This window comes from Mycolicibacterium bacteremicum, from assembly GCF_002086115.1.
GTDB lineage: Bacteria > Actinomycetota > Actinomycetes > Mycobacteriales > Mycobacteriaceae > Mycobacterium > Mycobacterium bacteremicum.
The window spans coordinates 1-56,313 of record NZ_MVHJ01000030.1 but is presented as its reverse complement, the minus strand read 5'-3'; the positions used below and the strand labels follow the sequence as shown (position 1 = coordinate 56,313).

Annotated in this window: 53 protein-coding genes and 2 pseudogenes (1 of these 55 only partly in view); 34 read left to right on the top strand and 21 right to left on the bottom strand. The window is 67.6% G+C overall.

Translation table 11 applies throughout. The features are described from left to right. From BST17_RS24100 to BST17_RS24060, 9 genes and pseudogenes are all read left to right on the top strand, one after another. Nucleotides 1-221, top strand: a pseudogene (locus BST17_RS24100) (flavin monoamine oxidase family protein); it begins 1,189 nt to the left of the window's first position. Next, nucleotides 218-2,284, top strand: coding sequence for an acetate--CoA ligase family protein (locus BST17_RS24095; RefSeq protein ID WP_083061421.1), 2,067 nt, complete (start codon nt 218-220; stop codon nt 2,282-2,284). The pseudogene BST17_RS24100 and the gene BST17_RS24095 overlap by 4 nt, the downstream one beginning before the upstream one ends. Beyond that, nucleotides 2,281-3,090: an SDR family oxidoreductase gene (locus BST17_RS24090; protein ID WP_083061420.1), complete on the top strand. Its 810-nt coding sequence runs from the start codon at nt 2,281-2,283 to the stop codon at nt 3,088-3,090. Before BST17_RS24095 ends, BST17_RS24090 begins: the two co-directional genes overlap by 4 nt. Nucleotides 3,091-3,104: 14 nt before the next feature. Beyond that, complete coding sequence (locus BST17_RS24085; RefSeq protein WP_083061419.1) at nt 3,105-4,271, top strand: acyl-CoA dehydrogenase family protein; 1,167 nt, start codon at nt 3,105-3,107, stop codon at nt 4,269-4,271. 77 nt (nt 4,272-4,348) lie between these two features. Beyond that, the gene (locus BST17_RS24080; protein ID WP_083061418.1) at nt 4,349-4,945 is read left to right on the top strand and encodes a TetR/AcrR family transcriptional regulator; all 597 of its coding nucleotides are present in this window, start codon (nt 4,349-4,351) and stop codon (nt 4,943-4,945) included. Nucleotides 4,946-4,994: 49 nt separating this feature from the next. Then, entirely contained in the window at nt 4,995-6,341 is a 1,347-nt protein-coding gene (locus BST17_RS24075) for an NAD-dependent succinate-semialdehyde dehydrogenase (protein WP_083061417.1), read from the top strand. 73 nt (nt 6,342-6,414) lie between these two features. Further along, complete coding sequence (locus BST17_RS24070) at nt 6,415-6,921, top strand: YkgB family protein (RefSeq protein ID WP_083061416.1); 507 nt, start codon at nt 6,415-6,417, stop codon at nt 6,919-6,921. 19 nt (nt 6,922-6,940) lie between these two features. Then, nucleotides 6,941-7,576 carry an RNA polymerase sigma factor gene (locus BST17_RS24065; RefSeq protein ID WP_234807797.1) on the top strand — a complete coding sequence of 212 codons (636 nt, stop codon included), beginning with the start codon at nt 6,941-6,943 and terminating at the stop codon, nt 7,574-7,576. Nucleotides 7,577-7,590: 14 nt separating this feature from the next. Beyond that, nucleotides 7,591-7,815 carry an anti-sigma factor family protein gene (locus BST17_RS24060; protein ID WP_083061437.1) on the top strand — a complete coding sequence of 75 codons (225 nt, stop codon included), beginning with the start codon at nt 7,591-7,593 and terminating at the stop codon, nt 7,813-7,815. A gap of 4 nt (nt 7,816-7,819) precedes the next feature. Here BST17_RS24060 and BST17_RS24055 read toward each other — a convergent pair whose 3' ends face one another. Beyond that, a complete protein-coding gene (locus BST17_RS24055) occupies nt 7,820-9,379 on the bottom strand; it encodes an alanine/glycine:cation symporter family protein (protein ID WP_083061414.1) in 1,560 nt (519 codons plus the stop codon). A gap of 183 nt (nt 9,380-9,562) precedes the next feature. Further along, the gene (locus BST17_RS24050; RefSeq protein WP_083061413.1) at nt 9,563-9,922 is read right to left on the bottom strand and encodes a hypothetical protein; all 360 of its coding nucleotides are present in this window, start codon (nt 9,920-9,922) and stop codon (nt 9,563-9,565) included. A 77-nt stretch (nt 9,923-9,999) separates the two neighbouring features. On the opposite strand from BST17_RS24050, the gene BST17_RS24045 reads away from it, so the two are divergent. From BST17_RS24045 to BST17_RS24035, 3 genes and pseudogenes are all read left to right on the top strand, one after another. Then, nucleotides 10,000-10,320 carry an ArsR/SmtB family transcription factor gene (locus BST17_RS24045; RefSeq protein WP_207573711.1) on the top strand — a complete coding sequence of 107 codons (321 nt, stop codon included), beginning with the start codon at nt 10,000-10,002 and terminating at the stop codon, nt 10,318-10,320. Beyond that, nucleotides 10,320-10,952 (top strand): cation efflux transmembrane domain-containing protein, encoded by a 633-nt coding sequence (locus BST17_RS24040; RefSeq protein WP_083061436.1) that lies wholly within the window; start codon nt 10,320-10,322, stop codon nt 10,950-10,952. Before BST17_RS24045 ends, BST17_RS24040 begins: the two co-directional genes overlap by 1 nt. Nucleotides 10,953-10,971: 19 nt before the next feature. Beyond that, a pseudogene (locus tag BST17_RS24035) lies at nt 10,972-11,188 on the top strand (DUF1622 domain-containing protein); the annotation flags it as partial. Here BST17_RS24035 and BST17_RS24030 read toward each other — a convergent pair. After that, on the bottom strand, nt 11,176-12,318 hold the full coding sequence (locus BST17_RS24030) for an acyltransferase family protein (RefSeq protein WP_165762339.1): 1,143 nt from the start codon (nt 12,316-12,318) through the stop codon (nt 11,176-11,178). The pseudogene BST17_RS24035 and the gene BST17_RS24030 sit on opposite strands and share 13 nt — an antisense overlap. Nucleotides 12,319-12,352: 34 nt before the next feature. After that, a complete protein-coding gene (locus tag BST17_RS24025) occupies nt 12,353-13,210 on the bottom strand; it encodes an LLM class F420-dependent oxidoreductase (protein WP_083061411.1) in 858 nt (285 codons plus the stop codon). Nucleotides 13,211-13,377: 167 nt separating this feature from the next. Between BST17_RS24025 and BST17_RS24020 the strand changes: the two genes are divergently transcribed. The 4 genes from BST17_RS24020 (at nt 13,378) to BST17_RS24005 (ending at nt 18,204) form a co-directional block, all read left to right on the top strand. Then, entirely contained in the window at nt 13,378-14,877 is a 1,500-nt protein-coding gene (locus BST17_RS24020) for a cellulase family glycosylhydrolase (RefSeq protein WP_234807795.1), read from the top strand. Between the two features lie 440 nt (nt 14,878-15,317). Continuing rightward, entirely contained in the window at nt 15,318-16,100 is a 783-nt protein-coding gene (locus BST17_RS24015; protein ID WP_133053576.1) for a periplasmic substrate-binding domain-containing protein, read from the top strand. 519 nt (nt 16,101-16,619) lie between these two features. Beyond that, nucleotides 16,620-17,285: a hypothetical protein gene (locus BST17_RS24010; protein WP_133053575.1), complete on the top strand. Its 666-nt coding sequence runs from the start codon at nt 16,620-16,622 to the stop codon at nt 17,283-17,285. Between the two features lie 478 nt (nt 17,286-17,763). Beyond that, nucleotides 17,764-18,204, top strand: coding sequence for a hypothetical protein (locus BST17_RS24005; RefSeq protein ID WP_083061407.1), 441 nt, complete (start codon nt 17,764-17,766; stop codon nt 18,202-18,204). Between the two features lie 54 nt (nt 18,205-18,258). Here BST17_RS24005 and BST17_RS24000 read toward each other — a convergent pair whose 3' ends face one another. After that, nucleotides 18,259-20,919 carry an alpha/beta fold hydrolase gene (locus BST17_RS24000; protein ID WP_083061406.1) on the bottom strand — a complete coding sequence of 887 codons (2,661 nt, stop codon included), beginning with the start codon at nt 20,917-20,919 and terminating at the stop codon, nt 18,259-18,261. A gap of 303 nt (nt 20,920-21,222) precedes the next feature. On the opposite strand from BST17_RS24000, the gene BST17_RS23995 reads away from it, so the two are divergent. Genes BST17_RS23995 through BST17_RS23985 form a run of 3 tightly spaced genes read left to right on the top strand, consistent with a single transcriptional unit; the run spans nt 21,223 to nt 24,323 of the window. Further along, nucleotides 21,223-22,701 (top strand): amino acid ABC transporter substrate-binding protein/permease, encoded by a 1,479-nt coding sequence (locus BST17_RS23995; protein ID WP_083061405.1) that lies wholly within the window; start codon nt 21,223-21,225, stop codon nt 22,699-22,701. After that, nucleotides 22,698-23,471, top strand: a complete 774-nt coding sequence (locus BST17_RS23990; RefSeq protein WP_083061404.1) for an amino acid ABC transporter ATP-binding protein — start codon at nt 22,698-22,700, stop codon at nt 23,469-23,471. The genes BST17_RS23995 and BST17_RS23990 overlap by 4 nt, the downstream gene beginning before the upstream one ends. Before the next feature lie 6 nt (nt 23,472-23,477). Then, complete coding sequence (locus BST17_RS23985) at nt 23,478-24,323, top strand: peptidoglycan recognition protein family protein (protein WP_083061403.1); 846 nt, start codon at nt 23,478-23,480, stop codon at nt 24,321-24,323. A 2-nt stretch (nt 24,324-24,325) separates the two neighbouring features. On the opposite strand, the gene BST17_RS23980 is transcribed toward BST17_RS23985, so the two are convergent. The 3 genes from BST17_RS23980 to BST17_RS23970 all read right to left on the bottom strand — a co-directional run bounded on the left by BST17_RS23980 (nt 24,326) and on the right by BST17_RS23970 (nt 27,794). Further along, on the bottom strand, nt 24,326-25,267 hold the full coding sequence (locus tag BST17_RS23980; protein WP_083061402.1) for a methionyl-tRNA formyltransferase: 942 nt from the start codon (nt 25,265-25,267) through the stop codon (nt 24,326-24,328). Between the two features lie 203 nt (nt 25,268-25,470). Continuing rightward, nucleotides 25,471-26,289: a DUF3060 domain-containing protein gene (locus BST17_RS23975; RefSeq protein ID WP_083061401.1), complete on the bottom strand. Its 819-nt coding sequence runs from the start codon at nt 26,287-26,289 to the stop codon at nt 25,471-25,473. Between the two features lie 113 nt (nt 26,290-26,402). After that, complete coding sequence (locus BST17_RS23970; protein WP_083061400.1) at nt 26,403-27,794, bottom strand: cation:dicarboxylate symporter family transporter; 1,392 nt, start codon at nt 27,792-27,794, stop codon at nt 26,403-26,405. Nucleotides 27,795-27,903: 109 nt separating this feature from the next. Between BST17_RS23970 and BST17_RS23965 the strand changes: the two genes are divergently transcribed. The 4 genes from BST17_RS23965 to BST17_RS23950 all read left to right on the top strand — a co-directional run bounded on the left by BST17_RS23965 (nt 27,904) and on the right by BST17_RS23950 (nt 32,500). After that, nucleotides 27,904-29,481: a sensor histidine kinase gene (locus BST17_RS23965; protein WP_083061399.1), complete on the top strand. Its 1,578-nt coding sequence runs from the start codon at nt 27,904-27,906 to the stop codon at nt 29,479-29,481. Continuing rightward, nucleotides 29,478-30,167, top strand: a complete 690-nt coding sequence (locus BST17_RS23960; RefSeq protein WP_083061398.1) for a response regulator — start codon at nt 29,478-29,480, stop codon at nt 30,165-30,167. Before BST17_RS23965 ends, BST17_RS23960 begins: the two co-directional genes overlap by 4 nt. 159 nt (nt 30,168-30,326) lie before the next feature. Continuing rightward, on the top strand, nt 30,327-31,061 hold the full coding sequence (locus tag BST17_RS23955; RefSeq protein WP_234807794.1) for an amidase: 735 nt from the start codon (nt 30,327-30,329) through the stop codon (nt 31,059-31,061). 422 nt (nt 31,062-31,483) lie between these two features. Further along, entirely contained in the window at nt 31,484-32,500 is a 1,017-nt protein-coding gene (locus tag BST17_RS23950) for an MmpL3/TtfA transport complex stabilizer (RefSeq protein ID WP_207573710.1), read from the top strand. A gap of 3 nt (nt 32,501-32,503) precedes the next feature. Here the strand turns inward: BST17_RS23950 and BST17_RS23945 are convergent, their stop codons facing one another. Next, on the bottom strand, nt 32,504-32,809 hold the full coding sequence (locus tag BST17_RS23945) for a hypothetical protein (protein WP_083061396.1): 306 nt from the start codon (nt 32,807-32,809) through the stop codon (nt 32,504-32,506). A gap of 118 nt (nt 32,810-32,927) precedes the next feature. Here BST17_RS23945 and BST17_RS23940 point away from each other — a divergent pair, with 118 nt between their 5' ends. Both BST17_RS23940 and BST17_RS23935 read left to right on the top strand, forming a co-directional pair. Further along, nucleotides 32,928-33,344 (top strand): hypothetical protein, encoded by a 417-nt coding sequence (locus BST17_RS23940; protein ID WP_083061433.1) that lies wholly within the window; start codon nt 32,928-32,930, stop codon nt 33,342-33,344. Beyond that, complete coding sequence (locus BST17_RS23935; protein ID WP_083061395.1) at nt 33,341-33,673, top strand: DUF8129 domain-containing protein; 333 nt, start codon at nt 33,341-33,343, stop codon at nt 33,671-33,673. Before BST17_RS23940 ends, BST17_RS23935 begins: the two co-directional genes overlap by 4 nt. Here BST17_RS23935 and BST17_RS23930 read toward each other — a convergent pair. The 4 genes from BST17_RS23930 to BST17_RS23915 all read right to left on the bottom strand — a co-directional run bounded on the left by BST17_RS23930 (nt 33,670) and on the right by BST17_RS23915 (nt 38,191). After that, nucleotides 33,670-34,860, bottom strand: a complete 1,191-nt coding sequence (locus BST17_RS23930) for a lipid-transfer protein (RefSeq protein ID WP_083061394.1) — start codon at nt 34,858-34,860, stop codon at nt 33,670-33,672. The two genes, BST17_RS23935 and BST17_RS23930, sit on opposite strands and share 4 nt — an antisense overlap. Before the next feature lie 36 nt (nt 34,861-34,896). Beyond that, a complete protein-coding gene (locus BST17_RS23925) occupies nt 34,897-35,232 on the bottom strand; it encodes a DUF732 domain-containing protein (RefSeq protein ID WP_083061393.1) in 336 nt (111 codons plus the stop codon). 78 nt (nt 35,233-35,310) lie between these two features. Continuing rightward, nucleotides 35,311-36,975 carry a serine/threonine-protein kinase gene (locus BST17_RS23920; RefSeq protein WP_083061392.1) on the bottom strand — a complete coding sequence of 555 codons (1,665 nt, stop codon included), beginning with the start codon at nt 36,973-36,975 and terminating at the stop codon, nt 35,311-35,313. Between the two features lie 79 nt (nt 36,976-37,054). Continuing rightward, nucleotides 37,055-38,191, bottom strand: a complete 1,137-nt coding sequence (locus tag BST17_RS23915) for a BTAD domain-containing putative transcriptional regulator (protein ID WP_083061391.1) — start codon at nt 38,189-38,191, stop codon at nt 37,055-37,057. 83 nt (nt 38,192-38,274) lie between these two features. Between BST17_RS23915 and BST17_RS23910 the strand changes: the two genes are divergently transcribed. Further along, entirely contained in the window at nt 38,275-39,330 is a 1,056-nt protein-coding gene (locus BST17_RS23910; protein ID WP_083061432.1) for an NAD(P)H-dependent amine dehydrogenase family protein, read from the top strand. Beyond that, a complete protein-coding gene (locus BST17_RS23905) occupies nt 39,327-40,175 on the top strand; it encodes a patatin-like phospholipase family protein (RefSeq protein WP_083061390.1) in 849 nt (282 codons plus the stop codon). Before BST17_RS23910 ends, BST17_RS23905 begins: the two co-directional genes overlap by 4 nt. Here the strand turns inward: BST17_RS23905 and BST17_RS23900 are convergent. Then, entirely contained in the window at nt 40,172-41,122 is a 951-nt protein-coding gene (locus tag BST17_RS23900) for a patatin family protein (protein WP_083061389.1), read from the bottom strand. The two genes, BST17_RS23905 and BST17_RS23900, sit on opposite strands and share 4 nt — an antisense overlap. A 47-nt stretch (nt 41,123-41,169) precedes the next feature. Here BST17_RS23900 and BST17_RS23895 point away from each other — a divergent pair, with 47 nt between their 5' ends. Next, on the top strand, nt 41,170-42,849 hold the full coding sequence (locus BST17_RS23895; protein WP_083061388.1) for a SulP family inorganic anion transporter: 1,680 nt from the start codon (nt 41,170-41,172) through the stop codon (nt 42,847-42,849). A 9-nt stretch (nt 42,850-42,858) separates the two neighbouring features. Here BST17_RS23895 and lpqV read toward each other — a convergent pair whose 3' ends face one another. Further along, a complete protein-coding gene (lpqV, locus tag BST17_RS23890) occupies nt 42,859-43,278 on the bottom strand; it encodes a lipoprotein LpqV (protein ID WP_083061387.1) in 420 nt (139 codons plus the stop codon). 118 nt (nt 43,279-43,396) lie between these two features. Between lpqV and BST17_RS23885 the strand changes: the two genes are divergently transcribed. Together BST17_RS23885 and BST17_RS23880 are read left to right on the top strand one after the other, a co-directional pair. Further along, nucleotides 43,397-43,945 carry a cysteine dioxygenase gene (locus tag BST17_RS23885; protein ID WP_083061386.1) on the top strand — a complete coding sequence of 183 codons (549 nt, stop codon included), beginning with the start codon at nt 43,397-43,399 and terminating at the stop codon, nt 43,943-43,945. 4 nt (nt 43,946-43,949) lie between these two features. After that, nucleotides 43,950-44,333 carry a rhodanese-like domain-containing protein gene (locus tag BST17_RS23880; protein WP_083061385.1) on the top strand — a complete coding sequence of 128 codons (384 nt, stop codon included), beginning with the start codon at nt 43,950-43,952 and terminating at the stop codon, nt 44,331-44,333. Here the strand turns inward: BST17_RS23880 and BST17_RS23875 are convergent. Genes BST17_RS23875 through BST17_RS23865 form a run of 3 tightly spaced genes read right to left on the bottom strand, consistent with a single transcriptional unit; the run spans nt 44,316 to nt 47,839 of the window. Then, the gene (locus BST17_RS23875) at nt 44,316-46,001 is read right to left on the bottom strand and encodes an alpha/beta hydrolase (protein ID WP_083061384.1); all 1,686 of its coding nucleotides are present in this window, start codon (nt 45,999-46,001) and stop codon (nt 44,316-44,318) included. The two genes, BST17_RS23880 and BST17_RS23875, sit on opposite strands and share 18 nt — an antisense overlap. Nucleotides 46,002-46,010: 9 nt before the next feature. Next, on the bottom strand, nt 46,011-46,793 hold the full coding sequence (locus BST17_RS23870; protein ID WP_083061383.1) for an enoyl-CoA hydratase: 783 nt from the start codon (nt 46,791-46,793) through the stop codon (nt 46,011-46,013). A gap of 11 nt (nt 46,794-46,804) precedes the next feature. Beyond that, the gene (locus BST17_RS23865) at nt 46,805-47,839 is read right to left on the bottom strand and encodes an enoyl-CoA hydratase/isomerase family protein (protein ID WP_083061382.1); all 1,035 of its coding nucleotides are present in this window, start codon (nt 47,837-47,839) and stop codon (nt 46,805-46,807) included. A gap of 194 nt (nt 47,840-48,033) precedes the next feature. On the opposite strand from BST17_RS23865, the gene BST17_RS23860 reads away from it, so the two are divergent. Both BST17_RS23860 and BST17_RS23855 read left to right on the top strand, forming a co-directional pair. Then, nucleotides 48,034-48,888: a Bax inhibitor-1/YccA family protein gene (locus tag BST17_RS23860; RefSeq protein ID WP_083061381.1), complete on the top strand. Its 855-nt coding sequence runs from the start codon at nt 48,034-48,036 to the stop codon at nt 48,886-48,888. Between the two features lie 188 nt (nt 48,889-49,076). Continuing rightward, a complete protein-coding gene (locus BST17_RS23855) occupies nt 49,077-49,982 on the top strand; it encodes a hypothetical protein (protein WP_083061380.1) in 906 nt (301 codons plus the stop codon). Here BST17_RS23855 and purT read toward each other — a convergent pair. The 3 genes from purT to BST17_RS23840 form a co-directional block, all read right to left on the bottom strand. Further along, a complete protein-coding gene (gene purT, locus BST17_RS23850) occupies nt 49,979-51,163 on the bottom strand; it encodes a formate-dependent phosphoribosylglycinamide formyltransferase (protein WP_083061379.1) in 1,185 nt (394 codons plus the stop codon). The genes BST17_RS23855 and purT overlap by 4 nt on opposite strands. A 69-nt stretch (nt 51,164-51,232) precedes the next feature. After that, nucleotides 51,233-52,450, bottom strand: coding sequence for an acetyl-CoA C-acetyltransferase (locus BST17_RS23845; protein ID WP_083061378.1), 1,218 nt, complete (start codon nt 52,448-52,450; stop codon nt 51,233-51,235). 35 nt (nt 52,451-52,485) lie between these two features. Further along, a complete protein-coding gene (locus BST17_RS23840) occupies nt 52,486-53,436 on the bottom strand; it encodes an SGNH/GDSL hydrolase family protein (RefSeq protein ID WP_207573709.1) in 951 nt (316 codons plus the stop codon). A 196-nt stretch (nt 53,437-53,632) separates the two neighbouring features. On the opposite strand from BST17_RS23840, the gene BST17_RS23835 reads away from it, so the two are divergent. Further along, nucleotides 53,633-54,673 (top strand): alpha/beta hydrolase, encoded by a 1,041-nt coding sequence (locus BST17_RS23835; protein ID WP_083061430.1) that lies wholly within the window; start codon nt 53,633-53,635, stop codon nt 54,671-54,673. A gap of 30 nt (nt 54,674-54,703) precedes the next feature. Beyond that, nucleotides 54,704-56,098: a cystathionine beta-synthase gene (locus BST17_RS23830; protein ID WP_083061377.1), complete on the top strand. Its 1,395-nt coding sequence runs from the start codon at nt 54,704-54,706 to the stop codon at nt 56,096-56,098. Nucleotides 56,099-56,313: the final 215 nt, after the last annotated feature.

Sequence of the window (56,313 nt, the reverse complement as noted above, 5' to 3'; positions counted from 1 at the left end):
AGAAGGACTGGCCGCAGGACGCTTGGGCACGTGGCGGTTACGCGGCCAACCCGGCCCCCGGAGTCTGGGCCGAGCACGGCGCGACGGGCTGGCGCACGGCCTGCGGCCCGATCCACTGGGCCGGTACCGAGACCGCCGAGATCTGGAACGGCTACATCGACGGTGCCATCGCCTCCGGGCACCGGGCCGCCGCCGAGGTGATCGCCGAGTTGGCGTCGTGATCGAGTCGCCCACAACGGATCTGCGAGTCTTCAGCGATCCGTCCTCCGTTGCCGTGGTAGGAGCATCCGAGGACTCGGCGAAATGGGGTTATTGGCTGGCCTCCGGCGCATTGACCGGGAGCCACCGACGCGCGGTGCATCTGGTCAACGGCCGGGCGGCCACCGTGCTCGGGCATGCGTGCGTGCCGAGCATCGCCGATCTCCCCGACACCCCGGAACTGGTGGCGTTGTGCGTGCCGGCGGCCCACGTCGACGGTGTGGTCGACGCGGCGCTGGCCCGCGGCACCCGGGGCTTCCTCGGCATCACCTCCGGGATGGCCGACGACGCCGCGCTGGCCGCCCGCATCACCGCGGCTGGGGCCCGGCTGATCGGGACCAACAGCCTGGGTATCTACGACGCCACCAACGACCTCCGGCTGATGTGGGGAATCCCCACACCGGGCCCGCTGGCCATCGTCTCGCAGAGCGGACAGCTCGGATCGGAACTCATCGCGATCGGTAGCCGGTACGGACTCGGGGTGTCGCGCTTCATCTCGATCGGCAACCAATCCGACGTCACCGCAACCGAAGTGCTCGCCGACCTCGCCGAGCACGACGACACCCGGGTGATCGCGCTCTACCTGGAGAGCTTCACCGACGGCGAGACGTTGTTCGACACACTGGCGGCGCTGCGCGCCGTGGGCAAACCGACCATGCTGCTGACCGTCGGTGCGAGCAGCGCCAGCGCCCGGCTGGCGCGCACGCACACCGGGTCGCTGACCTCGTCACTGGACGTGGTGGATGCGGCCTGCCGCGCCGCCGGCGTGGTCCGGGTCGGCACCCCGGCCGAACTCGTGGAGGTGGCACGGTGCTTTCTCGCCGTCCCGGCGGTGCAGGGTCGTCGGATCGCCATCGTCGGTGACAGCGGCGGACAGAGCGGTATCGCCGCCGATGTGGCGGCCGCCGCCGGTCTGACCGTGCCGCAGTTCTCGGCACAGCTGTCGGCAGAACTCTGCATGCGCCTGCCCGCCGGTGCCGCCTACAACAACCCCGTCGACCTCGCCGGCGCCGGGGAACAGGACCTCGACAACTATGCAGGCATCGTGGAACAGGTCGCCGCCGCGGGTGATGTCGACGCCGTGGTGATGACCGGGTACTTCGGCTGCTACGGGCAGGACGTGCCCGATCTCGGTGCCGCCGAGATCGCCGTCGCCCGTCGCATCGGAGGCGTCGCCCGCGCCGTGGGCGTGCCGGTCCTGGTGCACACCATGGCCCCGGATTCCGCTACCGCGCAGGCATTGTGGGACAGCGGTGTGCCTACCTACGACCGCATCGAAGCCGTCACCCGGGTGGTCGCCGCACTCGCCGCAGCCACCCCCACCCCGCAGGCGCCGGTGCCGGCACCGGCGGCAGACCCGTCCGCGGTTTCCCCGGGGTACTGGTCGGCTCGGGCCCTGCTGGCCCGAGCGGGGGTGTCATTCCCGCGCGCGGTGGTGGTGCACGACGAGGCGGATCTGGCCACCGGGGTAGCCGACCTGACCGCGCCGTTGGTGCTCAAAGCCGGTTGGCTGGAACACAAGAGCGAGGTCGGCGGTGTCCACGTCAACCTATGTGAACCGGCCGACATCACCGCCGCCTTCGCCGACATGCGGGCGCGCCTCGGGCCGGGGGAGTACGTCCTGGAGGAACAGGACCGCCGACCCGACACCATCGAGGTGCTGATCGCCGCCCGCCGGGACCCCCAGCTGGGCGCGGTGGTGGTCGTCGGCGCCGGTGGCACCGAGACCGAGGTGCTGCGCGACGTCCGGATGGAATGCGCACCGGTGTCGGCAGACACGGCGGATGCGATGCTGCACAGCCTGCGGATGGCGCCGCTGTTGCACGGCTGGCGGGGTCGCGCCGCCGTGGATGTCGAGGCTTTGGTCGCCACGATCGTCGGGGTCTCCGCACTGATCGCGACCCGCCCGGACATCGCCGAGATCGAACTCAACCCGGTCCGGGCCGCCGCCGACGGCGCACTCGCCGTCGACGCGCTGGTGATAACCCGCGAAACCACAACCGATTCCGAAGGAGCTCTGCCATGACGACACCGGCCATTCTGGACACCTCGACCGAATTCGACGGCCGGGTGGCGTTGGTGACGGGCGGAGGTTCGGGCATCGGACGCGCCATCGCCGCGCGCTGGGCCGCGGCGGGCGGTGTCGCGGTGGTGCTCGGCCGGCGACGCGACGCACTCGACGAGACCGTCGGCCTGATCGAGGCCACCGGCGGCCGCGCCGAGGCGGTGGCCTGCGATGTCCGCGACCATGATGCCGTCGCGGCCGCGGTGGACGGGATCGTCGAGCGGCAGGGGCGCCTCGACGCGTTGATCAACAACGCCGCAGGCAATTTCGTCGTACCGGCAGAAAATCTGTCACCGGGTGGCTGGAAGGCCGTCACCGACATCGTGCTCAACGGCACCTACTACTGCACCCACGCCGCCGCACGGCACATGCTCGCCGCCGGCGCAGGCACGGTGCTCAACATCATCGCCAGCTACGCCTGGCACGGCCATCCCGGCACGGTGCACAGCGCCGCGGCCAAGGGCGGCGTGGTGGCGATGACACGCACCCTCGCCGTGGAATGGGGTGCCCGGGGGGTCCGGGTCAACTGCCTGGCGCCCGGTCCGACCGAGACCGCCGGTGCCGGCGCCGCGCTGTGGGGTACCGACCGCGCCCGCCGCGACGTCCTGGCCAGTGTGCCGGCCGGCCGTTTCGCCGAACCGGCCGAAATCGCCGAATCCGCAGCGTTTCTGCTCAGTGACCGGGCCGGCTACATCACCGGCGAGGTGCTCGTCGCCGATGGCGGGCAGTGGCTCGGCAAGTCCATCTACACCGACTCATCGAAGTAACCGAAGGAGACACCATGGTCGCCGCGACCACCAATATCCCCGCCTGGCCGCTCACCGACGAGCAGCGTCAGATCATCGACCTCTGCCGCGATTTCGCCGCCAAGGAGATCCGCCCCCGTGGCCGTGAGGTCGACGAGGCCGACACCGTCACGCCGGTCGACATCTTCGCCAAGGCAGCGGCCGTCGGCATCACCGACTTCATGATCCCGGAGGAGTATGGCGGCGGCGGATTCACCGACGTCTTCACCCAGTGCCTGGTGCAGGAGGAGCTGTGCTTCGGCGATCCGGGCATCGGAAACCTGGTGTGTTCCAACGGCTTCTTCTCCGATCCCATCATGGTGCTGGGTACCGAGGAACAGAAGAAGCGGTGGCTGACCCCACTGACCGGGCCCACGGCCGTCATGACAGCGCTGGCGACCACCGAGCCGGAATCCGGTTCCGACGCCGCGTCCATCGCCACGGTCGCCCGCCGGGTCGAGGGCGGATACCGGATCACCGGCCAGAAGGCCTGGATCTCCAATGCCGGCGCAGCCGACCAGTACGTCATCTTCGCCAAGACGGATCCCACCCAGCGGTCCGCCGGTATCACCGCGTTCCTGGTGACCAAGGACGCCGAGGGCCTGTCCTTCGGTGAACCCATGAAGAAGATGGGGCAACGCGCCATCGTGTGCCGGGAGATCTTCCTCGACGAGGTGTTCGTGCCCGATGAGGACCGCCTCGGCGAGGAAGGCCAGGGGTTCTACGGCCTGATGGGCACCTTCGACATCTCCCGGGTGGTCCTCGGGGCCGCGGCCGTCGGTGCGGCCCGGGCCGCCTACGAGTACGCCCTGGACTACGCCAAGACCCGAAAGCAGTTCGGCGTGCCCATCATCGAGCATCAGGCGGTGTCCTTCCGGCTGGCGGACATGGCCACCCGCATCGAGTCGGCGCGGCTGCTGACACTGCACGCCGCCCGCGTGATCGACAGCGGCGCGCCGGCCCGCGGGATCGCCGCGATGGCCAAGCTGACCGCCTCGGAGACCGCGATGTTCGTCACCCACGCGGCGGTGCAGACCCTCGGCGGCTGGGGCTACTCGCGGGAGTTCCCGGTCGAGCAGTGGATGCGCGATGTGAAGTTGGAGGAGATCGAAGAGGGCACCTCCGACATCATGCGGCTGGTCATCTCCCGCAATCTGGACTGACCCGGGAGATTGACCGGACGGCCAGTTATCGCCACTTGTAGGATCGTCACAAAGCAGATCTGCCGACCGGAGGACCGATGCCGCGCCCCAGTGTGGAAGCCGAGCGCCGGCCGCAGATCCTGGCCGCCGCGTGCGCGGTGATCGCCTCGGCGGGCATCCCGGCTCTGCGGCTGTCCGACGTGGCGCGCGAGGCCGGTGTCAGTTCGGGCACCGTGCACTACTACTTCGAGACCAAGCGCGAAGTCATCGCGGCGGCTTTCGAGTTCAACCTGGCCGACTCGCTGGCCCGGCGCCAGGAACTGCTGGCGTCGGGGAAAGACAGCCTGGCGATCCTGCACGACCTGGTGGAGTCCTACCTGCCCAATGACGAATCCTCGGTGCGCGCCTGGAAGGTGTGGCTGGCGCTGTGGGCCGAGGGCAGCCGCGACCCGGTGCTGCAGGAGATCAACGACCGGCTCTACGGCCAGTGGCGCGATGTCGTGGCGGGCGTGATCGAGGCGGCCCAGCGTGAAGGGCTGGCCCGGCCGGGGGATCCGACGGCGCAGGCGAACATGTTGATCGGCATGCTCGACGGACTGGCGGTGCAGGTGGTGCTCGATTCGCCGAGCATGTCCCTGGAGGCCATGCGAAAGACCTGCCACGACTTCATCGCGATCGTCATTGCGCAACATTGAACTGCCCAGACATGCTGTGATCGAACAACATCGAAGAAAGGTCTGACACATGAGCCTGTACGCAGTGGTTGATCCGGCGACCGGTGAGGTGGTGCGTGAGTACCCGACCGCCACGGATGCGCAGATCGAGGATGCGCTGGCCGCGGCGGCCAGGGCCTTCGGTGAGTGGTCGAAGTCCACGACGGTGGCCCAGCGGGCCGATCTGATCCGCAAGGTGGCCGCGCTGCACACCGAGCGCAAGGAGGAACTGGCCAAGATCATCCAGCGGGAGATGGGCAAGCCGCTGGACCAGTCGATCGGTGAGGTCGAGTTCAGCGCGGCGATCTACGAGTTCTACGCCGACAACGCCGAGAAGTTCCTGGCCGACGAGAAGATCGACCTGCTCGAGGGCGAGGGCAGCGCGGAGATCCGGCGCAGCGCGGTGGGTGTGCTCATCGGCATCATGCCGTGGAACTATCCCTACTACCAGGTGGCGCGGTTCGCCGGTCCGAACCTGGTGCTGGGCAACACCATTGTGCTCAAGCACGCCCCACAGTGCCCGGAGTCCGCGGCCGCGCTGCAGCAGATCTTCCTCGACGCCGGCTATCCCGAGGGGGCCTACGTCAACGTCTACGCCACCAACGAGCAGATCGCCGAGGCCATCGCCGATCCCCGTGTGCAGGGTGTGTCGCTGACCGGCTCCGAGCGTGCCGGGGCGGCGGTCGCCGAGATCGCCGGGCGCAATCTGAAGAAGGTGGTGCTCGAACTCGGTGGCTCGGACCCGTTCATCGTGCTGTCGGCAGCGGATCTGGACGCCACGGTCGAGGCGGCGGTGGACGGCCGCTTCGAGAACACCGGGCAGGCCTGCAACGCGGCCAAACGGATCATCGTGGTGGAGGACCTTTACGACGAATTCGTCGACAAGTTCACCGCGAAGGTGTTGGCCAAGGCCGATGGACTGGCCCCGCTGTCCTCGGTGGCCGCGGCGGAGCGGCTCGACGAGCAGGTCAAGCGGGTTGTTGCCGATGGCGCCACGCTGACCACCGACGGTGAGCGTAACGGCGCGTTCTTCCCGCCCGGGGTGCTGACCGGCGTCTCGCCGGACTCGCCGTCGGCCAAGGAGGAACTGTTCGGGCCGGTGGCCACGGTGTACAAGGTGGCCGACGAGGATGCCGCAGTCGAGTTGGCCAACGACACCCCGTTCGGGTTGGGCTCCTATGTGTTCACCACCGATCCCGAGCAGGCCAAGCGGGTCGCCGATCGGATCGAGGCGGGCATGGTGTTCGTCAACGCGGTCGGCGCCGAGGGCGCAGAGTTGCCGTTCGGCGGCGTGAAGCGCTCCGGCTTCGGCCGTGAGCTGGGGCGTTTCGGTATCGACGAGTTCGTCAACAAGAAGCTGGTGCGTATCGCGGGCTAGCGTGTAACGGTTGGCCGTCGGCGGGACACTCCCTTGCGTATCCAGTCCTTCTCGGAGCGCAAGGGAGTCCGCCATGACCATCACGCAGGACAGCCGGTTCATCCGGGCCGAAGCCGCCCTGGCCGGTATCGGCGGCAACGCCGCACGCTACGGCCTGGTGGTCGTGATCGGGTGGATCGGGGCGCTGAAGTTCACCAGCTACGAGGCCTACGGCATCGAACCGCTGGTCGCGAATTCGCCGCTGATGAGCTGGGTCTACGGGATCTTCTCGGTGACCACCTTCTCGGTGCTGCTCGGGGTACTGGAACTGGCGACGGCGGCCCTGCTGGCGGTGAAACCGTGGGCGCCGTGGCTCTCGGCGGTCGGCAGCGTGATCGCGATCGGCCTGTTCGTGGCGACGCTGAGCTTCCTGGTCACCACACCGGGAGTGGGGGAGGCCTCGGCCGGCGGCTTCCCGGTGTTGTCCTCGACGGGTCAGTTCCTGATCAAAGACGTTGCCCCGATCGGTATTTCGGTGTGGACGCTGGCCGATGCCCTGGCGGCGTCGCGTGGCCGGAACGCTCGCGCGCGGCTGCCATGAGCGATCCGACGGGGTCACGGTGACGGTGCCGGGTGCAGGCGAGGCCGCCCTCGTCACCGCCTTGCGAGGTGGGGACGAGGCGGCCGTCGCTGCGCTGGTCGAACAGCACACCCCGGCGATGCTGGGCGTGGCCCGCGGTTACGTGCCGACCCATGAGATCGCCGAAGAGGTTGTTCAGGAGACCTGGATCGCGCTGCTCAAGGGTATCGACCGCTTCGAGGGCCGGTCTTCCTTGCGCACTTGGCTTTTCACCGTCATGGTCAACATCGCCAAGACCCGCGGCACCCGGGAACGGCGGGACGCCGATGTCCAGGTGCTCGCCGCCACCGGCGGTACCGTCGATCCGGCGCGGTTTCGGGACGCCGGTGACGAGTGGGCCGGACACTGGAAAGACGACCGGGCCCCCACCCCGTTCCCGGATACCCCGGAGGGGTCGGTACTCGGTGACGAGTTGCTCGCCGTGACCCGTCGCGAACTGGGCAAGCTGCCCACGCGGCAGCGCGAAGTCGTCACCATGCGTGATGTGTTGGGAATGGAAGCGGCCGAGGTGTGCGATCTACTTCAGATCACCGCTGCCAACCAGCGGGTACTGCTGCACCGTGGTCGCGCCGCGGTCCGGCAGGCGCTCGAGGACTACCTGAAGGAGCCGGCATGACCGATGGCGATGCGATGGACTGCAACCAATTGGTCGAACTGGTCACCGCGTACCTGGAGGGTGCGCTGGACCTCGACACCCGGGCCCGGTTCGATATCCACCTCACCGAGTGCGACGGTTGCGAGAACTACCTGCAGCAGTTCCGAACGACCGTGGACACCCTCGGCAGGGTGGATGCCGGCCGGCTTGACCCGGCGCTGCGCGACCGGCTGATGTCGGCCTTCCGGAACTGGAAATAGACCCTCACCCGCCCGGGCCGGTGGACACCGGAGCCACCTTGTCCTTACCCGTCTTCGGGTCGTAGTTCTCCCAGAACGTCGCCCCGGCGATACCGAGTGCCACCGGGTCGAATGTCGGGTCCAGGCCCGACTTCTTCTGTCGTTCGTAATCCCGCAGTGCCTTGTACGCGGGTTGCTGAAGGATCAGGATGCCGATGATGTTCAGCCATGCCATCAGACCGACACCGATATCTCCCAGGGTCCAAGCCTCGCTGGCGGTCGACACGGCTCCGATGGTCACCGACACCAGGATCAACGCCTGCAGCAGCATGGTCGCGGTACCGCCCACGGTGCCGCGGATGACCGGCATGCTGACGGTCGCAGCCTTGCCCATGATGAAGCGCAGATTGGTCTCGGCCATGTAGTAGTAGGCGATGATGGTGGTGAGGCAGAAGAAGAACAGCGAGATCGCGACGAAACTCGAACCGGCGCCGCTCCACAACGTGTCGAATCCATTCTGTGCAAACGTCGGTCCGACCGCGGCGTCGGCCGGGAGGAGACCGCCGTCGGCAAGCACCGCGCCGTCGGCCGTCTCACCCTCATAAACCCGGTAAGCGCCGGTGGACAGGATGAGGAAGCCGGTTGCTGAGCAGACGAACAGCGTGTCGACGTACACCGCGAAAGCCTGCACGAGACCCTGTTTGGCGGGATGGGAGACCTCCGCCGCGGCGGCGGCATGCGGTCCCGAGCCCTGGCCGGCCTCGTTGGAATAGATGCCGCGCTTGACGCCCCACATGATGGCCGCGCCCAGGATGGCGCCGAAGGCGGCATCGAAACCCAGCGCGCTGGAAATGATCAGGCTGAACATCGCCGGGACCTCGGAGGCGTTGGCGGCAACCACGATCAGCGCAAGCAGGATGTAGGCAACGGCCATGAACGGCACCACCACCGAGGCAAACGCGGCGATACGCTTGACACCGCCGATGATGACGAATGCCAACAGGATCACGGTGCCGACCGCCACCCACCATTCCGACCAGCCCCAGGCATTGTTCATGGCCACGGCCATCGAATTGGACTGCACGCTGGGTAGTAGCAGGCCACACGCCAGGATGGTCACCGCGGCAAAGACCAGACCGTAGATCCTGAACAGTGGGGCTGCGGCCGTGTGCGCCTTGGCGCGGCTCAGGTAATACGCGGGGCCACCGCGGTATTCGCCCGTCAGTTGATCACGCACCTTGTAGATCTGACCGAGCGTGCATTCCACGAACGATGTCGATGCACCCAGGAAGGCCATCACCCACATCCAGAACAGAGCGCCCGGGCCGCCGAAGGCAATGGCGGTGGCGACGCCGGCGATGTTGCCGGTGCCGACGCGGCCGGCCAGCGACATGGTGAGCGCCTGGAAGGACGACACACCTGACGGCGATTTCTCGCCGCGGAGCATCAACCGGATCATCTCCGGTATCTGCCGGATCTGGACGAATTTGGATCGGATGGAGAAATAGACCCCGACGGCAAGGCACAGGTAGACCAGTGCGTTACTCCAGATGTAGCCGTTGAGGGTGCTGAGGAATTCGGTCACGTGTGGGAGTCCAATCGTTTCGTGCGGGTGCCCTCATGGTGGCAGGACCGGCGCACCGATGTGTTTCTTTTCGATGACAACGGCGTTAGACGGCCGGTCAGTGGTCGAGCGGCGTGGTGTCCCGGACCGGCCAGGCGTGGCCGTGAATTATACTGTGACACAGCGGTATACATCGGTTCTGGGTCAACTCAGCACTCTGAGCGGCAGGCTGACGAAACCTCCTCGACCGGACACCGTCATCAGGTACCGGCCGTCCACGGGCACCGGCAAGGTCAACGGGTAGAAGACGAACCCGATCTCGCCGCCCAGGCTGGACTCGGGGACCGCGAGGGCGAGGTCCACCGCCGTGCCCGTGGGATCGCTGAACCGGACGTCGACCGTGGGTGCCGTGTCGGCCGGTTCGGGCTGGATCAGGACCACCAGCGTCGCCTGCACGGTGCGGTCGGGGCGGGCCCGCGCGCTGTCCACGACGCCGCCGATGATGTCGAGTTTGTTGTCGACGACCGCGGCTGATTCGGCCAGCAGTGCCCCCGTGACGATCATGGCCCACCGTATACCCGAAATCGGTCCCCTCGGACCGGCCGTTGTCATCGGTACAGATTTCGATGTACTGTCGGCGCATGCAGACGCTCTCGCACACCGATGCGCTGGCGCGCTTCGGTCACGCCCTGTCCGACGGCACCCGGGCTCAGATCCTGCTGCATCTCACACGCGCACCGAGCTACCCGTCCGAACTCGCCGAGCAACTCGAAGTGTCGCGCCAGATCCTTTCCAACCACCTGGCGTGTCTGCGCGGCTGCGGTCTGGTGGTCGCGGTTCCGGAAGGCAGGCGCACACGCTACGAACTGGCCGACGCCGCAATCGGGCGCGCGCTCAATGATCTGATGGGTCTGGTACTCGCCGTCAATCCGGGCTGTTGCACCGACTGCGCCTGCTGCTGATGACCGCCTCGGTGTCTCCGGCACGCCGCGTGGTGCTGACCCGCCGCATCCGGTGGTTCGTCGCAATCACCATCAGTTACAACGTGATCGAAGCGATCGTGGCACTCACCGAGGGTGCCAGGGCTTCGTCGACCGCGCTGATCGGTTTCGGCCTGGACTCCGCGATCGAGGTGGCTTCCGCCGCCGCAGTGGCCTGGCAGTTCGCCGGCCGTGATCCCGAGGCGAGGGAGAAGGTGGCGCTGCGTGTCATCGCGCTGTCCTTCTACGGGCTGGCAGCCTTCGTCACGATCGACGCGGTGCGCGCACTGGCCGGCGTGGCGCAGGCTCGCCATTCACCGGTCGGCATCGGTCTCGCGGGGCTGAGCCTGGCGATCATGCCGCTACTGTCCTGGGCACAGCGCCGGGCCGGGCGGGAACTGGGATCTCTTTCCGCGGTGGCCGATTCCAAGCAGACCCTGCTGTGCACCTATCTGTCGGCGGTATTGCTGGTCGGCCTCATCCTCAACAGCACCCTCGGACTGGCCTGGGCCGATCCCGTCGCCGCCCTGGTGATCGCCGTGTTCGCGGTCAGCGAGGGCCGGCGGGCATGGCGCGGCCAATCATGCTGCGCGGCAACGCAGCCCTGCGGATGAGGCGTAATACCGCTTCTTCCGGCAGCGGCTCGGCCGCTCCATCCTGCTCGGTCTGGAACTGCTGGTGGCTGCCGATATCGTCCGCACCGTCGCGCTGACCCCCCACGTGGGAGAGTGTCGCTGTACTTGCCGGCATCGTGTTGATCCGCACGTTCCTCAGCTTCTCGCTCGAACTTGAGATCAGCGGGCGCTGGCCATGGCAGCAGCGACCGGAGCAGCAGCCTCAGACCAGCTGACGTGGTTGCGCGGCAACGGGATTGGGCCGGACCCGGGTCCAGCGGTGCAGCAACCATGCCGCGGGTACGGACAATGCCAGCGTGGTGGCGAACAGGCCCAACATCGAACCGGTGAACACCGGCCAGCGCAGAATCGAGGCCATCGCGATTTCCATCAGGATCACGTGCACCAGGAAGATCTCATAGGAGATCTCACCCAGCCACACCAGCGGGCGGCTGCCCAGCAGTCGCGCGAACGCACCGGTCGGGTCCAGCACCAGCGTCGCCAGCAGCCCGACGGCCACCACCGCATAGAGCGTCGACCGCACCACGGCCTGTCCGGGCGTCACCTCGGTGGCGGTCACCTCGCCGGCGATCGGCAACGCCACCACCAGCAGGGCTATCACCGCAGCCGTCAGCACGACGACGCCCCGGCACCGCACGCCACACAGTTGCAGTGCCGCCAAGGCCATCCCCCCGACGAAGTGGATCAAATGTGCGGGCAACCAGATGTTCGCCGACGTCGGCAGCAAGTCGGTCGCATGTTGGACCCACAGCCAGGTCGGTGTCACAGCTGCCAACACTGCCAGCCCGAGCAGCAGGCGGCCGGGCCGCCATCGCCGCCGGCACAGCACCGTCAGCAGCAGGCCGGCCAGCAACGGCAACACAGCGTAGAAGGCGACCTCCACGGCGAGACTCCACATCTGGGTGAGGCCCTGGTGCATGATCGCCAGCGGCGGGTAGATCTGGGTCAGGGTCAGGTGGTGCAGCAGGCCGGACCAGGTATGGCCCGGATTGGGGCCGGCGTCGCGGAATTCGTAGACCAGGTAGGCGATGAGCACCGTCGCGACATAGGCCGGCGCGATGCGCCGCACCCGGTGCCGGGCATAGCGCCGCACCGACGGCAGCCGGGAATGGGTCTGCGTCGCCAACAACCAAGGCCGGAAAAGAAGATAGCCCGAGAGCGCGAAGAAGATCGGCACACCGACCTCCAGGCGCGCGTACAGCGATCCCAGGTAGCCGTTGGTGAGCTGCCCGGTTCCGTAGGCCGCGTGGGTGGCGACGATCAGGAGTGCGGCCGGAGCACGCAGACCGGTGAGTGACGCCACCCGGTGCGCCGAGCGCGAGCCGGCATCGGGTGTCGCACGCATGATCCTCTCAGGGTACGGACGCGGTCGCGAAGATCTACAGACCGGCGGCGATCCGGGCGAGCACCGCGAGGTGATCATCCACGGTGGCCAGACCGGCGCCCATGGTGTTGATCGACAGGTGCGACGCCCCGGCCTGCGACCACGCCGTGACCTCGGCCAGCGCGGCATCGTCGTCACCGCGCCAGGACACCCTGCCCTCCATGCCGATCTGCGCCGGATCGCGTCCCGCGGCGGTGGCGGCGTCCTCGACCACCGATCGGGCGTGGTCCAGGCGGGGACCGGGCGACATCATCGGGAACCAGCCGTCGGCCAGTCGCCCGGCGCGCCGGTACCCGGGATCGGACGCCGACCCGATCCAGATCGGAATGGGCCGCTGGACCGGCAGTGGTGACAACCCCGCCCCGGTGATCTGATGATGCGCACCACGCACGCTCACGGTCGGCTCCGTCCACAGCTTGCGTAGCACCGCGATCTGTTCGGCCGACCGTTTGCCGCGGGTGCTGAAATCCTCGCCCAGCGCCTCGTATTCCACCGCATTCCAGCCGATCCCGACACCCAACCGCAGGCGCCCGGAGCTCAACAGGTCGACCTCGGCGGCCTGCTTGGCCACCAGCACCGTCTGCCGTTGCGGCAGGATGATCACCCCGGTGACCAGTTCGACGGCCTCGGTGACGGCCGCCAGGAAGCCGAACATCACCAGCGGTTCGTGGAACGTCGTGCGTACGTCGTACGGGCCGGCCCACCCGGTGTGCACCGCGGGATCGGCGCCCACCACATGGTCGTAGGCCAGGATGTGGGTGAAGCCGAGCTCCTCGACCCGTCGGCCGTACGCGCGCACCGCACCCGGATCGCCACCCAGCTCGGTCTGTGGGAACACCACACCAATCCGCATGAGCCCAGCATGCCGCAGGCTGCGCCCGCTTTTCGACACGCCGAATTGGGTGCGGTCGATATGGCGGGCCTTCCGTTAGAAAGAACTCAAATTTGGGAAAGGCCGAAATGAGTGGGATTACGGTGCGCCGGCGATCGATATACCCGCGCCGTAAATTGTGGCGCAGTGTGCTCGGCGCCATTGTTTCGGCGACGTGCGTCATCGCGCTGGTCTCGGTGCCGACCTCGCAGCGACCACGACAGGTCATTGCCGAGACCGTCAACCCGCTCAGCTTCCCGGCTACCACCGTCGGGTTCGCTGATTCCCAGGTCTACTTCTACGACGAGGCGCAGGTCGCCCAGACGGTGCAGCGGTGGGTCGCCGACAATGTCCGACTCGTCCGGATCGGTATCCCGTGGGCCGGCGTCGAGGCGGTCAAGGGCAGGTATGACTGGTCACGGGCCGACCGGGTGGTCAATGCGGCCAAAGCGGCCGGCATCTCCGTCATCGCCTGCATCACCTCGAGTCCCTGGTGGGCGATGGCCATCGGATCGATGCCGCCGCACGGCCGGCCCGCCTCACCGGAGGCCTACGGAAAATTCACCGCCAAGGTCGCTGAGCGCTATCGGGGCAAAATATCGGCGTACGAAGTCTGGAACGAACCGAACGGTTTCACGGGATACACGCCGTGGCCGGATCCGGCCGGATACACCGCGTTGCTGAAGGCCGCCTATCCGCGGATCAAGGCCGCCGATCCCGCGGCGGTAATTCTCGGTGGTGTGCTCGGCTCTGGAAAAACATGGGGCGCTTGGACAATTGACCCCGTCACCTTTCTGAAGAAGATGTACGCCAACGGTGCGCAGCCATTCTTCGACGCGCTGTCCTATCACCCGTACAGCTACAGCATGAAGTTCTCCGGCGGGATGTTGCAGCCCGACTCACCGGTGGAGCAGCTGGTCCGGATGCGCCGGGTGATGCTGGAGAACGGTGACGGCGCCCGCAAGATCTGGGTGACCGAGTACGGCGCGCCCACCAACCGGGTGAGCGAGGCCGGGCAGGCCGATTTCATCGCCGACATGATCAGCACCTGGCCGGAGCTGCCCTATGCGGGACCCTTGTTGCTCTACACCACAAGGGATCTGAACAGCTCTGGGAACAATGACGACGACCGTTTCGGTGTCTACCGATCGGACTGGGTGCCCAAGCCGGCGCAGCGGGTACTGCAATCCCGCCCGGGCGTGCGTGAGGTGTACGCGCGCTTCGCCGCCAATGCCGCGCAATCGGCGCCCGTGCTCGGGGAGGTGCTCAGTCCGGTCTACGCCAACGCCTCCAAGGTCTGGACCCAACTGTGGAGCCTGGGCACGTTGTGGGAGACGGCGCCCGGGAAGTTCGTCGCGTCCCCGACGCCGGTGATCAATCTGGCGCGCTCGCGCAACGGCGGCCTGCCGATCACGACGTTCAAAGACGGTTACCAGGATTTCGGCGGATGGCAGCCGTTCCGGGTGTGGTACTCCCCGGCGACCGGTGCGCAATGGGCCAGCGCGGAGTTCGCGAAGAAGTGGATTCCGGCCCTCGGGCTGGCCACCTCGTCGGAGAAGTGGACCAACGGCGGCACCAGGGTGACCTTCCAACGCGGGCATATGACCTGGGTGCCGTGGGTGGGTGTGAAGGTCGTCCTGACGCAGTAGGACCCAGCAACGACGTGCGGTGCGCGGCGGCGGTACCCGCGCGTTCTCGGTGATGGTTGCCGACGGCGGTGGCCCCCTTGCTGCACCGCGGAATCTGGACCCCGACTGCGCAAATCTGATGTTTAGTTTGCTGATCGACGGTTTTCGATCTTGATGAGCCGCTGATGGCAAATCGTGACATAGGCACTTGCGCGCGCCCTTCCGGACCGCTGTGGCAACGTCAGCTTCGATGTCGTCACTCCTTGCAGGGATGCTCTGAACTGGTAATTTGTTCCAGTAACGATGGGACGGCTGTGTACCGGGGGATGGTATCGGGCAAACAAATTTTCACACGTGTCAGATAGAATTTTGGCAAATCTGCGAGGGGGACTATTCCGCCAGGCAACTCACGTGCTAACTTCTCCGTGTTGGTTGGGGAATTTGCTGAAAGGGAGATCAACATGTACCGACGTCAGGAAAAGTCCATCCGGATGATTGCCGCGACTGTCGTCGCAGGGGGCGGAATCGCGCTTGCCATGGGTGCCGCCACGGTGACGGCCGGCGCTGCGCACGCGGACACCGGGCAAAGCACCACGCAGAGCTCGAACAAGTCGCCGCTGCAACGCCTGGGCAAGTTCGGGTCGAACCTGACTCAGAACATCGGCCGCGTCGGCAGCAATCTGCAGATCAATGGCGGTACCGCGGCGAGTAACGCCCAACAGCAGGCCGGCCAGTTCGGCAGCGACCTGCAGCAGAACAGTGGCGCGGCCGCCGCTCATGTGCAGCAGCAGCTCGGCACCGTCGGAAGCAATCTGCAGATCAATGGCGGCACCGCCGCGAGCGATGCTCAGCAGCAGCTGGGTCAGGTGGGCACCGACCTCCTGGTCAACGGTGGTACCGCGGCCAGCGATGCGCAGCAGCAGCTCGGCACGGTGGGAAGCAACCTGCAGATCAACGGTGGCACCGCCGCGAGTGACGCTCAGCAGCAGCTGGGTCAGGTGGGCACCGACCTCCTGGTCAACGGTGGTACCGCGGCCAGCGATGCGCAGCAGCAGCTCGGCACGGTGGGAAGCAACCTGCAGATCAACGGTGGCACCGCCGCGAGTGACGCTCAGCAGCAGCTGGGTCAGGTCGGCACGGATGTCCTGGTCAACGGTGGTACCGCGGCCAGCAATGGACAGCAGCAGCTGGGGCAGGTCGGCACCGATGTCCTGACCGGTATCGGCTCGGTCCTGGGCGGCTGAACCACGCCTGAGAGGGCGGGCGGCGGGAAACCTCCTGCTGCCCGCCCTTTTTGTGTGTCCACATCAGGATCGGCGCCTGTCCCCTTCGGAATCCGCGCAGAGGGAAGGGTTTGCTGATCGGTTCCGTCGCAGCCGTGGCTCTACCTCCTGATCGTCCGATAAGCGTGTCGATCAGGCAGGTTTTGCTGTTGCATCAGCTAACTGTTTGACGGCGCGAGCATGGGACGGTGCTTCGAATCCGGAGCACGTGCTGGGTGTGCCGGTTGATCTTCGAAACTGCATGAAATGCGGCTTATATGAACCAAGATCGATCTTTGCCAGCGTAAAGCCGGACCGCGCGGGACGGTCGGTCCGGCCCGAGAGTGTCGCCATGCCACCGAATTGCTACAGCGTCTACCGAGCATCCAGCTAACGAAAATGCGACATGTTGTCGTTTGGTGGATTTTCCGGTCGGGTATGCGTTCGTTGCGTGACTAGCGCAGGAATCGAACAACAGCAATTTGCTATAGGGAGATGATGATGGAGCGCAAGAGCCAAGGCATTCCGACCCCGTTCAAGGGCGTGGCATGGGCAGGCGCGGCCGCGGCAATGTCGGTCGGCATCGCGGTGGCAGGCGCGGGTACCGCCGCCGCAGCCCCGGATGACAGCGGGACCACGACCCAACAGCAGAGCTCCGCGAGCGTGTCCGGCAGCAGCAACAACCCCCGGGATTTCGGCAACAACCTCGTTCGTAATCTCGGCCGCTTCGGAAGCAATCTCGTGCAGAACACCGGTCAGGTCGGGACCAACCTCCAGCAGCATCTCGGCCGGGCCGGCACCAACGCGTTGATCAACACGGGCACCACCGCCGACAACCTCGTCAACAACGCCGGCGAGGTGGGGACCAATCTCGGTCAGAATCTCGGCGAGACGGGGAGCAATCTGGTCGACAATGCCGGTGAGGCCGGAAGCAATCTGGGTGAGAACCTTGGCCAGACGGGGAGCAATCTGGTCGACAACGCCGGTGAGGCCGGAAGCAACCTGGGTGAGAACCTGGGTGAAGCCGGGAGCAATCTCGTCGACAACGCCGGTGAAGCCGGAAGCAACCTGGGTGAGAACCTTGGCCAGACGGGGAGCAATCTCGTCGACAACGCCGGTGAAGCCGGAAGCAACCTGGGCGAGAATATCGGCAGTCTCTTCGACTGACGTGGACGCCTTGACGGCGGGCAGCGGAATCCCGGTTCCGCTGCCCGTCTCCCTGTTCGGTCCCGGGGCCCAGACTCGGCGTGTCGCAGTAGCCGGCCAAGCTTCCCGGCCTGCCGCCGACAGAAGTTTGCCAGACCTGCGTGGCGCGTTGCCGTTACCGGGTAGCCGGGGTCGTCTCGGCATCGGCTTGGCGGATGCTGCACGCCGCCACACGATCCGAACGCCCTGATAACCGTCAAATTATCACCAGCGAAAATACTTGCTGCGTCTCACGGTGCACGTCGGTACTGGTCAGTCCTGCACCACTCGGACCGACGGTCGGCCGGATAGCTAGCTCATCCTCGAATTGCAGCAAAGAAACTGGGGGTTTGAAGCCACGTGTGCGCGGGCACTTCACAACCGTCAAATATGATCTGCGCCACACAATCCGTGTTAGCTTCGCGCGGTGCGTATGGGGTTTGCTGGAGGGAGACAAATCATGGATCGCAACGGCTGGGGGATGCCCAAGATGGTCAAGGGAATGGTGCTTACCGGCGCCGCCGGCGCGATGTGTCTGGGCATCGCCGTCGCGGGTGCCGGGACGGCTGCGGCAGACGAGGGTTCCTCCGCTGCCGCGGCCCATGTCGCCGCACAACAGCGGGCGGCCGGTTTGACGCCCGAGGACATCGGCGAATTCGGTGACAACCTGGTGCGCAACCTGGGCCAGTTCGGCAGCAACCTGCAACGCAACGCAGGCCAGGTGGGCAGCGACTTCCAGCAGAACACCGGGCAGGTCGGTAGCAACCTGCAGCGCAACCTGGGTCGGGTGGGCACCAACCTGCTCGTCAACGGTGGCACGTTCACCAACAACCTGGTGCAGAACGCCAACCGGGCCGGCAACGACCTGGCCCGCAACATCGGCAGCCTGTTCAACCGCTGACGCAACAGACCGGCCGGGCCGGCAGCGCATGCTGCCGTCCCGGCCGGTGTCGTGTCAGCGGCCGAGTGCCTCCTCGATGAAGTCGGACACCGCGCCGATATGCGGTTCACGCACGATCGACATGTGCGTGCACTCCAGGTGTCGGACCGTGAGATCCCCGGTCAAGATCCGCGGCCACAGTCGGGGGTCATCGCGGTTGAGGTGGCTCAGCACCAACAGGGTCCGGCCGGACCAGGGTTGCGGCGCGTACCGCAGCCCGATCATCATGCCCCACTCCTCGACCGCAACGGTCTTGCGTTGCAGATCGTCGAGGAACAGGCCGGCGAGCTTGAACTCCTTCTGGTGTTCCCACCACGATCGGGCATCGGTCTGCATGTTCGTTTCGAGCGTCACCGTGACATCGGGGAGGTCCCGGCGCGCCCTCTTGGCCGTCAGCGGTGACAGCCACGGGTCCAGCATCACCAGCAGTTCGATTGTCTCGCCTTGGTTTTCGAGGATCCGCGCCGCTTCCAGCGCGATATGTGAACCCAGCGAATGCCCGATCAGGGTGTAGGGGCCGTGCGGTTGAACACGGCGGAGGTTGCGGACGTGTCGGCGCGCCGCAGCGGGCACCGACAGGTCCGGGATCGCGCGCTTCTCCAGCCCTTTGGGTTCCAACGCGTACACCGCAGTGCGCTCGCCCACCCGTTCGGTCAGCGGAACGAAACACAGCGATGAGGCGCCGGCGCCGGAGAAACAGAACAGCGGTGTGCCGGTGGTGTTCTCCGATATCGGGCGCAGCGCCACCACGGTCGGGATCTGCGCGGCCGCGCCGCCGGACCCAGCCAGCTTGAGCGCGAACTCGGCGACCGTCGGAGCGCCGGCCAGATCCGACGGGTTCAGCTTGATGCCGTGTACCTGGGACACCCGCCCCAGCATCTGGGTCACGGTCAGCGAATCACCGCCCAGGGCGTAGAACCCGTCGGTGCGGCCCACCCTGTCCACGTGCAGCGATTCCGCCCACAACGCGGCGATCGACGATTCATGTTCTCCCCGAGGCGGATCGAATTCCGGACGCCCCACCGGCGGTAGCGCGGCCCGGTCGATCTTGCCGCGGTCACCGCGAGGGAGCGCGCCGAGCACCAGGATGTGCGCGGGCACCATGTAGGGCGGCAGGTCCCGGTGCAGGCGGGTCCGCAGATCGGCGACCGCAGGGGTGCGCGCGTCGGGGTCGGCGGCGACATATGCGGTCAGCGTCGGCGTGCCGCTGGTGTCGGCGATGACGGCGGCCTCGACGACATCCGGGTAGCTGAGCAGCGTGGACTCGATCTCGGCGGGCTCGACCAGATAGCCACGGATCTTCAGTGTCGAATCGGCGCGGCCGGACAGCACCAGATTGCCGTATTCGTCGAGTCGGCCCACATCGCCGCCGGCGTAGGTCCGGGAGCCGTCGGCATGCACCATGAACGTCGCCGCAGTGGCCACCTGGTCCAGGTAACCCAGGGCGAGGTGACGCGAGGTGATCGAGACGGCGCCGTCATCGGCGATGTCAATCCGCTTGTGCGGTGCAGGAACTCCGACCGGGATGATTCCCTGTGGCAGCGCGGCGCTCGGCGGGATGTCATAGCTGGCGATGGCCAGGGTCTCGGTGGAACCAGCCCAGTTCGTGAAGACCGCGTGGGGCGCCAGTTCGCGTGCCGACCGGACGTGCCGGGCGTGGGCCGGCTCGCCGGTCGTCACGATGCGCTGCACGCCCGGCAAGGTCCGGCCCCTCGCGGCGCGGTGCAGGGCGTCCACGAATGCGGGCGTGCAGGCGATGGCCTGGACGCCCGCGTCGGCGATCTGGTCGAAGGCGTCTGCGGCCGACACCGTCTGCGGATCGACGGCGATCACCTCGGCGCCACCGAGCAGCGCGGCGATCAGCACATTGAGGCCGGCCGCAAAGCTGATCGGCATGCACAACGCCACCCTCCGGCCGTCGGCCAACCCGAACCGGTCGTTGAGCAGCTGAGCATCGCACTGCCACAATCCGTTCGGATGCAACACGGCCTTCGGTGTCCCGGTGGAGCCGGAGGTGAACTGGATGCTGGTCACATCGTCGTGAGTCACGCCGGCGCCGAACTCCGCCGGCGCCGTCACTGCGGCAGGCAGCGCTGCGGGCACCTCGAACCGCACCGGTCGATAGCCGTGCTCGGCGAGGATGGCCGTGATCTTCTGGATGCGAGCCGCCGGCATCGCGGGGTCCAGTGCCACCACCGGGGTGTTCGAGGCGAACAGCCCCAGGATGGCGGCCACCGTCGCCGGCGTCATCGGTGCCGGGAACAGAGCGGCGCGTCGGTCGGTGTCTGGCGACGGGTCCGCACCGGCAAAAGCGGCTGCGCCGGACAACAACTCGTGATAGGTCACCGCTTCGGTCGCTGTCCGGAAGGCGGTCTGGTCACCGCGGGCCCTGGCGGTCGCGGCAAAGTGTGCGGGTACCGATCGATACGCCAACTCGCGATCCGGCAACTCGGGATCCTGGCGGATGGGCCCGGCCCGGCCCACGGCCCGGTCGTGAATCGCGCCGGCGACGGACGCCCCGCCGGCGCGGTTCCGTCGTGCGATGAATCCCGCGCCGACGGCGAGCACCCCCGCGGCGCCCGCGAGGGTGCGCACCCTGCGTCGCAGCCGGCGGCCCCGGTTGCCGGCGGCAGCGGCGTTGCTGCGACCTTCGAGAAACCGGCTGAACTGCGCCATCGAACCTTCCCGACTGTGCTGAATACCATGCTGGACAAGAATTTCGGAGCACCGATCACGGCGATCGGCCGGCCCGAACCCTGCAGAGTTTAGCCGCCTGGCGGCATCGAGATGAGGCTAGGCTAGCCTCAGTGACGAAACGTTTCCTCGGCGCCGCCTGTCGCACGCACCTGCAGATGCTCGTCGGAGCATCGGGATCGGCGGGACACGGCGCCACAACCTGGCGATTGTCCAGAGAACGCGCGCGGAGGCCTGCTCCGGCGCTAGCGTGAACCGTCACAGCACACCGGACGGGAGACCATCATGCGAGCCGCTAGTTCGTCGGGTTGTACGCCCACGCCACCCAGCAGACGGAGAAACCGGTTGCAGGTGGTCCTCGCTGGTCTGCTCGTCGGACTGTTCGGTGTCGCCCTGCTGCTGCCCGCGAGCGCTGCCGCCGAGGGCGAGACCTACACCATCGCGACGGACACCACCTTCGCACCGTTCGAATTCCAGGATGCCAGTGGGAAATTCGTCGGCATCGACATGGACCTGATCCGGGCGATCGGCGAGGATCAGGGGTTCAACGTCGACATCAAGCCACTGGGCTTCGACGCCGCGCTGCAGGCGGTGCAGGCCAACCAGGTCGACGGTGTCATCGCCGGCATGTCGATCACCGACGAACGCCGGAAGGTCTTCGACTTCTCCGAACCCTACTTCGAGTCCGGTATCCAGATGGCGGTGCTCGAGGACAATGAGGACATCAAGTCCTACGAGGATCTGCGCGGCAAGCGCGTCTCGGTCAAGAACGGCACGCAGGGCGCGGATTTCGCGAACTCGATCAAGGACCAGTACGGCTTCGAGGTGGTCTCGTTCGCCGACTCCTCGACGATGTTCGATGAGGTGCGGACCGGCAACTCGGTGGCCGCCTTCGAGGACTACCCGGTGCTGCTCTACGCCATCCAACAGGGCAACGGCTTCAAGACGGTCACCCCGAAGGAGGATCCGACCGGATACGGCTTCGCGGTCAACAAGGGCCAGAACGCCGAACTGCTGCAGAAGTTCAACGCTGGGCTGGAAAGTCTGAAGGCCTCGGGTCGCTACGACGAGATCCTGGCGACCTATCTCGGTGAGGGCGCGGCCACGAGCGACAACTCGTTCTTCGGTCTGATCAAGAGCACGACGCCCATGCTGTTGGCCGGCCTGAAGATGACCATCATCCTGACCGTGTCGTCGATCTTCTTCGCGCTCATCCTCGGTGTCATCTTCGGATTGGCCAGGGTGTCCCGATCGATCTGGTTGCGCGCCATCGGCACCACCTTCGTCGACATCTTCCGCGGCACGCCACTGATCGTGCAGGCGTTCTTCATCTACTTCGGCATCCCGACGGCGCTGGGCTTCCAGATGTCGGCCGTCACCGCGGGCATCATCACGCTGTCGCTCAACGCCGGCGCCTATATGACCGAGATCGTGCGGGGCGGCATCCTCTCGGTGGACAAGGGCCAGATGGAGGCTGCCCGCAGCCTCGGTATCGGCTACCTGCCGACCATGCGCAAGGTGATTCTGCCCCAGGCGATCCGGACCATGATCCCGTCCTACATCAACCAGTTCGTGATCACGCTGAAGGACACCTCGATCCTCTCGGTCCTCGGCATCGCCGAACTGACCCAGAGTGGACGCATCATCATCGCCGGCAACTACAAGGCCTTCGAAATGTGGCTGATCGTCGGCATCATCTACTTCATCGTCATCATGGCGCTGACCAAACTGTCCGACCGGCTGGAGAGGCGGCTCGTCAAATGAGTGAATTGGTTACCGAAGCCGCGGCCGCCGAACCCGCGGGCACCGTAAAGATCCGCATCGAAGGGCTGAAGAAATCCTTCGGCGACCTGCTGGTGCTCGACGGCATCGACACCACCATCAGTCACGGCGAGGTCGTCTGCGTCATCGGCCCGTCGGGCTCGGGCAAGTCGACGTTCCTGCGCTGCCTGAACAAGCTGGAGGACATCACCGGCGGCAAGGTCGTCGTCGACGACTTCGACCTCACCGACCCGAAGGTCGATCTGGACCGCGTGCGCCAGCACATCGGCATGGTGTTCCAGCACTTCAACCTGTTCCCGCACATGACGGTGCTGGAGAACGTGACGCTGGCGCCGCTGCTCACCAAGAAGATGGACAAGGCGGCCGCCGAGAAGAAGGCGTTGGAGCTGCTCGGGCAGGTGGGGTTGGCCGAGAAGGCCGGGGTGAAGCCCTCGACATTGTCCGGCGGCCAGAAGCAGCGCGTGGCGATCGCCCGCGCGCTGGCCATGAACCCGTCGATCATGCTCTTCGACGAGGCCACCAGTGCCCTGGACCCCGAGATGGTCGGTGACGTGCTGGAGGTGCTGCGCACGTTGGCCCGCGGCGGTATGACGATGGTCGTGGTGACCCACGAGATGGGTTTCGCCAGGGAAGTCGCGTCCCGGGTCATCTTCATGGCCGACGGCCACATCGTCGAGGAGGGTCCGCCCGCGGAGATCTTCGACAATCCCAAACACCCTCGGCTGCAGGAGTTTCTGTCGAAGGTACTCTGAACAGCGGTGCCTGCATCGAAATCCTGGACCGGTGATCCGGTCTGGCTACCCGACGTGCTGCGGGGCGAGGGCCTGTCCCCGGTGTTGTTTCCGAACTGGCGTACCCGCGGACACGGTGACTTCAAGGACATCCGCGGGGTGATGGTGCACCACACCGGATCCGACACCGCCGATGCCGCCTCGATCGCCCGTGGTCGGCCGGACCTGGCCGGGCCGCTGTCGCAGCTGCACATCGCCCGCGACGGTACGGTGACCGTGGTGGCAGCCGGAGTGGCCTGGCATGCCGGCACCGGCATGTACCCCTGGGTCCCGGCGAACATGGGCAATTGGCATCTGATCGGCATCGAATGCGCGAACACCGGAACCCGTCCGTCCGCACCGCACCGTGAGAACTGGCCCGACGCACAGTATCTGGCGCTGGTTCGGTGCTGTGCGGCGATAAACCGGCGGTTGGGTCAGACCTCGGCCCGCACCATCGGGCATCGTGAGTACGCCGGGCGCGCGCAGGGTAAATGGGATCCCGGGGCAATCGACATGACGGTGCTGCGCAGTGACATCGCGGCCCAGATCGGTGCCGTGGCTACCGGCCCGACACCGCGCCCACCGGTGCCGGTGGGCGAGTACACCGACCTGCTGTTGTACCGGGGTAGCCGCGGTCCCCAGGTCGCGGAGCTGCAGCGGCGGTTGAAGTTCGGCTACGCCGCCTACGCGGGCGATCTGGAGATCGACGGCGAGTTCGGAGAACGCACCGAGGCCGCGGTGCGTGAATTCCAGCGCCGCACGCCCGGCCTGCGGGTGGACGGAATCGTCGGCCCCGCAACGGCGGCCGCGTTATCGTTGCGGATCGTCTGAGATCAGTCGGCGGCCGGGGTCAGGTATCCGCCGCGCCGGAAGAAGTCCTTGCCGGCGTGCTCGGTGCCCGCGGCGTCGCGAACCTTGGTGATGACCAGGCCCAGATTGCCGCCGCGGTAGGCGGCCGGGCCGCACACCACTGCGCCGCCACCTTCCTGCACGATGACGCGACCGGGCGTCCCGCCGTAGTGGATCTCGGACACCTGCGCCTCCAGGACCTCGATGCGCTCACCGCGGTAGAAGGCGTACGGGCGCGGGTACGGCGCCGACAACGCGCGCACCAGACGCTCGAGATCCTCTGCGGGCCAGGACCAATCGATGAGGCTGTCGCGCTCGGACCGCTTGTGGAAATAGGTGCGCGTCGCCTTGTTCTGCGGACGCCACTGCGGGTTGCCGGACTCCAGCGCGGTCAGCGCCTCCTTGAGCGCACCGGGGATCAGATCGATACCGCGCTCGACGAGTTCGGTACCGGTGTCCTTGGGCCCGATCGGCAGCGAGTGCTGAACCAGGATGTCGCCGGTGTCGAGGTCCTCGTCCATCCGGTGCACGGTCAGCCCGATCTGGGCCTCCCCGCTGATCAGCGACCAGATGACCGGTGAGAAACCGGTGCCTTTGGGCAACAGCGAATCATGCAGGTTCAGGGTTCCGTGCGGGGGCAGGTTGTAGAGCTCCGGCGGCATCCAGGTGTACCAGCTGTTGACGACGATGACATCGGGCTCGGCGCGTTTGACCAGGTCGATGGTCTCGTTGTCGACCCGCTCGGTCAGGTGCACCGGGATGCCACGCGCCCGGGCGAGGTCCTCGACGGAGTCGGAGAAGATTCCCTTGTAGGAATCGTCACTGGCCGGATGGGTGACCGACAGGGCGACGTCGTGCCCAAGGTCGATCAGAGCCTGCAGGGTTCTGACACCCCATGTCTGGAAACCGAACGAAACGATGCGCATCCCCGAATGCCCTTACTGCTGACGAACCTGTGAGCCACGTGAGAAAATGTCCGCCGCTCGATGACACGGGACAAGCTAACAGATTTGTTTAGGCTTAGCTAACTTGCCGTTGGCGCGGCTGAGCAGGCTCCCCACCTGGGCAAATGTCAGTGGGTGACAGTTTGGTCGACAGATCTGGGGGCGAGCAGGCGGGGAGGACGTACTCAACCCTGTTCGATGACGTTCCCGCTCCCGGATTGATCGATCGTCGGGGAGCCGTCCCGATAGGTCACCGTGTTCTCGAAACCGGACACGGTGATCTCGTCGGTCGATTCGGCCGTCACGACGTTCTCGAAACCCGATACCGTCACCGCGGTGCAGTGACCCGTGATGTCGACGGTGTTGTCGGCACCGCTGATGATCACGATGTTGTCGTTGCAGCTGACCGAGCGGTTCGACCCGATGCCCGTCACGGTGATGGTGCTACCGGGTTCGGCAGTGGCGTCCCCCGGCGCGTTCGGTGCACCCGGATCGACCACGATCGGCGGCAGGTCGGGTAACTCGGGGAGTTGTGGGATCTCGGGGACGACCGGTCCGTCGGTCAGCACGCCACCGCCGCCGGCGGTCCCCGGCGTCGTGGAGTTGCTGCTGAACAACCAGACCGCCGCGGCCCCGCCGGCGCACAGCAGCAGCACCAGCGCGATCGGCACGATCAGCATCCACGGCCGGAGACCGGAACGCTGCGGTGTCGACGGGTACGGCTGCGGGTAGCCGGCGGCGTACGGGTCGGTTCCGTAGCCGCCCTGCGCATATGAGGATTGGCCATAGGGGGATTCGCCATAAGGGCTTTGGCCGTAAGGGGATTGGGTGTACGGGGATTGCCCGTAACCGGATGGCTGCGGCCACTGTTGGGTCGGTGGCGGCAGCGGCGGGGGTGTGGCGTCGTAGCTCGTGCCGTAGTTGGTCGGACTCGGCTGCTCGGTACCGAGTTCGGTCGGTTCCAGCGCGCGGATCCGGGCCTCCGGATCGTCCTGCGGATTCATACCGGGATGGTCGCATATCGGCGGGGTGCGCGACGGTGGGAAATCCGCAGGTGCCGGAAAAAGGCTGCGGCGCCGAACCCCACGGGGGTCCGGCGCCGCAGTGTCCGCGCGCCCTATACCGGTGCAGCAGCTTTCTGCTGCGCCGGCTCTTCGGCGCGCGAGGCGTGGTCGTCGAGCATGGTGAGTTCGTCGAACGGGTCCTTGCCGCTGAGCACGGCGTCGACCTTGGTGCGGTCGATCGTCTTGGTCCAGGTGCCGACCAGCAGGGTCGCGACGGCGTTGCCGGAGAAGTTGGTCACCGCGCGGGCCTCGGACATGAACCGGTCGATACCGACGATCAGGCCGACACCGTCGAGCAGGTCGGGGCGGTGCGCCTGCAGGCCGCCGGCCAGGGTGGCCAGCCCGGCGCCGGTCACGCCCGCGGCGCCCTTGGACGCGACGATCATGAAGACCAGCAGGCCGATCTGCTCGGTCACCGAGAGCGGATCGCCCAGCGCGCTGGCGATGAACAGCGAGGCCATCGTCAGGTAGATCGCGGTGCCGTCCAGATTGAACGAGTATCCGGTGGGCACCACCACGCCGACGGTCGACCGGTCCACGCCCAGGTGTTCCATCTTGGCGATGAGGCGGGGCAGCGCCGACTCCGACGACGAGGTCGAGACGATGAGCAGGTACTCCCGCGCCAGGTAGCGCAGCAGCTTGAAGATCGAGATGCGCGACACCAGTTGCAGCAGGGTGCCCAGGATGCCGAAGACGAAGATGGCGCAGGTGATGTAGAAGCCGAGCATCAGCGCGGCGAGCTGGCCGACCGCCGCCCACCCGGTCTGGCCGACGACGTTGGCGATCGCGCCGAAGGCGCCGATCGGGGCCAGCCACAGGATCATCACCAGGACCTTGAACACCAGCTTCTGCAGGTGCTCGATGCCGCGCAGGATGGGATCGCCCGCCGCACCGAGGCCCTGGATGGCGAAGCCGACGAGCAGCGCGATGAACAGTGCCTGCAGCACGCTTCCCTCGGTCAGCGCGGAGAACAGCGAGGTCGGGATGATGCCCTGGACGAAGTCGAGCAGACCGCCCGATTCGTGTGCCTTCTCGGCGAGCTCGGCGCCCTTGCCTGCGGCGCTCTCGGTGAGCTTGAGCCCGCTGCCCGGGTGCAGGATGTTGCCCACGAGCAGGCCGATGGCCAGCGCGAAGGTCGACATCGCCAGGAAGTAGACAAAGGCCAGGCCGCCCACCTTGCCGATGGTCGCGGCCTTGCGAACCGAACCGATGCCCAGCACGATCGTGCAGAAGATGACCGGCGCGATCATCATCTTGATCAGCGCGACGAACATCGTGCCCAGCACGCCGACGCTCTTGCCGACCTCGGGCGCGTAGATGCCGACGCCGATGCCGGCGACCACCGAGATGATGACGGCGATGAACAGCCAGTGGGTGCGGTCGTGCTTCTTCTTGGGCTCGTCGGGGGTCGGCACGGAAGCCGGCCCGTCCATCGTGGTCGTCATCGGTTCTCCTTCGAACGCTGCGCGTTAATGGGTCTGAAAGGATGGTCGACCAGAGCGTGAGGCAGGTCACGTTTTTGTTCATTACGTTCAGCAGGGGAGGTGTTGCGGAATGCGGGTGCGGTGGCGACGGTGGCCGGCGGGATGGCCCAAGTCGCTGGCGGGTCAGTCCATCGCGCTGCAGATCCTGGTCATCGCCCTGATCGTGGTAGCGGGGAGTGTGCTGGCCCTTATCGACGCCCGCCGCGACGGAGATGCCGCCGCCGAGGCGCAGGTGCTCGGCATCGCCACGGCACTGGCCGATTCGCCCTCGACCGCCGACGCGATCGTCACCGGCCGCGCCACGGCAACCCTGCAACCGGTGACCGAACTGGTGCGCAGGCACACCGACATCGCCTTCATCACGATCATGGCCCCCGATCGCACCCGCTACACCCACACCGACCCGTCCCAGATCGGTGGCCGGTATCTGGGCAATATCGATCCCGCGCTGCGCGGCGAGTCCTTCACCGAGGTGTACACCGGGACCCTCGGCCCGTCGATCCGCGCCGTCGTCCCGGTGCCCGATGCCGACGGCCGGGTCATCGGACTGGTGGCAGCCGGCATCCTGCAGCAGAGCCTGGCTGAGCGCTGGCATGAACAGTGGACCGTCATCGCCGCCGTCGGCCTTGGTGCGCTTGCCGTTTCGCTGATCGGGGTGTGGGGGATCCGGCGGCGCCTGCTGCGGCAGACCCGGGGCCTGCGGCCCGACGAGCTGCGCATCATGTACGACCACCACGATGCGATCCTGCATTCGGTGTCCGAGGGCCTGATCGTGCTGGACCGCGACGGGGTGGCCTTGGTCAACGACGAGGCCCGCCGGTTGCTGGGGCTGCCGGAGGGCCGCGTCGCCCAGGCCGACCTGCCGGCGTTCCTGCGGTCCTACAATCCCGGCGCACGCGACGAGATCCACGTGACCGATGACCGGGTGCTGGTGGTCAACCGCTCGCCGGTGCGGTCCGACGCGAACGCCGCCGAGGTGGTCACGATCCGTGACCGAACCGAATTACAGGGCGCTCTGGGCGAATTGAGCTCCCTGAAGGTGCTCGCCGATTCGCTGCGCGCCCAGGCCCACGAGGCGGCCAACAAGTTGCACACCATCGTCACGATGGTCGAGATGGGCCGGGCCGAGCAGGCGGTGACCTTCGCGACCGCCGAACTCGAACTCTCCCAACAGCTCGTCGACCGGTTGTCGGCAGCGGTGCGAGAGCCGGCGTTGGTGGCCCTGCTGCTCGGCAAGACGGCCCAGGCCGACGAGCGCGGTGTCGAGTTGACGATCACCGAGGAGACCGGACTGCCCGCCGATGCCGACGACCTGCTGCTCACCGGGCAGGAGATGGTCACCGTGCTCGGCAACCTGATCGACAATGCGATGGACGCCTGCGACCGCGACGATCCCTGGGTCGAGGTGACGGTGCACCAGGATGCGCGGCGCCTGCTGATCCGGGTGGCCGACAGCGGCGACGGCATGGACACCGAAACCTTTGAAAAAGCCATGCAGCGCGGCTATTCCACCAAATCCGGGGAGGATGCGGCCGCGCACGGACTGGGCCTCGCGCTGGTGGCGCAGGTGGTCAAGAAGCATCACGGGACGCTGACCGCGGACGTGACGTACGGTTCGGTCGTGACGGTGACGGTGGCGCGCCCATGATCAACGTGCTGATCGTCGAGGACGAGACGCTGATCGCCGAGGCGCACCGCACCTACCTGGACCGGATCGCCGGATTCACGGTCGCGGCCGTGGTGCACACCGCCCGCGATGCCATGCGGGCCGCCGCCGAGGCGGCGGCCGCGGACACCCCGATCGACCTGGTGCTGCTCGATATCGGCCTACCCGACGCCAGCGGGATCACGCTGGCCTCGGCACTGTCGGGACTGCAACCCGCGCCGGACATCATCACCATCACCTCCGAACGCGATCTGGAGATGGTGCGCGCCGCCGTCGGGCACGGTGCGCTGGCCTATCTGCTCAAGCCGTTCACCTTCGCCGCCTTCCGTGACCGACTGGAGCGCTACAAGCGGTACCGCGAGGCTTTGCCGGCCGGAACCGATGCCGCCAGCCAGGACGAGGTCGACCGGGCATTGGCCGAACTGCGGGTCGGATCGGGACGCACCGTTGCCCCCAAGGGGGTGGCGCCGGGAACGAACGATGAGATCGCCCGCGCGGTGCGGGATTCGACGGACGGGATCACCGCCGACGCGGTGGCCAAGCGGGTCGGGGTGTCGCGGGTGACGGCGTGGCGATACCTGGAACGCCTGGCCGAGGAGGGCACCGTCACCCGCAACACCGACTATGGGAAGGCCGGGCGACCCAAGACGCGCTATCAGTGGCGGTGACCGGCCGCGTGCCGACGAACACGCGCGGCAAATAGTGTTTCGCCTCCCAGCAAATCGGCTGTGCGGCCCCTATCATTTCCTGCACCGGTGTCCGAAAGGCTTGCTGTGCACACGACGGGGCTGATGAATCGGCGGCGCGCGCCGCTCGTTGTCCTTGCGGTGGCGTCGGTCCTGCTGGCCGGCGCGCCGGTGGTCGGAGCGGCGCCGGAATCGGCCGCCGATCCGGAGTCGGCGACCGTCACGGTGAACACCGGGAGTCGCGATCTCAACGTGCGGTCGGCACCATCGGCCGACAGCCAGAAGGTCGGCGCCCTGCGCAATGGGGCCCGCATCGTCATCACCTGCTATGCCCGCGGCACCGTTTTCCGGGGTGGTCCCTACGACCTGTCCACCGATCTGTGGAACCGACTGGCCGACGGTGGTTTCGTCACCGACGCCATGCTCGACACCGGCTCCAACGAGCCCGTCGTACCACCCTGCGCCACCGAGTCGATGAAGGTGGCCGAGTCCCGGGCGACGGGGCGGACGGTGCCGGAGAATCCGGGTGAGAAGGGCAGCGCCACGTGGGGCGCGCTGGAGAAGTGGTATTTCGCGTCCGGCGAGCAGTCCTATCCCGCCGTGCAGGGCGCGCCACGTGATCTGCCCGCCGCGGCCCGGAAGGCCGGCTGGACCGTCGTCGACGCGCCCCGGGAACGGTCGCTGGTCGTGATCCCGCCGCGGGTGCTCGAGTCACCCGATGCCGGACATGTGGCATGGGTGGACACCGTGTCGCAGCGGCCCGATGGGGTGTACCTGCGTATCACCGAGATGAATGCCGCGGGCAAGGGCCCCAACATCTGGTCGGGCCGGACGGTCGAGGCTCAGGAGGGGTTGCTCTACATCCTGTTGCCGTGACGGTCGGCTAATCGGCCAGCAACGTGGTGTGCCGGGCCGGGCGCCGGCGGGGCCGAGCGCATTCGTGACAGCTGTCACAAAGTTTGCTGACGTGTCGGTTGTGATCTGGCGCTCACTTTCGGGATGCTGCCTGAGGAAATGTTGTGGGACGAATGAGGTTCGGCCGCCGAATACGATTTGCCACTAGTCCTCTTATGCTGTTCGGGGGCATGTGACAATTTGCTGTGGAGAGGTCACAACTGTATAACGATCTTTTTCTGAGGGATGTCTGAGACATTGCGGGCAGGCGAACTCGAAGCGCGCCAAGATCACGGATTCGGTACGGTTTTCCGTCGCTACACTCGCTGAAAGGATGCGCTCGACCACCGAGCGCCTGGCGTAATCAAGTGCCGGTGTAGCCACCCGGCGGAGGTGTCGAAGAGATGGCAAGTGTTTCCGTGCGTGCAAACGCCGCTGCGCTGAACGACTCGCAAACCGCTTTCGCAGGATCTGTCGCGGTCAACCGGGGGCCCATCGGCGACGTCGCCGCCAACGCCGGCGCCATCGTGGTGACCAATTACGGCGACGACAGCCTCACCGTGGTCCGCCCGCACGCGGTCGCCGTGCCGACGCACATCGAGGTCGGCGGCGAGCCCGTCGCGGTCGCGCTGACCGACGACCGCGCATTCGTGGTGACCAGCAGCGCCGATGCCGACACCCTGGCGATCGTCGACATCCGTACCAACGCCCTGGTGGGCAGCTACCCGCTGGCCTTCACCGTGACGGCGGTGGCCGCCAGTCCCGACGGCAAGCGCGCCTACGCCGCACGTGCCGGCCACGACCACGTGGACATCGCCGTGGTCGACACCACTGCCGACCGGGTCGGCACCATCGACATCGCGGCCGGTGCGGCCACCTCGATCGACGGGCTGGCCGTCGATCCCTCCGGCAGTAGCCTCTACGTGGGCGTGAGCACCGCGACCGGGAGCCGCCTGGTGGTCGTGGACACCGAAACCGCCCGGGCCCGGACCAGCGTCGCGATCGGTGCGCCGATCCGCGATCTCGCGGTGGCGGCCAACGGCACCGTGTACGTGCTGACCTCCGACCTGCACAGCCGCGGTTCCATCAAGGTCGTCGATCCGGCCAGGCCGGCCGTCACCGCGGTCATGGCGGCAGGCACCCTGCCGATCGGCATGGCGCTGTCCGCCGACGGCTCACGGGCCTACGTCGTGGACTATGACCAGGTGACGGTGTTCTGCACGCTGACCCACGAGGTGGCCGAGACCATCACCGTCGGCGCCCGGCCGACCGCGATCGCGCTGAGCACGACGGGCGACCGGCTGTACATCGCCGATGTCGACGGCCAGGTCACCGCGCTGCGCGTGCCCGCCCCCGCGCCGACCTACTCGCCGTTCGATGCGGCGGCGTTTGCCGACGTGCGCGAGCTGGCGCAGGTCTGACCGTCAGCGGGTGCAGTCCAGCGATACCGAAATCGACTGACTGACCACGATTTCGACGAGTTCGCCACCGTTGTGACCGCGCCGGTCGTCGCCGACGCGGACCAGCCTGGTGACCTGCTGGGGATTGCGGATGCCGATCACTGTGCACTGCTCCAGCGGTGCATTGCCCACCCGGTCGACGTTGACCGTGTAGCCCTCGGCCTGCAACCGGCCGATCGTCTGGACCGGTGACTCATCGGCTCCGGCCGGAACGGTCGGGGTGAGCAGCACACCCAGTGCCGCGACCGCTGTCATCCATGCCGCGCGCATAGTGAACCTCCTCGCGCTGCCCGACCTGTCGGGTATATCGCGCGCGGCGATCGGTTCGTTGCACGCCGGTGCGCCCGGATCACGGTTTAGCCCGCCGCCAGATGGCAATGCATGGGTCATGGTGACCGATGACGCAGGAGCCGAGTCCGCCAACGATCTGGGCGGGGCCGACGACATGTTGAGTCCGATGGAATCCACCGACTCCGATGACGTGCTCAACGACGACGGTGACGAGGTGGTCGACCCGCCGGAGGACTGGAGCGGCGCGGACAAGTACGGCATGTCCGCCGAGGAGCAGCGCGAGGGCGAGACCCTCGACCAGCGGCTGGCCGAGGAAGAACCCGATGTCACCCCGGAGGTCGTCGACAGCCGCGACGCCGCCGAAGCGGGCGACACCGCCACCGCCATCGAGGGCACCGATGTCGCCGCGGCGGAACCGGGCGTACATCACGGCCAGATCGATGGCGTGCCCGAGGACGGCGAGTCCCTGTTTCCCGTCGTCGAAGACGTGACCCGAGAAAGTGACGAACCATGACCGATGATCAGCTTCCGATCCCGGATTACGACCAGGTGTCCCTCGGCGACCTGCGGCACCGGATCCGCTCGCTCGATGTCGAACAGCTCACGACCGGGCTCACCCACGAGGCCGGTCATGCCGCCCGGGTGCCGGTGCTGGAGGTGCTGGAGGCGCGGCTACGCGAGCTGGAGCACGGCGCCGCTCCGTCACCGGGCAACCCGGCCAACGCGCCGCGACCGGCCGGCCGGCCCGGCGGCTCACCGGTGCAGGAATCCACCGCGGCGCAGGCCACCAGCCCGCTGCGCCACGGCGTCGCCCAGCAGACCCCCAGTCGTGGCAAGCCTTAACGTTCGGCGCGTTGGTAGGCGGTGACGACGGCCGCCCCGCCCAGGCCGATGTTGTGTTGCAACGCAGCCGACACATCGTCGACCTGACGCTTGTCGGCGGTGCCGCGTAGCTGCCAGGTCAGCTCGGCGCACTGTGCCAGGCCGGTGGCGCCCAACGGATGACCCTTGGAGATCAGCCCGCCGGATGGGTTGACCACCCAGCGTCCGCCGTAGGTGGTGTCGTCCCTGTCGATCAGGGCGGGCGCCTCGCCCGGGGCGCACAGCCCCAGCGCCTCGTAGAGCAACAGCTCGTTGGCGCTGAAGCAGTCGTGCAGTTCGATCACCTGGAAGTCCTGCGGTCCGAGCCCGGACTGTTGGTAAACCTGCTGCGCGGCTTGCACATTCATGTCGTAGCCGATGATGTTCGCCGCGCTGCCGTCAAAGGTGGATGCGAAATCGGTGGTCATCGCCTGACCGACGATCTCGACGGCCTGCTCGGCCAACCCATGCTGATCGACGAAGTCCTCACTGGCCAGGATCGCCGCACCGGAACCGTCGGAGGTGGGTGAGCACTGCAGTTTGGTCAGCGGGTCGGAGATCATCTTGGCGGCCAGGATGTCGTCGAGGGTGTACTCGTCCTGGAACTGCGCATACGGATTGTTCACCGAATGCTTGTGGTTCTTGTAGCCGATCTTCGCGAAATGCTCGGCCGTGGTGCCGTATTTCTTCATGTGCTCGCGACCGGCCGCACCGAACATCCATGGCGCCACCGGGAATCCGAATTCGTCGATCTCGGCCAGCGCCTTGACGTGCTTGCCGAGCGGGGACTCGCGGTCCTGCGCACCACCGCCCAGTGAGCCGGGTTGCATCTTCTCGAACCCGAGGGCGATCGCGCAGTCGGCCAACCCGCCCCGGATCGACTGGGCGGCAAGGTAGAGCGCCGTCGAGCCGGTGGAACAGTTGTTGTTGACGTTGACGATCGGGATACCGGTCATGCCGAGTTCGTAGAGCGCGCGCTGCCCGGACGTCGAATCCCCGGAGCAGTAGCCGACATAACCCTGCTGTACCTGGTCGTAGGAGATGCCGGCATCGTCGAGCGCCTTGGTGCCCGACTCGCGTGCCATATCGGGATAGTCCCAACCTTCCCGGCGGCCGGGTTTCTCGAATTTGGTCATCCCGACCCCGACGACGAACACACGATTCGGCATGGCTGTCCCTTTCGCTACATTGCGGTTCAGGTCAACTTAGCCGAACGCGCCGGCGTGCTCGGGGCAGTAGTAGTCCACCGAATTGACGATGAACGCCGCGGCCTGACGGGCGTTGACCCCGGTGTAGTCCATGATGTCCAGTCCGATGTCGGTGGCGCTCACGCCGGAATCGAGCTCACTGCACACCCGATAGGCATCGGCGATGACCTCGCCGGCCGACTCGTAGCCGATACCCTCGGCCCGCAGATCGGCCAGGAAGGCCGAATCGGCCGCCGAGGTCACCGCACCCGCGGCGCCGGACGTGCACAGTCCGATCGTGCCGGCGGCCAGTGCGAGACCGGTCAGCTGGAGCAGGCGCGTGGTGCTGGACATGTCGTGTTCTCTCCCGTGTCTGGCGAATGTGTGCCGACAGGGTCCAACGACGTCCTTGAAGGATTCTTGGGACGCGGCTCAGCCGTAGGCCAGCCACCATTGGTGCAGCTCCTCGATGGTGGCACCCTGCGCGTTACCCAACAGCAGCCCGTCGTTCTTGGTCCAGGAGATGTCCGGTCCACCCTCGTACAGACCGCAGGCGATCGACCCCTCGACCTTGCCCGGAGTGTCGGTGTAGTGCCAGGTGGTGGGGGAGTCGCGCTCGCTGTTGGGACACGGGAACAGCTCGGAGTTGCCGGCGATGGCGTCCTCGAAGTTGGCGCGCAGGGTGCCCTGGTCGCCGAACAGCGAATACCGGGATGCCGCCGGGCCGCCCGGCAAAGTGGACTGCCCGCAGTCCGCGGTGGCCAGCGCACCGGGCACCGGCGGTAGCACCGGCTGGCAGACGCCCGGGTCATAACCCTGCGGCAGCATCCCGAACAACTTGTCCTGCATGGCCGACGGGTCGGGGGTGCGGCTCGTACGGGTGGCCCGTGGGGTGGACCCGGTGGTCGTCGCGGCACTGGTGCGCGGGCCGGCGGTCGTGGTGTCGTCGGGTTGCACCAGCCAGAAGATGCCGACGGCGCCGAGCACCAGGATCAGCACCCCGGCGGCCACCGCGATCGGCACCCACGGGGTCTTCTTCTTCGGTGGGCGGTTCGGCGGGCCCGGCGCATTCCAGGCGGGTCCGGACGGATACGGCGGCGGGGTGCTGGCTGCGAACGGGCGCGGTGTCGCCCCGTAGGGCGGCGGTGTTGCGCCCGGCGGTGGGGTCGCCCCCGGCGGCGGTGGTGGCGGTGCACCGAACTGCGGGGCCGGCATCGTCGCCGCCTCGCCGCGCTGCACGATATGGGCCGCCTGGTCCTGGTCACGCACACTCAGCGCGTCGGTGGCCGCGGCGGCCAGATCACCGGCGCTGGCGAACCGGTCACCGGGCTTCTTGGCCATGCCGCGCGCGATCACCCGGTCGAACGCCACCGGGACCCCGGGCCGGGTCTGGCTGGGCGCCGGGGTGGGCTGCATCAGATGTGCCGTGATGACCATGCTGACGCTGTCACCGGGGAACGGCTGCGAACCGGTCAGGCACTCGTGCAGCACACACGTCAGCGCGTACACATCGGCGCGGTAGGTCACCTCGTCGCTGGTGAACCGTTCCGGCGCCATGTACGCGTAAGTGCCCACCGCCGTGCCCAATTCGGTCAGCTTCTCGTCGCTGGCGGCGTTGGCGATACCGAAGTCGACCAGGTAGGCGAAGTCATCCCGGGTGATCAGGATGTTCTCCGGCTTGACGTCGCGGTGCATGATGCCGGCCTCGTGTGCGGCATCCAGCGCCGAGGCGATCTGCCGCACGATGGCGACCGCCCTGGCCGGCGTCATCGGGCCGTAGCTCTTGAGGACCTTGCGCAGGTCGGCCCCGTTGATCATGCGCATGTCGACGTAGAGCACGCCGTCGATCTCGCCGTAATCGTGGATGGGCACCACATGCGGTTCCTGCAACCGGCCGGCCGAGTGCGCCTCCCGCTGCAGCCGCTTGCGGAACACCGGATCGTGAGACACGCCCTCGGGCAACAACTTCAGCGCGACGATGCGGTCCTTTTCGGTGTCCTCGGCCTCGTAGACCTCACCCATGCCGCCGCGCCCGATGAGTCGGCGCAGTCGGTACCGGCCGAAGTCGGTACCGACCCGCGAAGTCGGCTCGCTCATTCACCTGCCCCTATCAGCCCGGGCCCGCCTTGCTGGGGCCGCCCGGTCGCTTCGGCCCATCACACTAATCGGACCGGGGTCAACCGTGCGAGACGATCTCGAACACGAACTCGTGGTCGCAGATTCGGATGCGGTCGCCGTGGTCGAGCGTGGCCGTACCGCGGATGCGCTGTCCGCCGACCTCGACGCCATTGGCCGAGCGCAGATCGGTGATCACGAAGCTGGTGCCGGTGTCGATGAGCACGGCGTGGTGGCGGCTCACCCGGACGTCATCGAGCACGATGTCGTTGTCGGGCAGCCGGCCGATCCGCGTCGCGGCCGCGACAAGCGGATGCACCCGCCCGGATTCGGCGCGCAGCTGGGCCGGGGCGGACTGAACACCGACGGCCGTGCGCAGATCGATGTGCGAGATCTGGTGCACCGCGGTGGTGCGGGCGACCCGGCGGACGTCGAGCGGCTCTTGCCGCAGGATCCGTTCCGACAGCGCGCGCACGGTGGGGCTCGGGTCGATGCCCAGATCCTCGGCCAGTGTCGTGCGCAGCCGCTGGAAGGCGTCCAGGGCGTCGGACTGCCGGTCGCTGAGGTAATAGGCGGTGATCAACTGCGCCCACAGCGGCTCCCGGTAGGGGTGTTCGACGACCAGTGCCTCCAGCGAACCGATCACCGCATAGCCGCGGTTGCAGGCGATCTCGGCCTCGGCGTGCGCGGTGTGCACCATGACCTTGTCCTCCATCAGTGCCGTCGCGAACGGGCTGACGAAGTCGAAATCGCGCAGATCCTCCAGAACCGGTCCGCGCCACTGCGCCAGCGCCTCGCCGAGATGGCCGGCGGCCTGGTCGAAACGGCCGTCGGCGGCCGCCTGCACACCGGCGTTCTTGGCAGCGACGAAACGCCCGATATCGCACTGCGCGTCGGCGACGGCGAGCCGGTACCCGGGTGGTGCGCCGGCCAGCACGGCGCGGCCGTCGGCGCCGGACCCGCTGATCAGCTTGCGCAGGTTCGACACGTAGGAATGCAGGCTGGCCTTGGGCTCCGGCGGCGGGAACTGCTCCCAGGCCGCGGTGACCAGCGCATCGCTGCTGACCGGCCGGTTGCGGCCCATCACCAGCATGGCCAGCACGGCCCGCTGCTTGGGTGTGCCCAGCGGCACCGGTGCACCGGCGATGCGCAGCTGCAGCGGGCCGAGCACGCCGAAGTCCAGGCCGGGACTGTTCATGATCGACGATTGTGCCCGGATGCGCCCTCGGTCCGCCCGCGATGGTGGTAGAACGTGTTCTAGTTTTACCGGAAGGGATGACGATGGCGTTGCGGGTCGTGCAGTGGGCCACCGGTGGGGTCGGGACAGCCGCGATCAAGGGGGTGCTCGAACATCCGGATCTCGATCTGGTCGGCTGCTGGGTGCACTCGGCGGCCAAGAACGGCCGCGATGTCGGCGAACTGATCGGCGGGGATCCGATCGGCGTGATCGCCACCAGCAGTGCCGAGGAGATCCTGGCGCTGGACGCCGACGCGGTCATCTATGCCCCCCTGCTGCCCGATCCCGACGAGGTGGCCGCCCTGCTGCGATCGGGCAAGAACGTCGTCACCCCGGTGGGCTGGATCTACCCCGGCGAGAAGCAGGCCGCCCCGATGCGGGAGGCGGGTCTGGCGGGTAACGCGACGCTGCACGGCACCGGCATCGCGCCGGGTGGCATCAGCGAGAAGTTCCCGATCCTGTTCTCGGCGATGTCGACCGGTGTCACGTTCGTCCGGGCCGAGGAGTTCTCGGATCTGCGCACCTATGACGCACCCGATGTGGTGCGCCATGTGATGGGCTTCGGGGAGACCCCGGACAAGGCGCTGTCGGGTCCGATGCAGAAGCTGCTGGACAACGGCTTCATCCAGGCGGTGAAGATGTGCGTCGACGCCTTCGGGTTCGCCGCCGACCCGACGATCACCGCCCGCCAGGAGATCGCGGTCGCCACCGCGCCGATCGAGTCCCCGATCGGCACGATCGAACCCGGGCAGGTGGCCGGCCGAAAGTTCCACTGGGAGGCGCTCGTCGGCGGCGAGGTCGTCGTGCGGGTGACCGTCAACTGGCTGATGGGTGAGGAAAACCTGGATCCGCACTGGGATTTCGGTCCCGAGGGGCAGCGGTATGAAATGCAGGTGCGCGGTAACCCGGATTTCACGGTCGTCATCACCGGCTTCCAGGGCGAGGTCGGCGAACAGGGCCCCGAGCCGGGTGTCGTCGCCACCGCCGCACACTGTGTGAACTCGATTCCCGCGGTCTGCGCGGCACCGCCGGGGGTGGCCACCTACCTGGATCTGCCGCTGTTCGGCGCCAAGGCCGCACCGGGGTTGCAGCGCGGATGACCCGGCGCGCCCTGGTGCTGGCCGGCGGCGGGCTGGCCGGCATCGCCTGGGAGACCGGTGTGCTGGCCGGCATCAGCGAGGAGGCGCCGGACGTCGCGGCCGCACTGTTGAATGCCGATGTGCTGCTGGGAACGTCGGCGGGCTCGGCCGTGGCCGCGCAGATCGGCAGCGGCACGCCGGTCGGGCGGCTCTACGATCGTCAACTCTCCGCCGACACCCACGAGATCGATCCGGGCATCGGCATCGATGACATCACCGCGGTGTTTCTCGACGCGCTCGCCGATACCCATGCGCCCGACCGGATGCGGCGGATCGGGGAGATCGCGTTGGCCGCCGACACCGTGCCCGAGTCGGTGCGCCGCGCCGTGATCGCGCACCGGCTGCCGTCGCACGACTGGCCGCAGCGCGATCTGCGCATCACCGCCATCGACACCGCGACCGGCGACCTCACGGTGTTCACCCGGGACTCGGGCGCCGGGCTGGTCGACGCCGTCGCCGCCAGCTGCGCGGTGCCTGCGGCGTGGCCGCCGGTGACCATCGGTGGCACCCGGTACATCGACGGCGGTGTGGCCAGCACGGTGCACATGCCGGTCGTCGCGGACTGCGACGCCGCGGTGGTGCTGGTGCCTGCCGCCGACGACGCCCCGTCCCCGTTCGGTGACGGGGCGGCCGCCGAGATCCAGGCATGGGGCGGAACGTCCTTCGCGGTGTTCGCCGACGACGCCGCGCTGGCGGCCTTCGGGGCCAACCCGCTCGATCCCGGGTGCCGGGGGCCGTCGGCGATCGCAGGCCGCGAGCAGGGCCGGCGGGTGGCGGCCGCGATAGGGCGGTTCCTGGCCGGCTAATCCACCGCGTCCAGCGCGGCGGCGGCCAATTCCTGGCCGATCTCGATGACCTCCTCGGCGCGGTGGTACTCCAGACTGCGACAGGCGTTGCGCGGCACCTCGATCAGCAGGTCGGGCGGGTAGGTCGCCAATGTGTGCCGGGCCAAGGCGGACTGCGCGATGTCGATGGTGCGGTTCATGATCTCGAAGCTGCCCAGCCGCGGCAGTTCCGGGATGCCGTCGGCGGGCTCCTCGGGAACGTCGTCCAGTGCGCTGCTGAACCGGCTCAGCACGGATTTCGCGGCCGGGGTGTCCATCACCCGCTGCGCAGTCGACGTATCGAGCAACGCCGTTGTGCTACGCCACATCCGGCCCAGGAACTCCGTCGTCACCCGTGGTTGCGGCTCGGTGATCCGCGCGGCGGGATCACCGCCGGACAGGCTGACCGCGATGGTCAGATCGGCGTTGACGGCCGAGATGGGGGCCATCGGCAACGGATCGAGGATGCCACCGTCGGCCAGCAGCCGTCCGTCGAGCACATGCGGGGTGAAGATGCCCGGGATCGCGATCGAGGCGCGGATCGCGTCGTCGAGCGGACCGCGCTGCAACCACACCGATTTCCCGGTGATCAGATCGGTGGCCACCGAGGTGTAGGGGATGGGCAACGCTTCGATCGTCACGTCCCCGAGGATGTCGCGCACCGCGTCCAGGATCTTCTCGGCGCGCAGCACACCCGGTGAGCTGAGCGAGGGGTCCAGCAGTCGCAGCACCGCCCGTTGGGTCAAAGACCCGGCCCAGCGGGCGAATTCGTCGAGTTTGCCCGCCGCGTGCAGACCGCCGACCAGGGCGCCCATCGATGATCCGGCGATCCCGACGATCTCATAGCCACGTTCCTGGAGTTCGTTGATGACCCCGATGTGCGCGTAGCCGCGCGCACCACCGCTGCCCAGCGCCAACGCGATCCGCATGACCCCATTCTGGTGCACCGGGAGTCGGGATCGACAAGACTGTGACGATGCCGACCAGAGGGCCGCGCCGGTTGGGCCGCCCGACCGTCAAGGATGTGCTCGCCGGCCTCGTGACCGGTCTGTTCTCGATCCCGGAGGGCATGGCCTACGCCGCCATCGGCGGCTTCAACCCGGCGGCCGGGATCTACGCGGGCGTCGTGCCCGGCATCATCGGTTCGCTGTTCGCCCGCACCGTGCTGATGGTGACCACGTTGACCAGTGCGATCGCGCTGACGTCGCGCAGCGTGCTGACCGATGCCGGTCTGGATCCCGGCGATCCGGCCAACGTCGCCGCGTTGGCCATCGTCGTCGGCGTGGTGATGGTGGCGTTCGGTCTGTTGCGATTCGGTTCGATCATGAACTTCGTCTCCAACGCGGTGATGACCGGGTTCGCCACCGGTATCGCCTTGCAGATCATCGCCGGAGTTCTCGGCGATGCCACGGGTTACCGCCCGGACAGTGGCAACACGGTCGGCAAGTTCATCGATTGGTTGGCGCATATCGGGTTGTGGCATCCGGCCGCGGCGGCGGTCACCGCGGCCACCATCGCGGTGTGGGCGGTGTTCCACCTCGTCAGGCCGCTGCGGTCGTTTGCCACCCTGCTCGCGCTGGTCATCGTGACCGCGGTGGTCGCGGTCACCGATATCGCGGTCGAGACCGTCGGTGACATCGCCTCGATCGCCAATGCGCTTCCGCCGGTGACGGTTCCGAATGTCGCGGCGATGCCCGAACTGGTGCTGGGCGGTGTCGCGGTGGCACTGGTCGCGCTGGCCCAGGCCGCCGGCATCTCGGCTGCGGTACCGAACCCGGACGGTAGCCGCCCCGACATGGACGGTGATTTCAAGGCCCAGGGTGCGGCCAATGCGATCGGCGGATTCTTCGGCGCTCTGCCCGCGGGCGGCTCGCTGTCCCGCACCGGGGTGGCCACCTCGGCCGGGGCGCAGACCCGCTGGGCCGGCATCTTCGCCGGACTGTGGCTGGCACTGCTGGTGCTGGCGGCCGGGTCGACAGCCGAGCTGATCCCGATGCCGGTCATCGGCGGATTGATCGTGGTGATCGGTGCCGAGCTGATCATGGGCCGGCTACCCGACATCATGTTGGTGCTGCGGGCGGCCCCGCTGTCGGCGGTGGCGATGGTCATCACCTTCGTGGCGACCACCGAACTACCGCTGCACACCGCGATCCTCATCGGGGTGATCACCTCGCTGGTGCTGTACTGCGTCAAGGCCGCCAAGGCCGCGGATCTTCGTGCGCTGGCCCGCGATGGGCAGGGCTGGCGGGAGATTCCGGTGCCCGAACGCTGCGCCGACGACGACGTGACGGTGCTGTTCTACTCGGGTGTCGGGCTGTTCGCCGAGGTCGCCCGGATCGACGAGAAATGGCCGCGGGCCGAGGGCACCCGCAATGCCGTCGTCGTGCTGAGTCTGTGGGCCCTGCCCGATGTCCCCTCGTCGGTGGCGATCAAGGCGTTACGGCGCTGGTCGGACGCCCTCACCTCGCACCACGGCCGGCTGTTCATCGCCGGAGTCAGCCCGCAGACCCGTGCGGTGCTGGAGCGCGGCGGCATCGGCGAGATCCTCGGCCCCGACGGCATCATCGAGGCCACCGACCGCGCGTTCGAGGCCATCGAGATCGCGGTCACCCGCGGGCGGGAGTGGATCGCCCAGCGGCCATTCGACTCGGCGTGATCAGAACTCTCAGCCGCACTCGCCGCGGGACGCGGCGTTGACGGCCATGATCGCCCCGGCCTGCTGTCCCGGAGTGAGATCGGCCCAGGCGGCGCCGAACGTGGCCGGCCCGGCGGCACCCGCGGCCTGGATCATCTTCAGGTACGTCTCGACCGGCTCCCGATGCTCGTCGAACCAGCGCTTCGCGGCCAGACAGGCCTGGCCATAGCCCGATTCGGTGGCCTCGGCCGGCACGTCGACAACCGTTGTCACCCCATCGGGGGACACCCGCACCGCGCCGCCGGCCGCCGCCTCGGCGGGCAGTCGCGGTGCCTCGGTGGTGGACGTGGCGGATGCCGACGGTGTGCTCGTCGGCTCCCCGGCATCCGATCCGCACCCAGCGAGCAGGACGGCGGCGGCAGCGAGGCTGGCAACGAGGTGGCGGCGCATGAGGCCAATCTATGCAACACTGGCCGCCATGACGGAGGGGACCGCGTTTCTGCGCTGTTGTCGCGCTTACTGAGCGTGCCGACCTGTTCGATCCTCTCGTCTCTGGAGTCCCATTTCCATGGTTGCCCCTGTCCTGACCCCGCCCGCTGTCTCGGCCCCCACCCGGCTGCGTCTTCCCGACCTGCTGGCTGCCACCGACCGCTGCGCCGACGACGTGCTGTCCGGTCGCTACGACCGACTGCTGGAAGGCGCCCTGCGATCGCCCGACGAGCGCTGGTACAACCGGCTCTACGGTGACGACGAACTCGACATCTGGCTGATCAGCTGGGTGCCCGACAAGTCGACCGAACTCCACGATCACGGCGGCTCGCTCGGGGCGTTGACGGTGGTGTCCGGTGCTCTGCGGGAAACCCGCTGGGACGGCAGCGATCTGCGGGATCGCAGGCTGGTCGCCGGGGACCAGGCGGCGTTCCCACTGGGCTGGGTGCACGATGTGGTCTGGGCTCGCGAGTCGGTGTCGGTGGGCGGGGTCGCGGTGCCGTCCTCGCCGACGTTGAGCGTGCATGCGTACTCGCCGCCGCTGACCGCCATGTCCTACTATTCGGTCACCGAGCGAAACACGCTGCGTCGCAACCGCACCGAACTCACCGACGCGCCGGAAGGATAGGCACATGACCAGTCGTATCGACGCGGTGCTCGACGCCGCCCGGGCCCGGTTGCAGCGGATCGAGGCGGCCGAGGTGCCTGCCGCGCTGCGACGCGGGGCGGTGCTGGTCGACATCCGGCCGGCCTGGCAGCGAGGCGAGGAAGGTGAGGTCCCCGCCGCCCTCGTCATCGAGCGCAACCACCTGGAATGGCGGTGCGACCCCACCAGTGACGCGCGCATCCCGGAAGCCGTCGGCGACGACGTCGAGTGGATCGTGCTGTGCTCGGAGGGGTACACCTCCAGTCTGGCCGCCGCCGCACTGCAGGATCTGGGCCTGCACAGGGCCACCGATGTCATCGGCGGCTATCACGCGCTGCCGGACGAACTGCGTTCAGCTGCTCTCGTCTGAGCGCAGCAGCGGACGGAGCCGCTCGGTCTTGTCGGATGTCCAGCCCGGTGGCTGCAGGATCGCCGCCCACGCGTTGGCGACATCGCGCACGTAGACGTGGCCGTGCCCGTCCGGAACGTTTACCGCCACAGCCATATCAGCGGACACCTGCAGGAAGGTGACGACCGGGATCCACTCCATCCGCGGGGAGACGTCGTACCCGCGCGGTTCCTTGAGCCAATCCGGTTTGGCGAACAGCAGATCGGGATTCCACCAGGAGATCGGGTCCGAGGCGTGCTGCAGATAGACCACCCGCGGCCGGCCCCAGGGATCGTCGGGCCGGCCCAGATCCTGTGCCGCCCGTGCCGAGAAGCGGACGTTCTCACCCTTGTCGTAGATCGGAAGCCACTGCGGCGATCCCGCGTCACGGTCGTGGGTGAGGGTGTTCCAGATGGTGTTCTTGAACGTCGGGCCGGAGAACAGCGCGCCGTCGGTACGGGCGATCAGATTGTTCAGCGCCAGGAACGGGGCCTCACCGCCGAACGAGCCGAGACTCTCCCCGAACACCACCACCCTGGGGCGCTCGGCTTCGGGTAGCTCGCGCACCATGGCGTCGACCGCCTCGAACAACGCCTGGCCGGCCTGCAGGGCGTTCTCCTGATCGACCAGGAACGAGATCCAGCTGGGCAGGAACGAGTACTGCATCGACACGATCGCGGTGTCGCCGTTGTACATGTATTCCAGCGTCGAGGCCTCGGCCTCGTTGATCCAGCCGGTGCCGGTCGTGGTGGCGATCGCGATGACGGCGCGGTCCAGCCCGCCGGTGCGGCGCAGTTCCTCGGCCGCCAGCCGGGCGGTCGCCCGGATCCCGTCGGCCGAGTTCAGGCCCGCGTACGCCCGGATCGGTTCGGTGGCAGGGGATCCGTTGAACTCGGTGAGCTCCTCGACCGACGGTCCACCGGCGACGAAGTTGCGGCCCTGATGGCCCAGTGATTCCCAACTCACCAATGACTGCGGGCCGCCGGAACGCAGAACCGTTGTGGGAGCCGGGTTGTCGGGGTCATCCTCGTTGTTGACGGTCTCGAAGGTGTTGTTGATGGTGCTCATCGCGAAGCGCACCACGATGCCGTTGAGCAGCGCGACGGCCAGTGCGAGCACCAGTGCGACGGCCACCACCCCGGAGACCCGCGGCGGTGCGATGCGCTCGAGTTGGCGCACCAGGTAACGGATCAACATGCCGACCAGCTGACCGAGTTCGACGAACAGGAAGAGGAACACGATCGCCAGCACGGCGGTCAGCGGGTGGTCCCAGAAGCCCAGCCGCGGAACGCCCATCAGGTCCCGGATATCGTCCTGCCAGACGTGGAAGTAGACGATCGCCGCGACCTGGCCGATGACGCCGACGGCGATGAGCACCAGCCACGCTCGCTTGGGCGGTGCCGGACTGGTGTCCTTGGAACGCATATAGCGCACCAGCCACACGGCAAACACACCGAGGCTGTAGCCGATCGCCCCGGCCGCGCCGCTGACCAGGCCCTGGAACAGCGGGCCGCGCGGCAGCAGCGACGGGGTCAGCGACAGCCAGATGAAGACCAGGCCGACCGCGGTACCGGTGAAGGTGTAGTGCCGAATCCACCACGCGCGCTTGGGCGGCGCTTGGGTCACGTCCTGCTCGGCGGTGGCGGTCACCGCTCGACCTTAGCGATGCGTGAAGTTCGCCGCGCGCTTCTCGGTGAACGCGGCCATCCCTTCCTTCTGGTCTTCGGTGGCGAACGCCGAGTGGAAGATCCGTCGTTCGTAGAGCAGACCCTCGGTCAGCGTCGACTCGAAGGCGCGGTTGACCGCCTCCTTGGCCATCCGGGCCGCCGATCGCGACATCCCCGCAATCGTGGCCGCGGTGGCATTGGCCTCGTCGAGCAGGGTGTCGGCGGGCACGACGCGCGACACCAGGCCGCTGCGTTCGGCCTCGGCGGCGTCGATGGTGCGCCCGGTCAGGATCAGGTCCATCGCCTTGGCCTTGCCGATCGCGCGGGTCAACCGCTGACTGCCGCCCATGCCGGGCAGCACGCCGAGTTTGATCTCGGGTTGGCCGAATTTCGCGGTGTCGGCGGCGATCAGCAGATCGCACATCATGGCCAACTCGCAGCCGCCGCCGAGGGCGTAGCCGGCCACCGCGGCGATGGTGGGGGTGCGGGTGGCGGCGAACTTGCCCCACAGCGCGAAGAAATCCTGGCCGAACACGTCCGCGAAGGACAGGTCGGCCATCTCCTTGATGTCGGCACCGGCGGCGAAGGCCTTCTCGCTGCCGGTCAGGATGATCGCACCGATACCCGGATCATCGTCGAGTTCGGCTGCGGCGGTGGTGACTTCGTGCATCACCTGGCTGTTGAGCGCGTTCAGCGCCTTGGGGCGATTCAGCGTGATGGTGGCGACCCGGCCGTCGCGGGTCACCAGGATGGTCTCGTAATTCTCTGTCGTCATGATGTTCCTTGTCAGAAGGTGAGATCAGGGTCGGCGGAGGCGAAATAGGCGTCGATGGCCGCGTCGTCGACGGCCTCCAGCGTGGCCGGGGACCACTGCGGATTACGGTCCTTGTCGACGAGTTGGGCCCGGATGCCCTCGACGAAATCATGCGACTTCGCCGAGGCCACCGACACCCGGAACTCCTGCTGCAGTACTTCTTCCAGGGTGGCCAGGTGCTCCGCGCGGCGCACCGCGGTCAGGGTGACGGCCAGCGCGATGGGGGAGCGGGTGGCGATCAGGTCGGCGGCGTCGTGCGCGGCCGGCTCGGCGTGGGCGCGCAGGTCGTCCAAGATCGCTGCGACGCTGTCGCCGGCATAACAGTCATCGATCCAATCCCGCTGGGCCACCAGCTCGCTGGCCGGGGGCTCCTCGGCGTAGCTGTTCAGGGCGTCCTCATGGCCGTCGGTGACGACCGCGTCGGCGAAGTCGCGCAGGCGTGCCTGCGGGACGAAATGGTCGGCGAAGCCCAGGGCGATGGCGTCCGCGCCGGAGAACGGGGCGCCGGTCAGCGCGGCATGCAGGCCCAGCGATCCCGGTGCGCGCGAGAGCAGGTAGGTGCCGCCGACGTCGGGGATGAAACCGATGCCCACCTCGGGCATGCCCATCTTGGTCTTCTCGGTGACCACGCGGACGTTGCCGTGCGCGGCGACCCCGACACCGCCGCCCATCACGATGCCGTCCATCAGCGCGACGTAGGGCTTGGCGAACCGGCCGATGTGCGCGTTCAGCAGGTACTCGTCCCACCAGAACTTGCGCGCATAGGAGCCGTCCGACTTTGCGCTCTGATAGAGCGCGACCACGTCGCCGCCCGCGCACAGGCCGCGCTCACCGGCGCCGGTCAGCAGCACGCTCCCGACGGCGTCGTCGTTCTCCCATTCGGTCAGGGCCCGCTGGAGGCCGGCGACCATGACGTCGTTGAGCGAGTTGATCGCCTTCGGGCGGTTCAACGTCACGATGCCGACACCGTTGCGGACACTTACTAGGATGTCCTCGTTTTCTGCCACGAATGCAATCTAGTTCGTGGTCTGCGCGTGATGTGCGACGGGTAGGGTTTGCACAGCTTCATCCCAGGAATGGGCGCACGGCCGGTATCTGAGAGCGCTCTCAGTGCAGGGGTATCGCGGGAACCGGTTCACGGCAATGATCGTTGATTGTGTGTTCGTAGATCGAACATCAGTACTTGAGGAGAGGACCTACGGTGCGCGAAAGCAGCAACCCGGTATTCCGATCCCTGCCCAAGGGGCAGCAGGGCGGATACGCGCAGTTCGGTACCGGAGCCGCAAGCTTCGGTGCGCAGCAGGTACATGCGGATCCCTACGCCGCAACCCAGTACCCGGATCAGCAGCAGGCCGGGGTCTCCCGGCCGATGACCATCGATGACGTCGTCACCAAGACCGGCATCAGCCTCGCGCTGCTGACCGCGGTGGCCGTCGTCTCGTACTACCTGGTCAGCCAGAACCTCGGGCTGGCCACGCCGTTCACCCTGGTGGGTGCCCTCGGCGGCCTGGCGCTGGTTCTCATCGCCACGTTCGGACGCAAGCAGGACAACCCGGCCATCGTGCTGAGCTACGCGGCGCTGGAGGGCCTGTTCCTCGGCGCGGTGTCATTCATCATCGCCAACCTGGCCTCGGTCGGTGGCGTCGGCATGATCGCCCAGGCGATCGTCGGCACACTCGGCGTGTTCTTCGGCATGCTCGTGGTCTACAAGACCGGTGCCATCCGCGTCACCCCGAAGTTCACCCGGATGATCGTCGCCGGCCTGTTCGGCGTCGTCGCACTGATGCTGGTGAACCTGGTGCTCGGCCTGTTCGGTGTCGGCGGCGGTGCGGGCATGGGCCTGCGCGACGGTGGCGCCATCGCGATCGGCTTCTCGCTGCTGTGCATCGCGCTGGCGGCGTTCAGCTTCCTGATCGACTTCGACGCCGCGGACCAGATGATCCGCGCCGGCGCTCCGGAGAAGGCCGCATGGGGCGTCGCCCTGGGCCTGATGGTCACCCTGGTGTGGCTGTACCTGGAGATCCTGCGTCTGCTGAGTTACTTCAACAACGACTAGCAGTCCGGCCAGAGAAAGGGCGTCCCGCACGGGGCGCCCTTTTTCGTTGCGCCCTTTCATTGACCGACGGTGCATTCAGATCGACTTTTCGGCCCAGAAGTCGATCTGTGTGCACCGTCGGCGTCGCGTTATCCACAGATCCTGCCGGCGGGGCTGCGCTGACGAGGGTGGGGCGCGACGCTCGAACCATGACGCAGCCCTTCATCGGTAGCGAGGCCGTCGCTGCCGGGCGGATCTCGAAATATCAGCTGGGCCGCCGATGCACGGCCATCCATCCCGACATCTATGTTCGACGTGGCGTCGAGCTGACTCTCGAAGACCGCGCATTGGCGGCGTGGCTGTGGTCGGATCGCCGCGCGATCCTGTGCGGACTCACCGCATCGGCGTTGCACGGCGCGCGGTATGTCGAGGATTCGCAACCCATCGAGTTGGTTTGGTCCAATCGTCGACCACCGCCCGGCATCCGGACCCGCAACCACGATCTGTCCGACGACGAGATCACCGAGGCTGGACGCTGGGGTCTGCCGACGACCACCATCACCCGGACGGTCTTCGATCTGGGCCGGCGTGGATCGCTCGACGAGGCGGTTACCAGGCTCGACGCACTGGGAAACGCCCGTCGGTTTCGCGTCCCCGATGTTCTCGAGTGGGCACGGTCGCGGCACGGCGGCAAGCGCGGTCTGCGTCAGCTCGACGCCGCGCTCGAGTTGTACGACGCAGGCTCGGAGTCGCCCCGCGAGACCTGGCTGCGCCTGTTGATCGTCCGCGCGGGGTATCCGCGGCCGCGGACCCAGATCCCGGTGGTGAGCCTCGATGGTCGGCGGCGCTACTTCCTCGACATGGGCTGGGAAGCCCTGAAGTTGGCCATCGAATACGACGGTGACCATCATCGGTCCGATCCTGGTCAGTACGCGTGGGACATTGTCCGCAGCGAAGACCTCGCCGAACTGGGTTGGAACCGAATCCGAGCGACCAAGCGGCACACCGGGGCCGATGTTCTGCGCCGGCTGTCGCGCATATGGCCACCGACGGTGCACTCAGACCGAGATCTGCGCCGAAATCCCGGTCTGGTTGCACCGTCGGAGTGCAGTTAGGGGACCCGCGGCGTGACGCGGCTCGCGGCCTCCACGGCATTGGCCCGCGCCACGTCGACGTCGGCGTCATAGGCCAGCGCCACCCCCATGCGGCGCTTGACGAAGCTCTCCGGCTTGCCGAACAGCCGAATATCGGTGCGTGGCACCCGCAACGCCTCGTCCACGCCGTCGAACACCACGCCGGAGGCGTCCACGCCGCCGTAGATCACCGCGCTGGCGCCGGGAGTCTTGCACGTGGTGTCCACCGGCAAGCCGAGGATGGCGCGGGCATGCAGCTCGAACTCGTTCTGCCACTGCGTGATCATCGTGACCATGCCGGTGTCGTGCGGGCGCGGGCTGACCTCGCTGAACCACACCTGATCGCCCTTGACGAACAGCTCGACCCCGAAAATGCCCTGCCCGCCCAGGTTCTCGGTCACCGCGCCGGCGATCTGCTGTGCCGAATCCAGCGCCGCGGCCGACATCGGGTGCGGTTGCCAGCTCTCCACGTAGTCGCCGCTGACCTGCTTGTGGCCGATCGGTTGGCAGAACTGGGTTCCGTCCACGCTGCGCACCGTCAACAGCGTGATCTCGTAATCGAAGTCGATGAAGCCCTCGACAATGATGCGGGTGTTGGTCACCCGGCTGCCCGACATGGCGTACTCCCAGGCCGCGGCCACGCCGTCGGCAGAGTCGATCTTGCTCTGCCCCTTGCCCGAACTGCTCATCACCGGTTTGACCACGCACGGGTAGCCGATCTCGTCGACCGCGGCCTGCAACTCGGCCAGCGAATCGCAGAACCGGTACGGGCTGGTCGGGACGCCGAGCGTCTCGGCGGCGAGGCGCCGGATGCCCTCGCGGTCCATGGTCAGCCGGGCCGCACGCGCGGTCGGGATCACCCGCACCGCACCCGCGTCCTCGAGTGCCTCCAGCACCGGGGTCGCGATGGCCTCGATCTCGGGCACCACCAGGTCGGGCTTCTCGGTCTCGATCAGCTCGCGCAGTGCGTCGGCATCGGTCATCGCGAGCACCCGCGCGTGATGGGCGATCTGGTGTCCCGGCGCGTCCGCATAGCGGTCGACGGCGATCGTCTCGACGCCGAGACGCTGCAGCGCGATCAGGACCTCACGGCCGAGTTCGCCGGAGCCGAGCAGCATCACCCGGGTGGCGTGCGGGGACAGGGGTGTTCCGAGTGTGGTCATCGGCACGGAGTCTATGACTCTGCGGTGCGGGTGAGGTCTGCTCGCCCGCACCGCAGCGTCAACGCGATATCAGGACAGCCGCTCCACGACCATCGCCATGCCCTGCCCGCCGCCGACGCACATCGACTCGATGCCGAAGGTCTTGTCGTGGGTGGCCAGGTTGTTCAGCAGCGTCGCGGTGATGCGGGCGCCGGTCATGCCGAACGGATGCCCGAGGGCGATGGCGCCGCCGGAGACGTTCAGCTTGTCCTCGTCGATGCCCAGTTCGCGCGCCGAACCCAGCACCTGCACCGCGAAGGCCTCGTTGATCTCGACCAGGTCGATATCGGAGATCGTCTTGCCGGCCTTGGCCAGCGCCTTCTTGATGGCCTCGATCGGGCCCAGGCCCATGATCTCGGGCGAGAGCCCGGACACGCCGGTGGACACGATGCGCGCCAGCGGGGTCAGGCCGAGCTCCTTGGCCTTGGTGTCGCTCATGATGATCACTGCCGCGGCACCGTCGTTGAGCGGGCAGGCGTTGCCCGCGGTGATCGTGCCGTTGGGGCGGAACACCGGCTTGAGCTGACTGATCTTCTCGTAGGTGGTGCCGGCGCGCGGGCCGTCATCGGTGGAGACGACGGTGCCGTCGGGCAGCGTCACCGGGGAGATCTCGCGCTCGAAGAAGCCGCTCTTGATGGCTTCCTCGGCGCGGTTCTGCGAGCGCACACCCCAGTGGTCCTGGTCCTCGCGGCTGATGCCGGTGAAGGTGGCGACGTTCTCGGCGGTCTGGCCCATGGCGATGTAGACGTCCGGGATGAGGCCGTCCTCGCGCGGGTCGTGCCACTTCACATCGCCCTCGGCCTGGGCGGTGGTGCGGGCCTGGGCTTCGTCGAACAGCGGGTTCTTGGAGTTCGGCGCCCCGTCGGCGGCACCCACACCGAAGCGCGACACCGTCTCGACACCGGCGGAGATGAACACGTCGCCCTCACCGGCCTTGATCGCGTGGAACGCCATCCGGGTGGTCTGCAGCGATGACGAGCAATACCGGTTCACGGTGGTGCCGGGCAGGAAGTCGTAGCCCAGCTCGACGGCGACGGCGCGGCCGATGTTGTAGCCGGCCTCACCGGCGGGCTGTGCGCTGCCCATCATCAGGTCGTCGATATCGCGGGGGTCCAGCGAGGGAACCTTGTCCAGGGCGGCGCGCACCATCTGGGCGGCCAGATCATCCGGACGCATGGTGACCAGCGATCCCTTACCGGCCCGCCCGATCGGCGAGCGTGCGGTGGCGACGATGACGGCTTCGGGCATGGCGACTCCTCGGATTGGAACGTGTTACACGAAACCTAACCCGCAGGCACCACGATGGGTGCGGGGACCCCGGTAGAGCGCCGCCACAACCGGCTGACATTGCTCAGCCACGACAGCGGCGAGCCACCGTCGTCGATGCGCGATTCCAGTGCCGCCTCGGCCGGCGCGCCGGATACGAACTCGCCCAACGCACTACACAACGCGGGCAGCAACTGTTTGGCCGCGAGCTCGTAACCGGCCGCCGACGGATGGAACATATCGGGGGAGAACAACACCTCGGGCGCCTCATAGAAGTGCGGGGCCAGCAGGTCCGAGAACGGCACCGGCACCCCACCTGCGGCGCGTACCGCCGAGGCCTGCGCACGGGCCAACCGCAGACCCTGGCTGCGGGCCACCCAGCGCAGCGGCTGGGGGATGGCCTTGATGACGCCGAAATCCGGGCAGGTGCCGACGATGACAACCGCGCCTGCGTCGCGCAGGCGCTGCACCGCACGGCCGACCCGACGCGCCGAGGGGCCTGTGCCGTTGGGTTTGGTGATGTCGTTCGCCCCGATCATGATGACCGCGGCGTCCGGGGGCGGGCCCGCGACGAACATCGCGTCGATCTGACCCGACAACCCCTTGGACGTGGCGCCGACGATCGCCTTGGTGCTCAACCGGATGCGCTTGCCGGATTCCTCGGCCAGCCCACGGGCCAGCAGCACGCCAGGTACCTCGTCGGCGCAGGTGCTGCCGTATCCGGTGGCCGTCGAGTCGCCGAAGATCATCAGGTGCAGGTCGAAGGGGGTGTCCCGGGTCCAGCGCTGCACCGGGCCGCCGCCCGCGGTGTAGACCCCGTCCGCCCGCGGCGGGACGTCCCAGGACTTCGGGATCGTCTGGCGGGCCTGGTCGGCCTGCCCGCTGAGCAGATTTCGCGCTCCAACATATGCCGAACCCGTCGACGCGAGCGCGGCGGCTGCAACGGCAATGGACGTCAGGCGACCCACGTTCTCGATATTAGGTCCCGTTTCCGCAAAGTCAGCGGGGACGCGAGTGGGCGCGGTCACATTGGGGTATCGAACCCGGTACCAAATCGGATTCGGGGATTGTTGAACAAATTGACGGCAGGCAAGCTAAATTCAACCGCCTGGCTAACTACTTATCGGCCAGGCGGGAACTACAACGGCGTAGGAAGTGGTGGCGATGACGGCACCAAGTAGGGTCTCCGGGGCCCCCCATGCAGCGATAAGCCCTGTTAGGGCCCGTCAATCGCGGCGTTTCCCGGTCGGTGACTGGCGCCCGGTCGAGATCGTGGAGGACGGTGCGGGCCTCGCGGGCCGGGTCGCCGGCCTGGTAGCCATGATGACGATCAAGCCAACTCTGGCTATCGCCAGTCACGCACCCCGGATGCCGTGGCCGTTCGGTCTGCTCGACTTCGCCGCCCGCGTGCTCAAGCCCGCACCGGGCACGGTCCGCGCAACCATCGCGCTGCCGCACTGCACCGCCCAGCTGGTCCGCGCCGCCGGCGTGCTGCCCGCCGACGGTAAGCGATCGATCATCCTGTACATGCACGGCGGGGCGTTCCTGACGTGCGGCGCCAACACCCACGGCCGGATGGTCACCGAACTGTCGAAGTTCGCCGACAGCCCGGTGTTCGTCGTGAACTACCGGATGATTCCCAAACACTCCATCGGCAGCGCCATCGACGACTGCTACGACGCCTACAAATGGCTGCGGCTGACCGGATACGACCCCGAGCACATCGTGCTGGCCGGTGATTCGGCCGGTGGTTACCTGGCGCTGGCACTGGCCCAGCGGCTGCAGGCCGAGGGCAGCGACGCGCCCGCCGCGGTGGTCACCATGTCCCCGCTGTTCGAGATCGAGAGCGACAGCCGCGCCCAGCACCCGAACTCGCGCACCGACGCAATGTTCCCGCCGCGGGCCATCGAAGCGCTCGGCGGCCTGGTCGAGGAGGCCGCCCAGCGGCACGGCCAAGAGGTCTACGAGCCGCTGGAGCACGTCGAGCCGGGCCTGCCGCGGACGCTGATCCACGTGTCCGGTTCGGAGGTTCTGCTCAACGATGCGCGAAAGGCGGCGCGCGTACTGGCCGAGGCCGGCGTGCCGGTGGAGGTCCGCATCTGGCCCGGTCAGATCCACGTCTTCCAGTTGTGTTCACCGTTCGTCGGAGAGGCGACGCGCTCGCTGCGCCAGGTCGGTGACTACATTCGCGAGGCCACGTGGTGAGTTGGCGAGCAGCCTGACACGATAGGTGTCATGCGCATCGCCAGCCATATCAGTGAGCTCATCGGTAACACCCCGCTGGTCCGGCTGAACTCGGTGGTCCCACCGGGTGCCGGTGTGGTGGCGGCCAAGATCGAATACCTCAACCCGGGCGGCAGCTCCAAGGACCGCATCGCGGTCAAGATGATCGACGCCGCCGAGGCATCCGGCGAGCTCAAGCCGGGCGGCACCATCGTCGAACCCACCTCCGGCAACACCGGTGTGGGCCTGGCCCTGGTGGCCCAGCAGCGCGGCTACCGGTGCGTGTTCGTCTGCCCGGACAAGGTCAGCGAGGACAAGCGCAACGTACTGCGCGCCTACGGCGCCGAGGTGGTGGTCTGCCCGACCGCGGTGGCCCCGGACGATCCGGCCAGCTATTACAGCGTCTCCAACCGGCTGGTCCAGGAGATCGACGGTGCGTGGAAGCCCGACCAGTACTCCAACCCGATGGGCCCGGAGAGTCACTACGAGACCACCGGCCCGGAGATCTGGGCCGACACCGACGGCAAGATCACCCATTTCGTGGCGGGCGTGGGCACCGGCGGCACCATCACCGGCACCGGCCGCTACCTCAAGGAGGTGTCCGGGGGACGGGTGAAGGTCATCGGCGCCGACCCCGAGGGTTCGGTGTACTCCGGTGGCACCGGCCGGCCCTACCTGGTGGAGGGCGTCGGCGAGGACTTCTGGCCCAGTGCCTACGACCCGGCGGTCCCGGACCAGATCATCGCTGTCTCCGACGCGGATTCCTTCGACATGACGCGGCGGCTGGCCCGGGAGGAGGCGCTGCTGGTCGGCGGATCCTGCGGGATGGCCGTGGTCGCCGCCCTGAAGGTCGCCGAGGAGGCCGGTCCCGACGCGGTCGTGGTCGTGTTGCTGCCCGACGGCGGGCGCGGCTACCTGTCAAAGGTTTTCAACGACGCATGGATGTCGTCCTACGGATTCCTGCGCAGCCGCCTCGACGGTTCCATCGATGAGCCGACGGTCGGGGAGGTGTTGCGGCACAAGTCCGGTGCGCTACCGGATCTGGTACACACCCACCCGTCGGAGACGGTGCGCGACGCCATCACCATCCTGCGGGAGTACGGGGTGTCCCAGATGCCGGTGGTCGGCGCCGAACCTCCGGTAATGGCCGGTGAGGTGGCCGGCAGCGTGTCCGAAAGAGAGCTGCTGTCAGCGGTTTTCGAAGGCCGGGCAAAGCTGGCCGACGCGGTGGCCCAGCACATGAGCGCCCCGCTGCCGCTCATCGGATCCGGTGAGTTGCTCGGTACCGCGGCAAAGACCCTGCGCGACTTCGACGCCGTGATGGTCGTCGAGGACGGCAAGCCGATCGGGGTGCTGACGCGCCACGACCTGCTCGGCTCGCTGTCCAAGGGGGCCGTCACCCGCTGACGGCGTCCATTGCGTTGGCAAACAAGGGGATCCGGGCCGCGAGATAACGGTCATCGGTTCGGTGCGAGCGCCATCGCGGCGGGCCACTTCTCGGGTATGGTTCTGGCCGCAGAGCCAGCTAATTTCCGCCACCTGGAAGGCGCCCATGACCGAGCAACCGCCACCACCTCCTGGGAATTATCCGCCGCCGCCCCCGCCTTCCGGTGGCTATCCGC

Excerpts from the sequence above, each read along its gene's own strand:
- BST17_RS24090 (WP_083061420.1), top strand. The coding sequence starts at position 2,281 with ATGACGACACCGGCCATTCTGGACACCTCGACCGAATTCGACGGCCGG.
- BST17_RS24085 (WP_083061419.1), top strand. The coding sequence starts at position 3,105 with ATGGTCGCCGCGACCACCAATATCCCCGCCTGGCCGCTCACCGACGAG.
- BST17_RS24080 (WP_083061418.1), top strand. The coding sequence starts at position 4,349 with ATGCCGCGCCCCAGTGTGGAAGCCGAGCGCCGGCCGCAGATCCTGGCC.
- BST17_RS24075 (WP_083061417.1), top strand. The coding sequence starts at position 4,995 with ATGAGCCTGTACGCAGTGGTTGATCCGGCGACCGGTGAGGTGGTGCGT.
- BST17_RS24070 (WP_083061416.1), top strand. The coding sequence starts at position 6,415 with ATGACCATCACGCAGGACAGCCGGTTCATCCGGGCCGAAGCCGCCCTG.
- BST17_RS24060 (WP_083061437.1), top strand. The coding sequence starts at position 7,591 with ATGGACTGCAACCAATTGGTCGAACTGGTCACCGCGTACCTGGAGGGT.
- BST17_RS24050 (WP_083061413.1), bottom strand. The coding sequence starts at position 9,922 with ATGATCGTCACGGGGGCACTGCTGGCCGAATCAGCCGCGGTCGTCGAC.
- BST17_RS24045 (WP_207573711.1), top strand. The coding sequence starts at position 10,000 with ATGCAGACGCTCTCGCACACCGATGCGCTGGCGCGCTTCGGTCACGCC.
- BST17_RS24040 (WP_083061436.1), top strand. The coding sequence starts at position 10,320 with ATGACCGCCTCGGTGTCTCCGGCACGCCGCGTGGTGCTGACCCGCCGC.
- BST17_RS24030 (WP_165762339.1), bottom strand. The coding sequence starts at position 12,318 with ATGCGTGCGACACCCGATGCCGGCTCGCGCTCGGCGCACCGGGTGGCG.
- BST17_RS24025 (WP_083061411.1), bottom strand. The coding sequence starts at position 13,210 with ATGCGGATTGGTGTGGTGTTCCCACAGACCGAGCTGGGTGGCGATCCG.
- BST17_RS24015 (WP_133053576.1), top strand. The coding sequence starts at position 15,318 with ATGTACCGACGTCAGGAAAAGTCCATCCGGATGATTGCCGCGACTGTC.
- BST17_RS24010 (WP_133053575.1), top strand. The coding sequence starts at position 16,620 with ATGGAGCGCAAGAGCCAAGGCATTCCGACCCCGTTCAAGGGCGTGGCA.
- BST17_RS24005 (WP_083061407.1), top strand. The coding sequence starts at position 17,764 with ATGGATCGCAACGGCTGGGGGATGCCCAAGATGGTCAAGGGAATGGTG.
- BST17_RS24000 (WP_083061406.1), bottom strand. The coding sequence starts at position 20,919 with ATGGCGCAGTTCAGCCGGTTTCTCGAAGGTCGCAGCAACGCCGCTGCC.
- BST17_RS23995 (WP_083061405.1), top strand. The coding sequence starts at position 21,223 with ATGCGAGCCGCTAGTTCGTCGGGTTGTACGCCCACGCCACCCAGCAGA.
- BST17_RS23990 (WP_083061404.1), top strand. The coding sequence starts at position 22,698 with ATGAGTGAATTGGTTACCGAAGCCGCGGCCGCCGAACCCGCGGGCACC.
- BST17_RS23980 (WP_083061402.1), bottom strand. The coding sequence starts at position 25,267 with ATGCGCATCGTTTCGTTCGGTTTCCAGACATGGGGTGTCAGAACCCTG.
- BST17_RS23975 (WP_083061401.1), bottom strand. The coding sequence starts at position 26,289 with ATGAATCCGCAGGACGATCCGGAGGCCCGGATCCGCGCGCTGGAACCG.
- BST17_RS23970 (WP_083061400.1), bottom strand. The coding sequence starts at position 27,794 with ATGACGACCACGATGGACGGGCCGGCTTCCGTGCCGACCCCCGACGAG.
- BST17_RS23965 (WP_083061399.1), top strand. The coding sequence starts at position 27,904 with ATGCGGGTGCGGTGGCGACGGTGGCCGGCGGGATGGCCCAAGTCGCTG.
- BST17_RS23960 (WP_083061398.1), top strand. The coding sequence starts at position 29,478 with ATGATCAACGTGCTGATCGTCGAGGACGAGACGCTGATCGCCGAGGCG.
- BST17_RS23950 (WP_207573710.1), top strand. The coding sequence starts at position 31,484 with ATGGCAAGTGTTTCCGTGCGTGCAAACGCCGCTGCGCTGAACGACTCG.
- BST17_RS23945 (WP_083061396.1), bottom strand. The coding sequence starts at position 32,809 with ATGCGCGCGGCATGGATGACAGCGGTCGCGGCACTGGGTGTGCTGCTC.
- BST17_RS23940 (WP_083061433.1), top strand. The coding sequence starts at position 32,928 with ATGGTGACCGATGACGCAGGAGCCGAGTCCGCCAACGATCTGGGCGGG.
- BST17_RS23935 (WP_083061395.1), top strand. The coding sequence starts at position 33,341 with ATGACCGATGATCAGCTTCCGATCCCGGATTACGACCAGGTGTCCCTC.
- BST17_RS23930 (WP_083061394.1), bottom strand. The coding sequence starts at position 34,860 with ATGCCGAATCGTGTGTTCGTCGTCGGGGTCGGGATGACCAAATTCGAG.
- BST17_RS23925 (WP_083061393.1), bottom strand. The coding sequence starts at position 35,232 with ATGTCCAGCACCACGCGCCTGCTCCAGCTGACCGGTCTCGCACTGGCC.
- BST17_RS23920 (WP_083061392.1), bottom strand. The coding sequence starts at position 36,975 with ATGAGCGAGCCGACTTCGCGGGTCGGTACCGACTTCGGCCGGTACCGA.
- BST17_RS23915 (WP_083061391.1), bottom strand. The coding sequence starts at position 38,191 with ATGAACAGTCCCGGCCTGGACTTCGGCGTGCTCGGCCCGCTGCAGCTG.
- BST17_RS23910 (WP_083061432.1), top strand. The coding sequence starts at position 38,275 with ATGGCGTTGCGGGTCGTGCAGTGGGCCACCGGTGGGGTCGGGACAGCC.
- BST17_RS23905 (WP_083061390.1), top strand. The coding sequence starts at position 39,327 with ATGACCCGGCGCGCCCTGGTGCTGGCCGGCGGCGGGCTGGCCGGCATC.
- BST17_RS23900 (WP_083061389.1), bottom strand. The coding sequence starts at position 41,122 with ATGCGGATCGCGTTGGCGCTGGGCAGCGGTGGTGCGCGCGGCTACGCG.
- BST17_RS23895 (WP_083061388.1), top strand. The coding sequence starts at position 41,170 with ATGCCGACCAGAGGGCCGCGCCGGTTGGGCCGCCCGACCGTCAAGGAT.
- lpqV (WP_083061387.1), bottom strand. The coding sequence starts at position 43,278 with ATGCGCCGCCACCTCGTTGCCAGCCTCGCTGCCGCCGCCGTCCTGCTC.
- BST17_RS23885 (WP_083061386.1), top strand. The coding sequence starts at position 43,397 with ATGGTTGCCCCTGTCCTGACCCCGCCCGCTGTCTCGGCCCCCACCCGG.
- BST17_RS23880 (WP_083061385.1), top strand. The coding sequence starts at position 43,950 with ATGACCAGTCGTATCGACGCGGTGCTCGACGCCGCCCGGGCCCGGTTG.
- BST17_RS23870 (WP_083061383.1), bottom strand. The coding sequence starts at position 46,793 with ATGACGACAGAGAATTACGAGACCATCCTGGTGACCCGCGACGGCCGG.
- BST17_RS23855 (WP_083061380.1), top strand. The coding sequence starts at position 49,077 with ATGACGCAGCCCTTCATCGGTAGCGAGGCCGTCGCTGCCGGGCGGATC.
- purT (WP_083061379.1), bottom strand. The coding sequence starts at position 51,163 with ATGACCACACTCGGAACACCCCTGTCCCCGCACGCCACCCGGGTGATG.
- BST17_RS23845 (WP_083061378.1), bottom strand. The coding sequence starts at position 52,450 with ATGCCCGAAGCCGTCATCGTCGCCACCGCACGCTCGCCGATCGGGCGG.
- BST17_RS23835 (WP_083061430.1), top strand. The coding sequence starts at position 53,633 with ATGACGGCACCAAGTAGGGTCTCCGGGGCCCCCCATGCAGCGATAAGC.
- BST17_RS23830 (WP_083061377.1), top strand. The coding sequence starts at position 54,704 with ATGCGCATCGCCAGCCATATCAGTGAGCTCATCGGTAACACCCCGCTG.